This is a genomic window from Sutterella massiliensis (assembly GCF_016899755.1).
Lineage (GTDB): Bacteria > Pseudomonadota > Gammaproteobacteria > Burkholderiales > Burkholderiaceae_F > Sutterella > Sutterella massiliensis.
Window position 1 is genome coordinate 1 of sequence record NZ_JACJJC010000016.1, and the last position, 43,698, is coordinate 43,698.

29 protein-coding genes are annotated in these 43,698 nt (G+C 60.3%); 10 read left to right on the forward strand and 19 right to left on the reverse strand.

All coding sequences use genetic code 11. From position 1 onward, the window contains the following. Window positions 1-308: 308 nt before the first annotated feature. From speC to H6A60_RS09380, 6 genes are all read right to left on the reverse strand, one after another. Window positions 309-2,519, reverse strand: coding sequence for an ornithine decarboxylase (speC, locus tag H6A60_RS09355; protein ID WP_205103874.1), 2,211 nt, complete (start codon window positions 2,517-2,519; stop codon window positions 309-311). 210 nt (window positions 2,520-2,729) lie between these two features. Next, the gene (gene purL, locus H6A60_RS09360) at window positions 2,730-6,677 is read right to left on the reverse strand and encodes a phosphoribosylformylglycinamidine synthase (RefSeq protein WP_205103876.1); all 3,948 of its coding nucleotides are present in this window, start codon (window positions 6,675-6,677) and stop codon (window positions 2,730-2,732) included. 346 nt (window positions 6,678-7,023) lie between these two features. Beyond that, window positions 7,024-8,325 carry an amidohydrolase gene (locus tag H6A60_RS09365; RefSeq protein ID WP_205103878.1) on the reverse strand — a complete coding sequence of 434 codons (1,302 nt, stop codon included), beginning with the start codon at window positions 8,323-8,325 and terminating at the stop codon, window positions 7,024-7,026. Window positions 8,326-8,347: 22 nt separating this feature from the next. Further along, the gene (dcuC, locus tag H6A60_RS09370) at window positions 8,348-9,631 is read right to left on the reverse strand and encodes a C4-dicarboxylate transporter DcuC (protein ID WP_205103880.1); all 1,284 of its coding nucleotides are present in this window, start codon (window positions 9,629-9,631) and stop codon (window positions 8,348-8,350) included. Window positions 9,632-9,687: 56 nt separating this feature from the next. Continuing rightward, the gene (locus tag H6A60_RS09375) at window positions 9,688-10,281 is read right to left on the reverse strand and encodes a MarR family winged helix-turn-helix transcriptional regulator (RefSeq protein WP_205103882.1); all 594 of its coding nucleotides are present in this window, start codon (window positions 10,279-10,281) and stop codon (window positions 9,688-9,690) included. Window positions 10,282-10,489: 208 nt separating this feature from the next. Beyond that, window positions 10,490-12,337: an aryl-sulfate sulfotransferase gene (locus tag H6A60_RS09380; RefSeq protein WP_205103884.1), complete on the reverse strand. Its 1,848-nt coding sequence runs from the start codon at window positions 12,335-12,337 to the stop codon at window positions 10,490-10,492. A 55-nt stretch (window positions 12,338-12,392) separates the two neighbouring features. On the opposite strand from H6A60_RS09380, the gene H6A60_RS09385 reads away from it, so the two are divergent. Continuing rightward, the gene (locus H6A60_RS09385; RefSeq protein ID WP_275114227.1) at window positions 12,393-13,091 is read left to right on the forward strand and encodes a LysR substrate-binding domain-containing protein; all 699 of its coding nucleotides are present in this window, start codon (window positions 12,393-12,395) and stop codon (window positions 13,089-13,091) included. Between the two features lie 115 nt (window positions 13,092-13,206). On the opposite strand, the gene H6A60_RS09390 is transcribed toward H6A60_RS09385, so the two are convergent. Next, window positions 13,207-14,751 (reverse strand): Na+/H+ antiporter NhaC family protein, encoded by a 1,545-nt coding sequence (locus H6A60_RS09390; protein WP_205103888.1) that lies wholly within the window; start codon window positions 14,749-14,751, stop codon window positions 13,207-13,209. 484 nt (window positions 14,752-15,235) lie between these two features. On the opposite strand from H6A60_RS09390, the gene H6A60_RS09395 reads away from it, so the two are divergent. Next, window positions 15,236-15,475, forward strand: a complete 240-nt coding sequence (locus H6A60_RS09395; RefSeq protein WP_205103890.1) for a FeoC-like transcriptional regulator — start codon at window positions 15,236-15,238, stop codon at window positions 15,473-15,475. A 473-nt stretch (window positions 15,476-15,948) separates the two neighbouring features. Here the strand turns inward: H6A60_RS09395 and H6A60_RS09400 are convergent, their stop codons facing one another. From H6A60_RS09400 to H6A60_RS09410, 3 genes are all read right to left on the reverse strand, one after another. Further along, a complete protein-coding gene (locus H6A60_RS09400) occupies window positions 15,949-16,419 on the reverse strand; it encodes a hypothetical protein (RefSeq protein WP_205103892.1) in 471 nt (156 codons plus the stop codon). A 212-nt stretch (window positions 16,420-16,631) separates the two neighbouring features. After that, window positions 16,632-18,293, reverse strand: a complete 1,662-nt coding sequence (locus H6A60_RS09405) for a carbon starvation CstA family protein (protein WP_205103894.1) — start codon at window positions 18,291-18,293, stop codon at window positions 16,632-16,634. A gap of 330 nt (window positions 18,294-18,623) precedes the next feature. Next, a complete protein-coding gene (locus H6A60_RS09410) occupies window positions 18,624-19,904 on the reverse strand; it encodes an MFS transporter (RefSeq protein ID WP_205103896.1) in 1,281 nt (426 codons plus the stop codon). Between the two features lie 359 nt (window positions 19,905-20,263). On the opposite strand from H6A60_RS09410, the gene H6A60_RS09415 reads away from it, so the two are divergent. Both H6A60_RS09415 and H6A60_RS09420 read left to right on the forward strand, forming a co-directional pair. After that, the gene (locus H6A60_RS09415) at window positions 20,264-20,791 is read left to right on the forward strand and encodes a glycine zipper 2TM domain-containing protein (protein WP_205103898.1); all 528 of its coding nucleotides are present in this window, start codon (window positions 20,264-20,266) and stop codon (window positions 20,789-20,791) included. A gap of 47 nt (window positions 20,792-20,838) precedes the next feature. Then, window positions 20,839-21,372 carry a hypothetical protein gene (locus H6A60_RS09420; RefSeq protein WP_205103900.1) on the forward strand — a complete coding sequence of 178 codons (534 nt, stop codon included), beginning with the start codon at window positions 20,839-20,841 and terminating at the stop codon, window positions 21,370-21,372. Window positions 21,373-21,570: 198 nt separating this feature from the next. Here H6A60_RS09420 and H6A60_RS09425 read toward each other — a convergent pair whose 3' ends face one another. The 5 genes from H6A60_RS09425 to H6A60_RS09445 all read right to left on the reverse strand — a co-directional run bounded on the left by H6A60_RS09425 (window position 21,571) and on the right by H6A60_RS09445 (window position 31,441). Continuing rightward, window positions 21,571-26,574 (reverse strand): translocation/assembly module TamB domain-containing protein, encoded by a 5,004-nt coding sequence (locus H6A60_RS09425; protein ID WP_205103902.1) that lies wholly within the window; start codon window positions 26,572-26,574, stop codon window positions 21,571-21,573. 7 nt (window positions 26,575-26,581) lie between these two features. Then, on the reverse strand, window positions 26,582-28,348 hold the full coding sequence (gene tamA / locus H6A60_RS09430) for an autotransporter assembly complex protein TamA (protein ID WP_205103904.1): 1,767 nt from the start codon (window positions 28,346-28,348) through the stop codon (window positions 26,582-26,584). Window positions 28,349-28,720: 372 nt separating this feature from the next. Beyond that, window positions 28,721-29,449 carry a hypothetical protein gene (locus tag H6A60_RS09435; protein WP_205103906.1) on the reverse strand — a complete coding sequence of 243 codons (729 nt, stop codon included), beginning with the start codon at window positions 29,447-29,449 and terminating at the stop codon, window positions 28,721-28,723. Window positions 29,450-29,607: 158 nt separating this feature from the next. Then, window positions 29,608-30,885, reverse strand: a complete 1,278-nt coding sequence (locus tag H6A60_RS09440; RefSeq protein ID WP_239477686.1) for a M20/M25/M40 family metallo-hydrolase — start codon at window positions 30,883-30,885, stop codon at window positions 29,608-29,610. Window positions 30,886-31,204: 319 nt separating this feature from the next. Further along, entirely contained in the window at window positions 31,205-31,441 is a 237-nt protein-coding gene (locus H6A60_RS09445) for a hypothetical protein (protein WP_205103908.1), read from the reverse strand. A gap of 487 nt (window positions 31,442-31,928) precedes the next feature. Between H6A60_RS09445 and H6A60_RS09450 the strand changes: the two genes are divergently transcribed. Beyond that, entirely contained in the window at window positions 31,929-33,134 is a 1,206-nt protein-coding gene (locus tag H6A60_RS09450) for an MFS transporter (RefSeq protein WP_205103910.1), read from the forward strand. A gap of 282 nt (window positions 33,135-33,416) precedes the next feature. Then, window positions 33,417-34,838 (forward strand): [FeFe] hydrogenase H-cluster radical SAM maturase HydG, encoded by a 1,422-nt coding sequence (hydG, locus tag H6A60_RS09455; RefSeq protein ID WP_205103912.1) that lies wholly within the window; start codon window positions 33,417-33,419, stop codon window positions 34,836-34,838. 132 nt (window positions 34,839-34,970) lie between these two features. Here hydG and H6A60_RS09460 read toward each other — a convergent pair whose 3' ends face one another. From H6A60_RS09460 to H6A60_RS09475, 4 genes are all read right to left on the reverse strand, one after another. Beyond that, window positions 34,971-35,951, reverse strand: a complete 981-nt coding sequence (locus H6A60_RS09460; protein ID WP_205103914.1) for an SPFH domain-containing protein — start codon at window positions 35,949-35,951, stop codon at window positions 34,971-34,973. 63 nt (window positions 35,952-36,014) lie between these two features. Further along, entirely contained in the window at window positions 36,015-36,449 is a 435-nt protein-coding gene (locus tag H6A60_RS09465; protein ID WP_205103917.1) for an NfeD family protein, read from the reverse strand. A gap of 324 nt (window positions 36,450-36,773) precedes the next feature. Beyond that, a complete protein-coding gene (locus H6A60_RS09470; RefSeq protein WP_205103919.1) occupies window positions 36,774-38,612 on the reverse strand; it encodes an aryl-sulfate sulfotransferase in 1,839 nt (612 codons plus the stop codon). Window positions 38,613-38,896: 284 nt separating this feature from the next. After that, window positions 38,897-40,810, reverse strand: coding sequence for a flavocytochrome c (locus H6A60_RS09475; RefSeq protein WP_205103921.1), 1,914 nt, complete (start codon window positions 40,808-40,810; stop codon window positions 38,897-38,899). A gap of 139 nt (window positions 40,811-40,949) precedes the next feature. Between H6A60_RS09475 and H6A60_RS09480 the strand changes: the two genes are divergently transcribed. From H6A60_RS09480 to H6A60_RS09495, 4 genes are all read left to right on the forward strand, one after another. Then, window positions 40,950-42,413, forward strand: a complete 1,464-nt coding sequence (locus H6A60_RS09480) for an aminotransferase-like domain-containing protein (RefSeq protein WP_205103923.1) — start codon at window positions 40,950-40,952, stop codon at window positions 42,411-42,413. Window positions 42,414-42,586: 173 nt separating this feature from the next. Further along, on the forward strand, window positions 42,587-43,045 hold the full coding sequence (locus H6A60_RS09485; RefSeq protein WP_205103925.1) for a hypothetical protein: 459 nt from the start codon (window positions 42,587-42,589) through the stop codon (window positions 43,043-43,045). Window positions 43,046-43,198: 153 nt separating this feature from the next. Continuing rightward, window positions 43,199-43,408 (forward strand): hypothetical protein, encoded by a 210-nt coding sequence (locus H6A60_RS09490; protein WP_205103927.1) that lies wholly within the window; start codon window positions 43,199-43,201, stop codon window positions 43,406-43,408. 33 nt (window positions 43,409-43,441) lie between these two features. Beyond that, window positions 43,442-43,698 (forward strand): MerR family transcriptional regulator (locus tag H6A60_RS09495; RefSeq protein WP_205103854.1); only part of this gene is annotated, 257 nt, incomplete at its 3' end.

Consider the following 43,698-nt stretch of genomic DNA (forward strand, 5'->3'; position numbering starts at 1 on the left):
CGGTTCGTTGAATCGAATTTTTAAAGAACTGCTGAACATTTCGTTCAGCGCAGAATTGAAATCATATCGAAATCGATTCTGTTTGTCAAGAGCAATTTCGAAGAATTTTTAATTTCGTCGCTTTCGCTCTTGTTTCGTCCGCTCTAGCGAGCGGCGAGGTTGCGTATTCTGCCTACCCGTTCGAAATCTGTCAAGGATAGCCCCTTAAAATACGCAGAAACCGCAGATTCCGTTCGAATCTGCGGTTTCCACTTTCTTAGTGGCTCTCGTCAGATACTCTGCGCGAGCCGAAGCGAATCGATCGTCGATCAGCCGCGCACAATGACGCCTTCGTCTTCAAGTTCACGGCGGCGCGACTCCTTGAGCACGTTCGCATACGCGCGATACACGCCGTCCTGACCGCGCTCGACGTAGACGCCCTGAAGTTCCGGCGCAAAACCAGGGAAACGGTTGATGCTCTCGGCAAGCACTTCAAAGTACTTACGGACTGGGGCGTTCCACTCTTCACCGGGCACGCAGCAGATGATCCCGGGCGGATACGGGAGCGCCCCTTCGAGCGCGATGCGGCCTTCCGTTTCCGAGAGCGGCACGAGTTCGGCGTTGCCGCGCATGAGTTCGAACTGCGCGCGCTGCGCATCCATACGGGGCTTAGGCATCGTCGCTTCGCGAAAGAGCGCCTTCTGCAGTTCGTTGACACGATTTTGTCGAGTGAAATCGTGCATTTCCTGGCACAGACGCTGAATCGTGTAGTCGGCGTAGCGATACGGATGCTGCTGCGTGATCTGCGGAATCATCGTCTTCATGAGCGCGTTCGACTCAAGGAGTCGTTCGAAGCGAGCGATCTGCGTCGTGAGCGAAGTAATCTTCGCGCTCGAGAGCGACGGCGTGAGCAGGAAAAGAATCGAATTCAAGTCGCACTTCTCCGGCACCACGCCCCACCAGCGCAGGTAGTTCGCGAGCACGGTCGCCGGCACACCGAAGTCCTCGTATTCGCCCGTTTCGGTATTGATCCCGGGCGTCGTCAGCAGGAACTTGCAGGGGTCAACGAAATACTGGTTCTCGGCGTAGCCCTCGAAGGCGTGCCACTTCTCGCCCGGCACGAATCGGAAGAACGCGAGGTCGTTCATGATCTCTTCGGTCGCGTAGCTCTCCCAGGGGCGGCCGTACACTTCGGTCGGAATGAAGGGACGGATGTAGCGGCAGGTGCGAAGAATCTGCTTGCGCGCTTCAATGCTGATGCGCAGACAGTCGGCCCAAATATGCAGCCCCGAAACGCCTTCGTGCATCTTCGCATTGATGTCAAGCGCAGCGAAGATCGGATAGAAGGGACTCGTCGACGCATGCATCATGTAGGCGTTGTTGACGAGCTTGTGCGAAACGTAGCGAGCCTGACCGCGAATGTGACCGTCCTTCTTGTGGATCTGCGAGCTCTGCGAGAAGCCCGCCTGCTGCTTGTGCACTGACTGCGTAACGAAAATGCCGGGGTCTTCAGGCCCGAGCTCGAGAAGCAGCGGCGAGCAGTCCTTCATGATCGGAATGAACTGCTCGTAGCCGACCCAGGCCGAGTCAAAGAGGATGTAGTCGCAAAGGTGGCCGATGAGGTCCACCACCTGACGGGCGTTGTAGATCGTGCCGTCGTAAGTGCCGAGCTGGATCACGGCGCAGCGGAAGGGGCGCTTCTGGTCGGCTTTTTCGGGCGCGATCTTGCGCACGCGTTCGCGCAGCTCCTTCTCATCGAAGCAGTGCGCATCAATGCCGCCGATAAAGCCGTAGGGGTTGCGCGCCGTTTCAAGGTAAACGGGCTTGGCACCCGCCAGAATGAGTGCACCCTGGTGGCAGGACTTGTGGTTGTTGCGGTCAAAAAGCACCAGGTCTCCCGGCGTCAGAAGCGACGTGAGCACGACCTTGTTCGACGATGAGGTGCCGTTGAGAACAAAGTACGTCTTGTCGGCATTGAAAACCTTGGCCGCGTGCTTTTCGGCTTCGCCGGCCGCACCTTCATGAATGAGAAGATCGCCCATCGCAACGTCGGCGTTGCAGAGGTCGGCGCGGAAAATCGTTTCGCCGAAGAAATTCACGAATTCGCGACCCGCCGGGTGACGACGGAAAAAGGCGCCGCCCTGGTGGCCCGGGCAGTCGAACTGCTCCATGCCGGATTCCACATAAGCGCGCAGGCTGCGGAAAAAGGGCGGCAGGATCTTTACTTCGTAGCCGCTCGCAGCATCAAGAAGCTGGCGAATGAAAAAATCTTCGTCGGCCGGGTCGTCATTGACAACACCCATCACGCGGCCGATCAGTTCGTCGGGAATATAGCGGCCGCGCTCGACCCAAATGAAAACCGGAATGCCGAACCCGTTGGCGGCAACGCGGTCAAGTTCGCCGTTTTGGGCATCCTCAACCGTCATGAGAACAACGCCCGTTTCGGTCATCTCCGCGTCGCGCAGACGCACAACGGCGCGGTCCTTGGGGAAATTTCTGAAAGAAACGCCGTCGCTCACGGCAATAGCAAGCTTCTGCATAGATGGTGCTTCCGTCTGAATGCGTCCCACGCCGGACGCTCTGCGAACCTGCCTGAAAAAACAGGTCCCTTTTTGAAAAAAGAGGCGCCTTTCCGCTTTATGGAAAGACGCCTTCCCGTTTGCTGAGCGCAGTATAAAAAAATGAGGGCGGCTAGGTCGCCCGAGAGGCGGCACGAATGTTACGAATTTCGCCGCCTCCGCTCATTTTTCTCAGCCGACCCAGCGACGAGCGTTGCGGAACATGCGCATCCAGCCCGAGAACTCCTGCCACTCGACAGGATGCCAGGAGAGCTGCACGGCACGGTGGCTGCGCTCCGGATGCGGCATCATGATCGTGAAGCGCCCGTCATCGGTCGTGAAGCTCGTGAGACCGCCCGCGGAACCGTTCGGGTTGAGCGGATAGACCTCGGTGGGCTTGCCCTGCGAATCGACGTAGCGCGCCGCCGCCTTCGCAAGCGCTGCGTCTTCGGGGCGCAGGAATTCGACGCGGCCTTCGCCGTGCGAATTGACGATCGGGAGCACCGCGCCCGCCATCCCTTCGAAGAGGATCGAGGGGCTTTCGAGCACTTCCACGTTCACAAGACGCGCTTCGAACTGTTCGGAGCGGTTGCGCAGGAACTGCGGCCAGTGCTTGGCGCCCGGGATCAAGTCGCGCAGATGGCTCATCATCTGGCAGCCGTTGCAAACGCCGAGCCCGAATGTGTCACCGCGCTCGAAGAATGTGCGGAACATGTCGACGAGGCGATCGTTGTTGAGAATCGTCTTGGCCCAACCGCCGCCCGCACCGAGCACGTCGCCGTAAGAGAAGCCGCCCGCTGCGGCAAGCCCCTTGAATTCGGCGAGATCGGCACGACCTTCGAGAAGGTCGGTCATGTGCACGTCGTAGACGTCAAAGCCAGCGCGAGTAAAGGCAGCGGCCATTTCCGTCTGCGAATTGACGCCTTCCTCGCGAAGCACGCACATCTTCGGGCGCACGCCCGTCGCAATGAAGGGCGCGGCCGGATCGGCTTCAACGTCGTAAGGCGTCTTCGCGAAGAGCCCCGTATCGGCCGCATCGGCAATGCGCGCAAATTCCTGATCGGCGCAAGCCGGATTGTCGCGGCCGCGCGCGATGACATGCGAGACTTCGCTCCAAGCCGACTGAAGCGCCGCACGCTCGAAGACGGCGATCGTCTTGCCGTCGTGCTCGAAACGCAGTTCGTCGGCGTCGATCGTTTCAGCGATAAAGTGCGTGCAGTGCGCAAGGCCTTCGGCGCGCATCTGCGCGACGACCTCTTCTACGCGATCGGCGCGAACCTGCAGCACGGCACCGAGCTCTTCGTTAAAGAGCGCATTGAGAACGGTTGCGTCCTTTTCCTTCAGGAGCGAATCGAGCGAAGCGCGAACGCCGATGCGCGAAGCAAAGTTCATTTCGGCAAGCGTCGCAAAGAGACCGCCGTCGCCCTTGTCGTGGTAAGCGAGGACGCAGCCGGCGAGTTCAAGCTTGCGAAGCGCGAGCACAAAGCGCGCGAGAAGCGCCGGATCGTTCACGTCGGCGCTTTCGTTGCCGAGGCGCTGCGCGACCTGCGCGAGAATCGAACCGCCCATGCGGTTGCGGCCTTCGCCCAAGTCGACATAGACGAGAACGGAGCCCTCTTTAACGCGCTTCAATTCGGGCGTGAGCGTCAGGCGTGCGTTCGTCACGGGCGCCGCAGCCGAAACGATGAGCGACACGGGCGAAGTCACCGTCTTCTTTTCGCCGGCATCGTCCCAGCTCGTGCGCATCGAGAGCGAGTCCTTGCCGACCGGAATCGAAATGCCGAGCGCGACGCAGAAGTCCGAAGCGGCCTTCACCGCGTCGAAAAGCTTGGCGTCTTCACCGGGGGCGCCGCAGGCGGCCATCCAGTTGGCGGAGAGCTTCACCTTGCCGAGCTCGACGTCAGCGGCAGCGATGTTCGTGATCGCTTCGCCGATCGCGAGGCGAGAGGCCGCAGCAGCATCGATCACGGCAACGGGCGTGCGTTCGCCCATCGCCATGGCTTCACCGCGCAGCGTTTCAAAGCCCAACGTCGTCACGGCGCAGTCGGCCACAGGAACCTGCCAGGGACCGACAAACTGGTCGCGCGCGACGAGGCCGCCCACCGTGCGGTCGCCAATCGTGATGAGGAAGGACTTGTTCGCAACGGCCGGGTGGCGCATCACATCGAAAGCAGCCTTTTCAAGCTCAATACCCGCTTCCGTGAAGGCGGGCAGCTCGCGCTCGAGGTGCTCGACCACACGGTGCGTGCGCGGCGTCTTCCCAAGAAGCACGTCCATCGGCATATCGACCGCCGCCGTTTCGCCCGGGCGCTCGAGCTTGAGATCCTTCTTTTCGGTGATTTCGCCGATCACGGCAAAGGGGCAGCGTTCGCGTTCGCAGAAAGCCTTGAAGCGATCGAGCTTGGCGGGGTCTACGGCGAGAACATAGCGTTCCTGCGATTCGTTGCACCAGATTTCAAGCGGCGACATGCCGGACTCTTCGACAGGGACCTTCGAGAGGTCAAAACGCGCACCCTGCCCGGAGAGATCCGCAAGTTCGGGCATGGCGTTCGAAAGGCCGCCCGCCCCGACGTCGTGAATGGCAAGAATCGGATTCTCTTCGCCCATCGCCCAGCAGCGGTCGATCACTTCCTGGGCACGGCGTTCCATTTCGGGGTTGCCGCGCTGCACGGAGTCGAAGTCGAGCGCTTCGGAGTTCGCGCCCGAGGTCATCGACGAAGCGGCGCCGCCGCCCAAGCCGATGCGCATGCCCGGACCGCCCAAGACGACGAGAAGGCTGCCGACGGGCGGCTCAAGCTTCTTCGTCTGATCGTCGCGGATCGCGCCGATGCCGCCCGCGAGCATGATGGGCTTGTGGTAGCCGTAGCGCACGCCGCCCACATTGGCTTCAAACGTGCGGAAGTAGCCCAAGAGATTCGGACGGCCGAATTCGTTGTTGAACGCCGCGCCGCCGAGCGGACCTTCGGTCATGATCGAGAGCGGCGTCGCGAGACGCCCCGGCGCGCCGTAGGCCTTGTCGGCGCGTTCGCCCTTGGCGGCGTCGCCGTCGTTCTCCCAAACCTGCTCGGCACCTTCGAGGTGCAGCGCAGACGTCGTAAAGCCAGTGAGACCGGCCTTCGGACGAGCACCGCGGCCCGTCGCGCCTTCGTCTCGGATTTCGCCGCCCGAACCCGTCGAAGCACCCGGGAACGGAGAAATAGCGGTCGGATGGTTGTGCGTTTCAACCTTGAAGACCGTGTGAACGCGTTCCTTCTGGCGTTCAAACACGCGGCCGAATTCGTCCGCATCGCTCGGACGCGGATAAAGACGCGTCACTTCCGAGCCTTCAAAGATGGCGGCGTTGTCCGCATAGGCCGTGATGGTGCACTGCGGCGCCATCTTGTGCGTGCGGCGAATCATCCCGAAAAGCGTTTCTTCGCGGTCTTCACCGTCGAGCGTCCAGCGCGCGTTGAAGATCTTGTGACGGCAGTGCTCGGAGTTGGCCTGCGCGAACATCATGAGTTCGACGTCGGTCGGGTCGCGGTCGAGCTTCGTGAAGTTTTCGGCGAGGTAGTCGATTTCGTCTTCGGAGAGCGCGAGACCCATCGAGAGGTTGGCTTCTTCGAGCGCCTTGCGGCCTTCGGCACGAAGCGGCACCGTCGCCATAGGCTTGCCTGCAAGCTCAACAAAGAGGTTTTCGGCGGGAAAGTCGGCCGCAACAACCGATTCCGTCATACGGTCGTGGAGTACTGCAGCGATGCGGTCCTTGGCAGCGGCGTCGAGTTCAACACCCGGTTTCACAGCCACCGAATAGAGCGTGCCGCGTTCGACGCGCAGCACTTCGGCGATGCCGCAGTTGCGCACGATGTCGCTCGCCTTCGAGGCCCAGGGCGAAATCGTACCGAGGCGGGGCACGACGAGGAACTGCAGGTCCGCACGAACGGCGTGCTCGGGCGTACCGTAGTCAAGAAGCGAATCGAGGCGGCACTTGGCCGCCTCGTCGAGATCTTTCGCTGCATGGACAAAGTGCACGAAGCGGCCGGAAACCGCCTCGACGTCCGCGCAAGCCTGCCCGAGCGCCTTCAAAAGACGATTGGCGCGGAATTCGGAAAGCGCCTCGGGTCCGTTGAGTTCAAAAACGATGCCGTTGGTGGTCGTCATGAAGATGGATCTCTTTAAAAGAAAAGCCGACCGCTGGGGCCCGACGGCATCGACTACCGTCCGCGCGCCGCATCGATCGATGGGGATGAAAATGTCCAATCAAAGGATTTTATCAGCGACCTTTGCGCGAACTTGCTTTTCTGCCCCCGCTATTAACTTCAAATGAAGAAAGAAGCGCCTTCCGCACGAGGCCGACACCCGCGTTCAAGCAAGTCCTTTCCAACATTTTTTCGGGCCCGATACCGTGCAGGCATCGGACCCGATATTCAAGCGCGGAGTGCAGTTCGCTCGCGGCGCTCTGCGACGGAGTGCACCGTTTCGCCTTTATTCACTCAAACTTAAAAAGTTAATTCCCCAAGCCGTTCGTCTTCTTCAGGAAGTTCGTGAAGACGCCCCAGCCGATCGGCAGCGACTGCTCGTCCTGGATGTCGAAGTCCTTCTTGTGGTGACCGTGGTGGTTGCAGCCGAAGTAGAAGAACGCGGCCTTGCCGCCGTGCGACTGCACGCGGCGGATGAGCACCGTGCAGTCTTCGCTGCCGATTTTGGCGTTCATGTCGACAACGGATTCAACACCGGGCACCTCGGCGGCAGCAGCCTTCGCGAGCGCGACGGCTTCTTCGTCGCCGCGATACGTGACGGCGTGCCCGACCTTGCGAAGGTCGTATTCGACGCCGTAGGCGGCTGCGAGCCCCTTCACCGTGCGCTCGACGTTCTCTTCCATATAGTCGTTGATTTCAGTCGTCTCGCCGCGTACTTCAAGAAGCATCGCCGCATGCTCAGCAACGATGTTGCGCGCCGTACCCGAAACGAACTTCCCGATCTGCACGCGCGTGATCCCGCCGCTGTGCCCGGGGAGGCTGCCGAGCGACATGCAGGTCGCTGCGCCGCACATCAGTGCGCTGCGACCGTTTTCGGGGCTCCCTGCTGCCGCGGGCACGCCCGTGTAGGTGAGGTCGAACTTCGTCGTCGCAAGGTAGCCTTCATGCGAAACCCCCACCTGGCCGAGATGAGCCGAGCAGCCGATGTGCGCCCCGAGGAACCAGTCGACATCGTCGACAACGCCGCGAGCAGCCATGGCAGCCGCTCCGCGCACGCCCTCTTCTGCGGGCTGAAAAAGAAGCTTCACGGTGCCGCAGAGCGTATCGGCGTGCTCTGCAACCCAAGCGGCAACACCCAGACCCACGGCCGTGTGGCCGTCATGCCCGCACGCGTGCGAGAAGCCCGCGTAGCGCGAGCGGTAGCCCAAGCGATTGGGTTCGTGTTCGGGTGCGTCCGTTTCAGCGATCTCGAGGCAGTCGATATCGAAGCGGAAGGCCGTCACGGGACCGGGACGCCCCGTGCGCCAGATGCCGACCGCCCCCGTCCAGCCGCCCGAGCGCGCAAGAAAATCTTCGGAAACGCCGTTCTCGCGGGCGCGCGCCATGGCCGCTTCCACCTTTTTGGGGTCGCGCCCGAGCGCGTTCTCAGGATCGACGGCATCGGCGCCGACGAGCACTTCAAAGCCGAGCTTCGTCAAACGCTCGACCACGGCAGCGGTCGTTTCAAACTCGCACCAGCCCTCTTCGGGGCGTTCGTGAAAGTGCCGGCGATCGGCAACCATCGTACGGGCAATCGCCTCATCGGAATGCTTCTTTTCGTTCGCAGTCATGTTCTTCTCCTTTTTCCATGCGTCAGAGCTCGAAAATGAAGCCCAAAAGCACAAGGTTCACGAGCATCGGGATCGCCATGCGCTTCGAAACTTCAAGGGGTGAAAGTCGGGTCATGCCGGCGATCACAATCGTTGCCCCTGCAATGGGCGAGCACATGCGACCGAACGCCCCCGAGAGCGCCGCCACCATGCCGAGGCTTTCGATGCGCATGCCGAAGTCGGCCGCAAAAGGCGTCACCGACTGATTGAAGGCGTGGCCGGCGGCATCCCCCGACCCCGTCAGAACGCCCATGATGAAGGGACCGAAATTCGCCGCGTAGCGCGCGATGTCGTTCGAATGCTTAAGCGTCTCGATAAGGGCATCAATGACGCCTGCCGCCTTGAGGCCGCCCGCAAAGCAGCCCGCGGCGATGATGATGCCCATGATGTTCGCGTAGCCCTTGCCCATGCCCGAGAAGAACTCTTTGGTGACTTCCTGCGGGTTGGCGCGCGTCACGAAGAACGTATAGATGGCGCCGTAGATCATGGCTTCGGCCACCGACATGCGGATTGCAGGCAATACGGTTGCGCCGAGCATCAGAAGCACGACGGGCAGAATCGGCGCGATGGCGCGCAGCACGCTCGGATGTTCGGGGAGCTGCCCGCGAGCGTCGGCTTCGATCGCAAAGGCAGGTGCCTCACCGTCGACCGGCTTCTTGTAGTCGCAGAAAACAAAAATCATTGCCGTGACGAGCAGGATGTTGAGGCCGCAGATCGTGAGCACCTCGGGCGCAAATTCGACGATAAGGTCCATCACGTCCATTTCGGCAAGCTTGGCGATCCAGACGTTGTGGCTCGAACCCGGGCTCAAAGTCGAAGGCGTAATCGAGCCGATGATCGCGGCGCCCGCGATGGCAGGATGGAAGCCCGCACGCACCATGAGCGGAATCATCGTCGGGCCAAGCGCCGCGGCGCAGCCTGCCGCACTCGGAATGGCAACCGCAACGCACGAAGCGACGAGCATGCAAAGCGGCAGCAGAAAGACGCCGATGCGGCCGAGCGGCTTCACGAGAAGGCCCACGAAATGCACGTCGCAGCGCGTTGCCGCAACAACGGCCGCAAAGCCCATCGACGAGCAGATCGACGTAATGAGCGATCCGTTCGTCATGTTGGCGATGAAAGCCTTGAGCGCCACGCTCGGCGCCCCCGAGAGAATCGCCATAACGAGGCCCGCCGTGAAGAGAACGAGGCGCGTCTCCCAGCGCTTCAAGAGCGCCGCTATCGTGAGAACCACGACGATCGCCGCCATCCAAATGGTCCAACTCATGATTGATACACCTCCTTGATTGGATTGGTCCGAAGTTGAAGTTTCTTTTCCTGTGCTTAGCGAAGCGAGTTCGGGTAGAGCTCTTCGTCCTGCGAAAGAATGAGCTTCTTTAAAAGCGCTTCGAGCGTGCGGCGCTCCTTATCGGTGAGAGCGGAAACGAGCCGAGCTTCGAGCGCCATATGCGACGCGACGGCCTTAAGTCCCAAATCGATCCCTTTGGGCGTCGGCACAAGTCGGCAGCCGCGGCGGTCGTCTGGATCAGGCTCTCGGCGGATAAGCGCTTTGGCTTCGAGCCGATCGATGCGGTTCGTCAGCGCTCCCGAGGAAATAAGCATGCGACTCTGCACGACCTTGGGCGAAAGGCTTTGCGACTCTGAACGAATGAGTGCGCCCAAAAGCTCGAACTCGCCGCGGTTGAGACCGAATTCGGCAAGATTGCGGTCGACCGCCTTGGCAATGTAGTGGCTCATGCGGACAATGCGCGTCACGGAAGGCACGCACTTATAGCGGCCGTCCGGGAACTTCGCATCCCATTCGGGCTGCAGCGTATCGACAAAGTCGCTCCCTGCCGGAGCTGCAGCACCCCGATCTGCTGCGGGGGTGCCATCTAAAAATTCGTGCGAATCGGGGGAGATTTTTTTGTTCGGCATAAAGCAATTCGTCATGAAAAAGTTCAATGTCGAAATATTGCCGAGACAATTGCAACTGGAGCAATCGGGAAAATACTGTTGAGCGAAGCAGAATCTGGCAAAAAGAGAAAAGCCGAAACGCACACCCACTCTGAGCATGCATTTCGGCTTTTTCACTCGATTCCAAACTCCCCGTCGGGCCTCGCGTACGGCGCCTGCTGCCAGCGTCTTAACGCGCAGCAAACCTCAGCGATACCCAGCGGGATCCTGCGTTTTTTTCAAAAGCCCTTTCGATATCCACGGGCATCGCCTGATAACCCGTGGTCGATTCGACGCGCATCTCGACTGCAGGCGTCGTTTCACCCCAGCGGAATTCCTGCATGTTGGGATTCGGTGCCGAAGTGAAGGCTCCGGTATTGATGTCAAACGATGCGCCGGCCGTTGCCGAGTAAACGAAGATCGAGTCCTTGTCGGCGTGGTACTCGGTGAGCGACGTTACCGGGCTGAACCAATCGTGACCGGCTTCTTCGCCGTACGACCAGATTTGCTCGACCGTCATCTTCTTTTCGTCGATCTTGTAGACAACTGCGCGCGAATACTTCATCGAAGGCATCGCGGGCTGCTCCATACCGCGGGCGTCGCCATTATCGAAGACCGAAAGGTATACGATCCCGGGCGCGCTCTTTTCGTCAATGCGCCAAGCGGTATGCTGCGTCCACGTCCAGTCGAAGCCGCCTTCGCAGGAGACATCGTCGCAGACGAGCTTCTTGCCGTCCTTGTCGACCGGCGTCAGGAGTTTTTCAGCAAGTTCGCCCTTCCAGCCGCGCGGTGCAGCAAGAATCCACTTCACCTTCTTGTCGCGGCCGATCTTAACAGCGGCAGACTGGTGGCGCGAGCTGATGATGATCGAGTCGTCCGTCGGATCGTAGTCGACGGAGTTCACGTGCGCCCAGTTGCGCCCGACGCCCGTCCCGGCAATGTCGCCGTAGTTGTCGGACTCATTGAGCTTTTGGATGTCTTCTTCAGAAAGCGTTTTGCCGGCCTTCGATGCGTCAATATTGAGGCAAACCGCCCCTTGGTCGAGCGCTTTGATGACATCGGAGCGATACGGATCGAGAATGTCGAAGAGTCGCCACTCGTCAACAACGTAGCCGTCCTGATCGATTTCGGCGATCACTTCGCGCACCGTACGCACGTTCTTGCCGTTGGCAAGCTTCGTATTGGAGGACGCCACGCGCAGGAAGTAGTTGCCGTTTTGCGCGGCATCCATCGCATGCGAGAAGTCGATGTAGTTGATCGGAAGTCGACGGTTCCAGATCTGACGCCCCATAAGGTCGTACTTCACGTAGCGCTGCCCGTAGCCCCAGGTGAACGAGCCGTCCTTATTCTGACGAAAGCCCATCATGTCGCCGCCCAGGTACGGTTCGCCCACGTTGTAGATGGGCTGCGTGAACATGTACCAGCGGTATTCGCCCGTCGTGTCAACAATCCCGTTCTGCGGGTAGAACGACCACTCGAGCGCGCCGCCCATCGGGTTGTTCCAGACCATATGCGCCGCCTTCCCCGCAAGGTCGGCAGCATTGTTGAGGAGGTACAGGCGATCCTTGAATTCGGGGTCGACCTTAACGGGACGAACACGCGGCATGGCGGAGACCTGTCCCTTCAAGCCTTGCGCATCCGTGTAAATAGGCGAAGCATAGATCTTGTAAGTGTCCGAGAAGCTTTCCTCTTTGCCGTTGAAAATGCGCGTGTAGTCGACTTTGACCGTGTTGACAAAGTCGGCGTAAAGGCCGAAGACAGGAACGCCGCCGTGCGTGAGAAGCATGCGGCGTGAAACGTCATAGCTGATCGGCACGCCGTTAGGCTTGGGCATTACGGTAACCTTGGCGTTTTTGATCATGTAGCCGCCGTTGCGAATGATCGCCGTGAGGGGATCCGTTTCATAGGGATTCACAATTACTTCGCCGAGGTGTCCCTGAATCTCATAACCGACCTTGGGACCGGAAGCGCCGCCCATGGCGCAGGCAAGAAGAGGGGCAGCCGCGAGCATCTCGGCAAAAAGCTGACGTTTCTGCATTTGCTTTATCCTTTTCGGGAAGCTTCCGGCACAGAATGCACCGCGAAGCCGGTCTTTGCTGAGCGGCCTTACGCAAGCCGCCCGTAATGCAAGAATTGCCTGCCTCGATAATGCGCTCGCCATGGTCGTCGAACCTGTTCTTGCCGCCATGGCCGAGATCGCACCGGGAGCGGGAATCGCCATTCGCACACACGACGAAGGGACGCTTGCCGCGCTGCGATCGGGCGAGCTCGACTTCGGCATCTTCCCGGCAGTGAACCTCCCGAGCGACTTCGAAAGCACAACGCTTCTTGAAACGAGCTACGTGCAAATCGTGCGTGCGGGCCACCCGCTCGAAGCGTTGGCCGGTCGTCCCGAAGCACTCGAAGCACTCAAGGACTTTCGCCGCATACAGATCGTTGTGCATCCGGATACGGATCCAACGGCCGGCGGCATGCCGGGCCCGGCCAAAATTCCGCTTTCTGCTGGCGAAACGATCCTCTGGACGGAATCCTGGCTCGGTGCCGTGACGCTTCTTGAACGGTCGGACTTTGTACTCGCCGTGCCCTGGCGGACGGCAGCTCGCCTCGGTCGATCGATGGCGCTCACAGCCGTAGCACCTATTCCCGACGCGCCTCCCCTGCGCCCCGCCCTTGTCTGGCATACGCACCGAAGCGGCGACCCAGCGTTCGTTTGGCTCAGAAGCCTTTTTCTAAGCCACGTCGAGCGCGGCCCGGACGTGCCGCACTTCGGGCGCATTGTCCCAGGCAGCTAAACGGATCGGCTCAACGCCGAAAGAAAAACCGCGCCGTCGAACCTTTTCGACAACAGGCGCGGTTTTTGTTTGTTCGTCGGCGTATCGAACGCCGACGGTTGGCAAAAATCGAGAATCAGGCTGCGGCTGCTGCGCGCTTGCCCTTCATGAAGTGCAGAGTCGAAACGATCGCCACCATCACGAGAAGCGCAACGCCGAAGGAGAGCCACAGGTTGCCATTCGAAAGCCCGGCAACGAGGTAGCCGATCGCAGACGAGACGGCCACGACAAGCGCGTACGGCAGCTGCGTCGAGACGTGCTCCATGTGGTTGCATCCGGCGCCTGCCGAAGAAAGAATCGTCGTATCCGAAATGGGCGAACAGTGGTCGCCGAAAACGGAGCCAGCGAGCGTCGCTGAGAGCGATACGACCGTAAGCGACGGATCAATCCCCTGAACAACCGGCACAACGATCGGAATGAGGATGCCGAAGGTGCCCCAGGCGGTGCCCGTTGAAAAAGCTAGGAAGGCCGCAATGATGAAGACCACTGCCGGCAGGAAGATCGAAAAGTCTGCCCCGCCGCTCGTCACGATCGATTCGACAAACTGCGGCGTCTGCAGAAGATCGCGGCAAACGCCCGAAAGCGCCCAGGCGAGCACGAGAATGATGTTCGCCGGCAGCATGAGCTTCATGCCTTCGACCATGCCGTTCATGAATTCGGAAAAGCCCACGAGCTTGCGCGGCACGTAGAAGATGAAGGCAACGAAAACTGCCCCGAAGGCTGCCCACACGAGCGAAGACGAAGCCGACGAATTGCCGATGGCCGCCTGGAACGTGTGGTACTGCGGATCGTCTCCCCAGTAGCCGCCCGAATACATGAGCGAAAGCACGGCAAAGACGATGAGCGCCGTAATCGGCACGAGCATGTCAATCACGCGGCCGCGCGGATTCGGATTGGGCGGCTCGGCGCCCTGCGAGGATTCGCTCGCGCCAATGTCGCCCGCGGCAGCGCGCTCTTCACTGCGGCGCATCGGCCCGAAGTCGAAATCCGTCGCAATGATGAAGATGATGAGAAGAATCGAAAGAAGCGCGTAGAAATTCCAGGGGATCGTCGCGATGAAGGCGGCCATGTCGGATTCGAACACGGCGTTGCCCTTAAGCGAGGAGCCCACGGCCGCCGCCCAGGAAGACACGGGCGCGATGATGCACACGGGGGCAGCGGTCGAGTCGATGATGTAGGCGAGCTTCGCACGCGAGATATTGTAGCGGTCGCAAAGCGGACGCATCACGGTACCGACCGAGAGGCAGTTGAAGTAGTCGTCAATGAAGATGAGAATGCCGAGACCGCTCGCCGAAAAGAGCGTGGCGCGGCGGCTCTTGACGCGCTGCACGGCCCAGTTGCCGTACGCGCGCGTGCCGCCCGACATGGCGACGACGTAAACGAGCGAACCCAAAAGCGACGTAAAGATCAGGATTTCAAAGTCGACCTTGTCGGCCATCACTTTGAAGCCCGTCTGAAGCGTGCCCATGAGGAAATTGGCATCGGTGCCGATCGAATAGATGAGCGTGCCGCTCAAAATGCCGATCAGAAGGGAGGAAAGCACTTCCTTCGTTAGAAGCGCAAGACCGATGGCGATGATGGGAGGCAGTATGGATAGCCACCCGGCAGCATAGGGTTCCATGAAGACTCTCCTTCACTGGAGACGGCTTTCGCGTGAGCTGCGGCGCGAAAGCGTCGAGGGTTTCGGATAACGGTTCGGCTGAGAGGCTTAAAGCGCAGCGAAATTTTCAAGAAAAAAAACACGCACACGTCCCGCTCGACCGGCCGGCGATTGTCGTAGTGCGAAGTCATCGGCGCGCCCGTTCGAGCGGACGCTTCTCCGAAAAAACTTCTTTTGGAAAACAACGGCGCGAAAAGTGCCGGGCATTTTTCTTCGGTGTCGCCCGATCTCCCTTTCGTGCACGATTTGATATTAAGTTCGTTGCGGTCTTTGACCGAAAACAAACTTGAAGAATCGAGCACTTTACAGCATCGAACAAGCGGCATGAGACAAATGTCGTAACCTTTTCTCACGTTGAACGACACCAGTGCGCCATTAAACAAAATGATTCTCGTTTGCTTTCAAGCTAAAATGGCTGCGTTCTTCACTTTTCGGAGCTTTGATCATGACTTCGATGCTTGACGTCCGCCGCTTGATCGGCGAGCGACCCGGCATTACGCTGCGCGACCTCGCCTGGCACTTCCGCATCTCTGAATCGCTCATGACGGGCATGCTCGCGCACCTGCTCGAACGCGGCGACGTCGTCAAGATCCCGCTCATGCCGACCTGCTCGAGCTGCTCGAGCGGCTGCGCCAACGACGGCAAGCCCGTTTTCGGCTTTCGCCGAACGATGCGCCGCGGCTGAAAGCGCCAACACGCGCAGCATTCGGCTCAAAAAAAGCAAAAGCTTCATGCGAAGCTTTTTCGCTCTCCGAGAGGCCGAGCACGGCGGTTATTTACAACCTATTACAGCTTAGATATTGATTTTTTGAGCTTTTCGTTTGCAATTTTTTGAAAAGCTGTCATAATAGGCATCGTTGTGGTTCCGGTGGTGCTTTCGTTTCCGAGAGCTTCTGGAACGAGTCGCTGATGGGAGGCCATGCGGCATCCGCGTCGGGACGCTCCAAGCGCAGAACGCGATGTCGAGCTCAAAAGAGAGCTCCGGGAAGCCGCCGACCACAAAAGCCAAGGGTGCGAAAGGAGTCGCGCCCTTTTTTATTGTCCGCAATTTTTGCTGCGTATGGAAATAGGCCGTGCAAAGGTCGGCGCGGCCGCGAACGCTTGCCCGAACAAGCGTCCGCAGCAAGCTTGCTGAAGCAGGAAGTCAGTCAAGCGTTCTTATTTTTCTACGGACTTTTGCGCCGTTGCAGCGGATTCAGCCTGCGCGGTTTCCGTCCGGCTCTCTTCGGGCGTCGCTTCAATCTTGCTCTCCGTCTTATCTTCAGCCTTATTCGTCTGCGCGGTCTGCTTGCCGGGCTTCATGAAAAAGAGCTCGACCGTACTCCAATTGACAACAAAGAGAAGCGCCACGACCGCGAGCCCCTGCCCGAGGAAGCCCCCGTAGCAGAGCATCGTCTTCTCGACGGGCGAGCCGTAGTACGCGCGAAAGAATTCCTGAGCGCCACCGCCCGCCGAAACGGCGTGCGCGGCAAAGGCCGCGAGCGCGAGACCGTAGAAGACAAACGACGCAATGAAGAACGGCCGCTGCTGCTTGTAGCGAAAGCCCGTCTTTTTCGCAATCAGAAGAATGACAATCGGCAGCAGAAAAGGGAAAGCCGTCAGAAGCGTATTAAAGAGTAAGGAAAGCATCTTTTTCGAGCGTTGGAAAAGCACGGCCGAAGCCGATCTCGACTTTGGAAACGCGTCGATTCCGGCCTCAAAGGCGCGAGTCTACACGAGGCGGTCGAACCGCGCATCCAAGGAATTGTGCTCAAAATTGAAGCGCACAAAATGCACTCGGCGCCTTCCCGAATCGAGAAAGCGCCGAGCATTTTGCGCGCGTTTTCAAAAACGCTTCGCTTTTACGCCTTCGCTGGTTCGCGCAGCTTCAGCACGCAGTGGTACACGACGAGGAGCGCCAGAATGATGAGCGCAACGGCGATGATGAGCTGCAGACCGCCGACCATGAAGACGAACGTGCCGTTGGCGATGGTGCCGAAGATGCCGATGATGGCTTCAACGAGTGCAGTCATCGTCACGCAGAACATGATCGTCATCGGCGCATAGAGCATCCAGCCCTTGCGGCCCGTGGCCTTCAGGAACACGGCAAGCCCAGTAAGAACAAGCGCCGAGAGAAGCTGATTGGCCGAGCCGAAGAGCGGCCAAACCGACATGTAGCCCGCCATGCAGATCGCATACCCCAAGAGCAGCGTGAGCACGGTCGAGAAGACGGTGTTCGTGAAGAGCTTCTGCACGGCCGTCTTTTCTTCACCCGGACGCGGCATGAAGAGTTCCTGCAGCGACATGCGGCCGATGCGGGCGACGGCGTCGACCGACGTCAACGCAAGCGCCGAAACGCACATCGTCAGGATGCAGGCGGAGATGTCGGCGGGAACACCGAAGAGTTCGGTTAGGAACCCGGCAACCGAGCCCGAGAAGAGCTGGAAGGGCGTGCCCTTCGGGAGAACGCCGTCGGTAGCGCCGGCGCAGACCACGACGAGCGCCACGACGCCGAGGATCACTTCAACGCACATCGAGCCGTAGCCGACGAGGCGCATATCCTTTTCGTTCGAAACCATCTTCGAGGACGTGCCCGAGCTCACGAGCGAGTGGAAGCCCGACACAGCGCCGCAAGCGATCGTGACGAAAAGGATCGGGAAGAGGTCCATGTTGTTGACGGTGAAGCCCGTCACGGCCGGCATATTGAGCGTCGGGTTCTTGACGAAAACGCCCAAAACACCGCAGACGATCATGCCGATCAAAAGGAACATCGAGAGATAGTCGCGCGGCTGCTTCAGCGCCCACATGGGCATCACGGAAGCGGCAAAGAGGTATGCGAAGACGACGTAGCGCCACGTGACGGCATCGGCATACATCGGGAAAGCGATGCCGAGCGCAAGCATGGCGAGCATGAGGACGACGCCCACGACAAACTGCAGACCGGCCGAAGGCTTCACATACTTGAGGAAGAGCCCGAACACAACGGCGCCAACCATGTAGATCATCGAGATCGACGCGGCAGCGGCGTTCGGCATGATTTCGGCGCCCTCCTTCGTGAAGCCGTTGAAGGTATTGGCAACCATGTCGCAGAAAGCGGCAATCACGAGGAGCGTAAAGAGCCAGCAGAACAAGAGGAAGAGCTGACGACCCGTACGGCCGACATAGTCTTCAATGATCATGCCGATCGAGCGACCGCCGCTCTTCACGGACGCATAAAGCGCGGTGAAGTCCTGAACAGCACCGAAGAAGACGCCGCCCACAAGCATCCAGAGCAGCGCCGGGAGCCAGCCGAACATCGCGGCAATAATCGGACCGGTCACGGGGCCCGCACCCGTAATCGACGTGAACTGATGCGCAAAAACGGTCCACTTGGAAGCGGGCGCATAGTCGCCGCCCTGATTCTCAACGGCCGGGGTCGGCTTGTTGGGATCGACCCCCCAGGTCTTTTCAAGCCAGCGGGCATACCCGAAGTAGCCGCAGGCCAAAGCGACCAGGGTGATCAACATGACTGTCAATCCATTCATTTGAGAAGCGTCCTAATAGTCTGAGATATTTGAGGTCTTTTTCTTGTTTGAGAGCGCCCCCTGCGCGCCGCGTGCACGCGCGCGAGAGGGCGAATCACTCAAGCAATGTATCTCAGCGAAACGCTTCGCACAATTAAGCAAAATTTCTAAGCCTGCAAATCGATATATTTGATTTTTATGGAATATCTATTTCAGAATGCATTTTTCTGCACGAACTAATTGCGTCTTTCTCCTGTTTGGGCAAAGTCGATAAGCTGATTGTCTTATGGTGTTTACTGTAGAAAGAACGGCCCGAATCAGCGAGGCGAAACGCGCTTTGCAATCGGGCGGTCAATCGATCGTCTTTTTGAGGCTCGCCAGAACCCCCGAAACGCCCCAAAAAACGATCACGAGCGCGACGAACGCAAAGGCCGGCATCCAGCTCGAAAAACCTTCAAAGAGCGCGCCGAAGAGAACGGGCCCGAAACCCGCCCCCAGGTACCCCACGCCCTGTGCGAGGCTCGAGATGCCAAGCATCTGGCCGTCGCTTGCAGACTTCTTTGACATCAGGAGAAAGGCGACCGAGAGCATCGCCCCCTGCGAAGCACCCGCGAGAACGCTCCCGGGGAGCATCGCCCAAGCGTGCTCTGCACCCCAGATCCAGCCGGCCAGCCCGGCAAGGTAGGCCGCAGAAAGAAGCGTCACCGCGAGCGCATCGCTTTTAACGAGCGTCATGAAGCGCGCTGTGAATACGGAAGCCGGCAGCCCGCTCACGAGATACACGAAAAGCCACACGCCCGTCGTCTGTGCGCTCATCCCGAGCGAAGCCCAATAGGGCGGCAGCCACGCGCTCACCGTGTAGATCAAAAGCGACTGCAGCCCCATAACGCCCGTGAGCGCCCAGGCCATGGGCTTGCACGCAAGCGCGGCCAACGGTTCGCGTTCGACCTTTCTGGCGCTTGCGCCGGCTGCCGGGCGTTGTGCGCGCAGCACGTCGCCCACTTGCGAGAAGCCATACCAGAGGGCCGCTGCCGAGAACGAGAGCGCAGCCCAAAAGCCCATCGTCGCCGCCACCGTATCGAAGTACTCGGCAAAGGGCGCCGCCGTGAGACCGCCCACGGCCCCCGAAAGGCCGATCACACCCGTGTAGATCCCCATCATGGTGCCGAGCTTGTGCGGCCAATTCACCTTGACCACCACCGTCATGTAGACATTCAAAAGGGCAATGCCCGCCCCCACGAACACCGTCGCAGCGAGCATCGCGGGCCAATGCGCCATGAGCGAAGCCGCCGTGCGCAGCAGAGCACCCGCCGCGAGCACTGCAAGCGCGGCGCCGACGGCGCGCCGCAGCCCGAGCTTTTCGGCTATTTGCGGCGAAAAGAAAGAGAAAAAGCCGAAAGCGGCAATCGGAATGGCCGTGAGAATGCCGTAGTCGGCGTACGAAGCCCCGAATGTGGCGCGAATCGCCTCAGCGACGGGCCCGATCGAGGTGACGGGTCCGCGCATCATCAGTGTGGCAAAGAAGAAAACAGCCGCAAAAAGAAGTGCTGCGCGCGCCGTATCGCCGCCCGCTCCTGCAGCAGCATCTGCGCTCTCTGTTGCCGTCCTCGCTTGCGCGTGCCGCGTCGCCATCCTTGCGCTCCTTTACGGTCTCCCGTTGTTATGAGTTCATGCCGACACGCTCGGTCAGCCGGAACCGAGGCGTCGCGCAACATTCTAGGCTGAGAAAGCGGCTCGCCTCGCTCGAGAGGCGGGCAAAGACGACGTTTGGCGCCGCGACCGACCGTTGCAAACGGTTGCAGTTCTTTGCACGACTGAACGCGCTAACCGTGCGCGGCGTCCCAGAAGGTAGTATGTTCCCTATTAGAGAAGAGAGGACGATTGCCGCTTGATCGATGTGCGGCACCGTTCGCGACAATGCCCGCCCGTCCGATTTGCCCGCTCCGGGTACTGCAGCGCGGCAGGCATTCTGACAAACATAGGATCTACAGATGCAGAAAAAATCCGCCCTCGCCCTTTTCAGCGCCGCTCTCGGCGCCCTCGTGCTTTCGGGCTGCGCCAACGACGGTACGGCCTATCGTGCGGACACCTACTCCGTCGGCCAAGTGAATCAGGTACAGGAAGTGCGGACGGTTGAAATCATCGCGATCAATCCCGCTCGAGTGGCCGTTCCCAACAGCGACAATCGCGAAACAGCTCGCGTCGCGGGCGCTCTGATCGGTGCAATTGCGGGTGCAGCTATCGGCAACCATAACAACCACAGCACAAGCTCGCGCGTGCTCGGCGGTCTCGCTGGCGGTGCCGTAGGCGGCATGGCGGGCGACGCCATCGGCGGCGGCAACAGCACCTCCTACACCGACGGCGTGCAGCTCGTCTATCGCACGAGCGACGGCCGCATGTACCAGTCCTCGCAGGTCGGTCGTCCCTGCGAATTCAAGACCGGCACCGCCATCATCGTTCAGCCGCGTCCGAGCGAAACCCGCATTCAGCCGAACAACCCCTACGGCTGCGGCAAGTAAGCAGACTTTTCGGCCCGATCGAAACACATTTTTGAGGACATCCACGCATGACGAAGCTTAATTTGAACGCCCTTTGCGCCGCGATGCTCTGCACGATCGCGGGCGCCGCAAGCGCGGCCTCCTCGACGGTGCCGCCCGCGACCGAAGACATCGGCCAGGCGGCGATTGACTACAACATCAGTGTTGTTCGCGACACGCAGATGCAGATCGAAGCGCAGGCTCGCGCGAAGGCTGAGGCAGAAGCGCAGCAGGCCGCCGAAGCCCAAAAGGCGCGTGAAGCGGCCGAAAACAAGGCGCGCGTCGAGCGCGCCAAGGCCGACCGCGTGCGTGCCGAGCAGAATCGCGCCGCCGCAAAGGCCAAGGCTGAAAAGGCCGCCAAGCTCGAGAAGTACGAAGACGAAGCGCGCCAGCTTGAGCTCGAGCTGCGCCGCCTGGACGTTGAAGCGCGCCGCGCCGAAGTCGAGTCGAGCGTTGCCGACCACAAGGCGAGCGCCGAACTGGCGCGCGACCGCGCGCAGCTTGAACTCGAAAAGAAACGCGTCGAAATCGAACGTCTGAAAGCGCAGCCCGCTGCCGAATAAAGCGGTCGAGGCTGCAGCACGGCTCTAGCCGCATTCTTAGGCAAACGCTCGAGATCCTCTCTGGGACTCGAGCGTTTTTCTTGGGCGTTTCCGCCCAAAAAACCATTGTCTCGAATCGCAGGACATCAAACGCATGCCTGCCGAATGCGGACGACGGTGCAGCCAACAGCGTCCCGTCAGCCGCTACCGAAGCGTCGCTCAGAAGTCGAATCGATAGAGGAGATCGAGCGCTTGGTCGACACTCGAAACGGCTTCCAGATAAAGGCGCGGCATGAGTCGATAGCGCAGCGTAAGCGTTGCAAGCGAATCGAAAATTCCCACACCGTACTTCACCTGCAGCCCCGGGAGTACGTAGCCGCTCACGACAACCTGTGAATTCTCGCCAACACCCGTTGTATCGAGACCGAGTCCTTTGATGCCGAGCGTGTCGCCGATTTCGCCTACGATGCCGTTTCCAGTCGTTGCGCCAAGCCCGATAAGCATGCTCGTCATGGCCGATGAACCGCCTTCGTCATCGCTGCCGAGTCCCTGTCCGCGAATCAGATAGCTGAGCGTCTCTGACTGCGATTTGGCAGGTTCAGAAAAGAGCGTCACCTTGGGATTGGAGGCCGTGCCGCCGACGCGGATGCCGGCAGTAACGCCGTCCTCGGTAACGTCGGGATTTCGGATGGCTTCAATGTCGAGCGACGGATTCTCAGCCGGACCATTGAAGAACACCGTCCCCTTCTGCACGATGAGGTCCTGCCCGTAGGCATGGAAGCGCCCGTACGGAATCGAGATCTGACCGTTGAGACCGAGCTTGTCGTCGTTCTGAACGATGTGGATACCCCCCTTGAGACCGGCCTTGAGACCGAAAGCGTCGATCGCCACACGCTCGCCCACGCGAACAAGAATGGCACTTTTCAGGGCAATGGGCGAGCCCGGCGTCGCAACGCGCTCCAGATTTTCGTCGAGAATCACCTCGTCCTTCGAAACGGAGGTACCCGAGGCCGGCAAGTCGCCCACGGTGATGTTCGCCCACGGGATATCGACCGTGCCCGCCAATTCGATGAGCGCGGGCGTCGCAACGGCGTGCACGTCCGTCTCGACGTCGACCTCGATCATGGGCGGCATCGCAACGCGAATCTTGTCGCTCTTAACCGAGAGCTGCGCGCGCCAGTCGTTGAGGTCGCTCCAGGAGGCGTCGCCCGTGATGCGTACGTCGCCCGTGCCGGTCTTCAGTGCCGCTTCGAGTTCGGAGCGCTGGCCGGTGAAGCGCAAAAGCAAGTTGCTCGGCTTCATGTCGACAGGGAGGTACGTCGCATCAAACGACAGGTCGTCGAGCCGGAAGTCGCCGTAAAGCGCCGGCGCTTTGAGCGTGCCGCCCGCGCGCAGCGCCGCATTCATGCGGCCCTCGGCCGTTTCACCCTGCGCGAGGAACGGCTTCAGAAGCGAGGGCGTCACGTCTTCAATGCGCATCTCGCCGCCCAAACGGCGCTCGCCCATGAGGTCGTCCACGGTAAGGTCGGCCGTAAGAAGACCGTTGCCTTCGGGGCGCACTTCAAGCCCCGCCGACGCGCGGCCTTTTTCGAGCGCGGCGCGCAGGCGAAGACGTTCGAGCGTGAGCGGGAAGCGAATGCCTTGATAGCGGGTCTGCCCGTGAAGACCGTCTCCCTTGATCGAAACACGCACCTCGGGCAGCGCCTCGCGATCGAGGTCCCAGCGCATGTCCGCTTCGCCCGTCAGCGTGCCGCTCACGCGGTCGCGCTTACGCAGGTAAGGCTTGAGGATCGCCATATCGAGCTTCGTAAGCGAGAGCTTGGCCGAGCCTTTGCGCCCGAGCACCATCGGCTCGGGCACGCACACTTCGGCATGCTCGTTCGTCCAGCAGTGCTTGCCGACGCGAAGCGTCATTTCCGCAAAGCGGAAGTCGAGCGGAATATCGGTTTTCTGCGACCAGCCGCCCGCAGGGGTCGCGAAGTGCGTCCCCGTCAGCTTGCCCTTCCAGTCAAGCGTATTGCGGTTGAGGCCGCCCGAAAGCCCGACTTCGCCTTCCACGGGGCCGCCCTCGACCTTCAGACCGAGCTTCATGGCCGTTTCGCGCCCCGTCGTCGTGAAGGTCACGGCGTCGATAGAAGTCGTCCCAACACGAATGCCCGTAACGTTCAGGCGAAGGCTCCCTTCGAGTTCCCCGGAAGCGATCGCGTCGGCGATGTGCTGCATCGTCTGCTCGGTCGTGAACACAGGCCGCTTTCTCGGCGGCATCGGGCCGCGCGCGCCCGAGGGCGCTGCAGCCGCCGTCGAAACATTCGGCGCGTCTTTCGCTGCCTCCCTATTGGACGCCGAAGCGGTCACCCCGGCAGCAGGCATCGCGAGCGGCTGCGAACGACGCAGTCGCCGTTCAACATGGTTTTTCACGTCCGCCTTGAGGCGAATGTCGTTCACCGAGAAAGTATCCTGCCAGCCGATGCCCTGCGCGCGCAGGTCGGCTGAAACGGCCGGCCGGAAAGCGCTCCCCGAGAGGCGCACGTAGCCCGAAGCCTTGCCTTTGAGGCCCGGAATCGTGTTGAGAAGCCCCGGTACGTCGACCTTGAGGTCGAGCGAAATGTTGCGCACGTCGTCGGCTTTGCCTTTGAGCTCGAGGTTGTTCTTCCCGAGCGTAAAGGAGAGCCCCGGAATCTCCGCGTGCCGGTCGCTGTCGGCGCTCGCCGCGCCCCGCAGTCGAATGAGGCCGCCCTGAATCAGCCCGTCGGCAGAGAGGTTCGAGAGTGCCACGCGCCAGCTGCCCGGGCGGTCAAGCAGACCGACCGTCCCTTCGGCGTTCGTCTTGACGTCGAGCGTCAGGGGGAGCTTGGGAAGAAGCTTCTTCGCGTCAACGCCTTCGACATTGGCTTGTGCATGCCAGGCGAGATTGCGAAGCCACTCGGCGTTGCCCGAGAGCGCTACGCGCCCGATTTCGGTCGTGACCGAGAGGTCCGAAATAGCGGCACGCGACGGCGTCCCGGCAGCCGCAAGCTTCAGATCCGCCGCAAGCGGCGCTTTGAGGCCGGCGCTCGGCATGTCGACCGTGGCTTTGCCCTGCATCGTCGCCTGCCAGGCCTTGACGCTGCCGCCCACGGCAAATTCGAACCCCTTGAGCTCGTAACGAGAAGGCGACTCGGCGGAAGCGGCGCCCGAAGCGGCCTTGCCGCCGGCTTTGGCAACGTTTTTTTGAGCGGCAGACGCCTTGGTCGCATTGGTCGCCTTGGCAACCTTTGCCGCTTTGGTCTTCTGAGCGTTCTGCTTGGCGTTTTCAGACGTAGCCTTGCCGACCGCTTGAGCGGTCGCCTTCTGCGTTCGGGGTTCTGCCTTCTCGGCCGTCACGGCTCGCAGATCGGCGCCGGGAAGCGGCCACGCAGCCTGCGGCACCGTAAGACGAAGCTCAAACGGCAGATTCGCCGCGGCGAGCTCCGCCCCCAAGTGCGCACTGGCTGCAACGGGCCCGGAAAGCCGAACGTCGGCCGAGAGTTTCTTGAGGACCTCGCCCGAGACGTCAACCTCAAGCGTAGTCGGCGCCTTTTTGAGACCGAGCGCAGGCGCAAACGGCGCAATATCGGCCGAAGCCGCCGCATGCAGCTGCGCAGACCACTCGTCGCGCATCGTCACCAGAGCATCCGCCTCCATCAGAAGTGCGGACGAATCGAGTGAGAGCCCCTCGAGCGCCACCGAGGCGTCCTTCGCAGAAGCTCTGAACGCCAGCCGATTGAGCCGCCAGGGCGAAACGGGCGCAATGTCCCCGGCGCCGGGCAGCCCCGAGACGGTCCAATCCGCTGCTTCAAACCCTTCGAGCACGATGTCGAGCGGCAGCGCCACTGTGGGGAGCTGGTTAAAAAGCGGTTTCTCAAAGAGCGCCTCAAGCATTTCGCCGGGACCTTGCTTTTTCCCATCCGCAGACTGCGTTTCGGACGCAGCCTGCGTGCGAACGGCGGGCTGCCGAAGACCGGCGTCAACCGACTTTTCGGTCGGCTTCTTGTCGTTTTCAGTCGCCTTTTCTTCGGACTTCACGGGGCCAGTCTGCGCAAGCGCGGCCGAAAGCCCCGTCACGCGAACGGGCTTCACGGTGAGAAGCGACGCCTCCCAGTCGAGCCCCGTCTCAAAGCGCTCGAGCGCCACCGTGTGACCGTCGAGCGCGGCCTTTGCGTTTTCAATCGCAATGCGCGCGACCGAAATCGGGAACGGTGCTTTGAGTTTTTGCAATGCCGCCTCGGACTGAGGCACCGTACCCTCGGCTTCGGGCGACTCACCCATGGCAGCGGTATCGACCGATTCACGCTGAGAGTCGGCATTTCTCGGCACTTCGCTCGCTCGCGCCTTATCGGCCTCCTCTGCCGGGAACGTCTGCGCCGCCGTTTGGACGTACGCGTCGAGGCCTTCGAAGCGGACTTCGGCGACCTGCACGCCGTCGACGCGCTCGATCGTCGCATCGGCCGAAGCAGCCGTGAGAAAGCGTTCGAGGCGGATTTCGGTGCCGGGAAACGCCGCACGAATGCCTTCCACAACAAACTTCGGCAGCGCCGCAACGCGGCCGTTCCAGTCGAATGCGGTTTCCAGGCGCTCGATGCCGGCCTCAACGCCGGAGGCCCCGTACCGCGCACCGCGCAGCGTGAGGGTCGGGAGTGCCAATTGCCCGCGCGCCCAGTCTGCACGGGCAGCAAAGTGCTCGAGTCCGATCGTGTGACCGTCGACCGTTACATCAATGTCGGCGAGCTCAACCGATTCGAGCGAAATGTCCGGAATGGCGGCGAGGTCCAAAGGTGCCGAAGGCGCAGGCTCGGGTTCGGTCGGCGCGCTCGCGAGCTTTTGCGTTTCGACCGTTGTCTTCACGCCCGAGAGCGCGAGACGCGTGACGCGCACTTTCCGATCGAGCAGCGCGTCCAAGTCAATGCCGAGTTCGATCCCCGAGGCAGAGACGTCGAGCCCGTCCATCTTGAAGGCCAGGTTCTTGAGTCGCAGGTCGCGCCAGTCGCCTTCGATCGACTCGAGGCGCAAGCCCGGCACGAAGCGCTCGGCGAGCGCCGCGGCAGCACTGAGGCCGCTCGGCGTCAGAACGAGCCAAGCGAGTACCCCTGCGAAGAGCACAAGAAGAACGAAGAGGCCGCAGAAGAGGGCAGCAACGCGCTTGAAGTACTTGGCGGCCTTGGCAGGCTTGGCAGGCTTGAAGTTCTTTTCGTTTGCGTCAGGCATCGTTCGCTCACAGTTCGGATCCGAGCCCGATATAGAAAGCAAGACTGTTTTCGTCGGGGTCGCCCACAGGTCGCGCAATATCGAGCTTCACGGGGCCGATGGGACTCTCCCAGCGAATCCCAAAACCCGCACCCGACTTGAAATTCGTCGTGGTGAAGTCCTCAACGGCTTCACCGACGTCGTAGAAGACCGCGCCCCACCACTTGCCCGTCACGTTGTACTGGTACTCGATCGAGCCCGTGAGCAGGCGCTGCGCACCGGTGAGATCGCCCTCTTCGTCTCGGGGCGAAATCGACTTGTAGTCGTAGCCGCGGACGCTTCTGTCGCCGCCCGCGAAGAATCGCAGATCCGGCGGCACCTGGTCGAACTCGTCCGTTTCGATCCAGCCGAAATTGCCGCGCAGAATGAAGCGGTGCTTGTCGGCGTACGTTCGAATCATCGTGCCCGCGGCACTGAAGGCAATGAAGTCGATGTCCGAGCCCCAGGCGGTCGACGAGACGTCGAGCGTGTAGCGCTGCGAGTCGCCCCAGCGCGGCATCATGCCGCCGCGCGAGCGCGTGCGAGAGAGCGTTACCCCCGGATAAAGCAGCATCGTCGTGTTCTCAACGGCGCCCTGCGTAAAGTTGTCGAGCATCCAGCGCAGATTGATCGAGCGCTGCCAACCCGTTTCGAGTTCCCAGTAGCGCGACGCCACCAAGGTCATCGAGTCCGACTGCGTGTCGTTCAGGTTTGTGTGCTTGTAGCCGCCTTGAAAGAGGTAGTACTCCTCGAGCGGACGCTCTTCGCGCGGCACCTTGTAGGAAAAGTCGAGTTCCTGGTCGGCGCTCGACAAATTCGTGGACGCTTCAAGGCTGTGCCCGTAGCGATTGACCCAAGGCTTCTTCCAGTCGGCGCGAAAACGCGGTCCCACGTCGGTCGAAAAGCCGACGCCAAGCTCAACCGAATTGCCCGAGCGCGGCACGACGTGTCCGTAGAGCGGCAGCGTCTTGTCTTCGGTGGCATTCCGGAATTCAGGCGCGACGACCGCTGAACTGAACCAGCCCGTCGTCGAGAGGCGCTCGTTCAGCTTGGCAAGATCGTCCGAAGAAAAGGGCGCGCCCGGATCGAACGGCACAAGGCTCTGCAGATACGCATCTTCGATCTGCGAGCCGTGGAAGGTCACGTTCCCAAACTTGTAGCGCGGACCCGCCTCATAGTCGATCACCCAAAACGCCACGCCGCGCTCGGGGCTCACCTGTAGTTCGCTCTGCTTGAATTTCGCCTCGAAGTAGCCCTTCGTCATGGCGAGATTGTTGAGATCCGACTTGAATTTGTCATAGCGGCCGTGGTTGAGAATGTCGCCTTTTTTGGGAACACTCTTTTCAATCAGGCGAGCGAAATCTTTATCGGACTGCGCGTCGCCGCCGATGCGAATGCGCACCTCTTCAATGCGAACGGGGTCGCCCGGCGTCACGTCAAGCTTCAGAACGCGCGGCCCCGATTCGGGTTCAGGCTGCCACTTGAACTTGAATGACGGTCGGTAGTAGCCGAGCGAACGCAGTCCTTCGCGCACGGCCGAACGAACCTGCGCGCGAAAACGGCTTCGCACGGTGATGTGCGAGAGGTCAACGGAAGAGAGCTGCGCGTCAACATTCGTTTTGAGTTCGCCCTTGAGCCCTGCCATTTCCAGCCGAAATTTGGGCTCGACAGACTCGGCAGCAGCCGCTGTCCGCCACACAAATGCGAGGCAGAGCACGAGCGCAACCCAAAAAGCGACGAAACGCCTGAAGACCATGTGAGCGAACCGACCGTTAACAAACAAATCCAATGCACCGAAGCGCACTAGCTGCCGCGACAAAATTGGCGAACCGACGTCAATTGTAAAGATGCGGCGACGAGAACCGCGTCAAAACAACATCACCAAATGTATCCGATTGCGCTGCAGGCATTGACAATGATTTCGCGTGAAGCGTTTTCGGGCGCTGCGCGCTGCAGTCTTGCGCCTTTGATCGCTGGAGATTCCTGCAGCGCCGTGAGCCGTCGGCACCGTGCCCGTGCCATCAGAACAAGGAAAAACGGCCCGTCGCATGCGCGAATCGGACCGTTTGAATCGACTGCGTCGTCTTCACGGGAGGCAGAGCGCCCCGCTCAAACGAACGTCACCGCATTAGGCGGGCGTCTTCACGGCGGGCGCGGGGGCCGCGGCCTTGGCGGGCTCGGCAGCGGGCTTCGCCGATTCGGCCTTGACGGGCGCAGCCGCAGGCTTGGCTTCAGCCTTGGGCTCGACCTTCACTTCGGGCTTCGCTTCAGCCTTCGGTTCGGCTTTCACTTCAGCCTTGGGCGCGGTGTTGGCAGCAGGCTTCGTCGCGGGCCTTGCTGCGGGCTTCGGCGCCGCCTTGGCGGCCGTCGTGCGAGCGGCAGGCTTCACTGCGGGCTTAGCTGCCGGTTTGGCAGCGGGCTTGGCGGCCGTCTTCGCAGGCGCCTTGGCTGCGGGCGCTTCCGCGGGCTTTTCAGCCGCTTTCGACTCAGCCTTCGCGGCAGCGGTTTTTTCAGCTGCGGCGGGCTTGGCAGCCGTGCGGCGGGTACGGCGAGCGGGCGCCTTCTTGGCCGGCGCTTCGGCAGGCTTTTCTTCCGGCTTTTCTTCCGCTTCCTTTTCTTCGACCTTGGCTTCGGACTTCTTTTCAGCCTTTTCGACCTTTTCTTCCTTCTTCTCGGTTTCTTCAACCTCGAGCGACTCGACGCCGAGCGCCGAGCTCATCAGGAACTGGAGCGCTTCTTCAAAGAGCTCGTCAATCGCATCGCCGAAAGTCATGCCGCGTTCGGCAAGGAATTCGTTGACACGCTTGTACGTCTTGCGATCGATCTTGATCTTGGCCTTGTACTTGAACTTGGGCATTGCGTTGCTCCTGGACAAAAAAGCTTTTTTCGGCAAGCCGCAAGCGCGCCCGCTCCGGGAGCGCGCTTGTGCGGCACAAATACCTTACGGTTGTTATAGCAGAGTAGCACTCGCGTTTCGCCGCGGGCACCGTAGTTTTGCTCACATGCCGCGGTCCTTTATGACGCGGACTTGCGCTGAGGCAGAAGCGGCGCCCTCGTCTTTGTGCCGACAAGTGCAAGCGTCGTCAAAAGCGCGAGCTGCGGCCCGAGATGAATGTCTTTCACGATGAAGGTTTCGCCGAGCGAATGCGCGCCGATTCCGATGCCGCCCGAAGAGAGGCACGTCGCCGGAATGCCGAGCGACATCGCCGGGTTCGCATCGGTCGAACTGCACTGGTAGTTCGTGAGTTCGATCCCGAGGCAACGCTGCGCGGCGCGCGCCGTCTGAATGACGGGACAATCGTCGGGCGGAAGCCCGCCGGGAATGTCGCCGATCAGCACCTTCGAAAGGCGCAGCATCTTCTCGGGCGCCGTCATGCCCCAGCGCGCGTTTTCGGCGTCAACCGCCTTTTCAAATGCGCGGAAGATCCGCTTTTCGATTTTGAGGAGCTCGTCGTTGGAAAGCGACCGGAAATCGACCTCCGCTTCGCAGCGCGGCGCAATCGTCGTCACCGACGTGCCGCCCGTGATCATCCCGACCGTGAAGCTCGTTCTCGGGTCCGAAGGCACTTCAAAGTCCGCGATTTCTGCCGTCGCGCGCGCGACGGCGTGCGTGGCGCTCGGAACCGCGCCGAACGCGCCCCAGCTGTGCCCGCCCGGACCTTCGACAATGAAGCGCCAGCTGTGCGAGCCCGTCGCCCCTTTTTGCACGCGGCCAACATCGCTGCCGTCAAGCGCAAGCAGCCCGTCGAGATGCACCGAACCGTTGCAGAGCGCCTTTGCGCCGTTCAAGTCGCCGTTGCCCTCTTCCTGCACGTCGGCAACGAAAAGAATGTCGCCCCGCGTTTCGATGTTGCCCGCCGTGAGGCAGCGCAGAATCTGCAAAAGCGAACGCAACCCCGAGGCGTTGTCGCCGATCCCGGGCGCGCGAAGCGTGTCGCCCTCGCGCTTTACGGTGCAGTCGGTACCCGCGGGAAAGACCGTATCAAGGTGCGCCACGAGCGCCAGGACCGGTCCCTCGCCCGTACCGGGACGCCGACCGATGACGTTGCCGATTTCGTCGCGCCAAACGTCCGTGAGACCGTAGGCGCGAAGACGCTTTTCGACTTCAAGCGCACGGGCCTCTTCTTCAAAAGTGGGGGCCGGAATCTCGCAGAGCGAAATCTGCTCTTCGACGGCAAAAGGTGCTTCTTCGCGCGCAACGTCAAGCGCGCGGGCCACGTCAGGCTCTTCGTAGAGCGCTCGGACCTCGGAAAGAATGCGTTCGTTGAGCGGCGGCAGCTTGTCGATGGTCATGGGCTTCCCTTCCTTTTCCTTCACGGAGGAGCTTTCGAAAACGTTCACAATCCATGCTAAAGCGTTCGGGTGCGCTGCGCGCCCCGAAAACATCGGCGATTGCACTCAGACGAAGGGCCGCGAGCGCAAGGTTTTCGTCGGCAGAAAAACTGCTTTTCGACGACCAGCGTGCAAAAAATCGACCCGTAAAGGCGTTCCGAACGCTTTTACGGGTCGATCTTTCACAGCTGCCGGTTCGGGTAGCCTCTGCGCCGCCTTTAGAGGTCGGGCGGCGCCCATGCGAGCACAGAAAGAATTGTCTCGCGGGCGCTTACGGCACTTACTTCACGGTAAGCGTGCTTTCTTCCTTCTTCACTTCGCCGACATCGCGCCACCAGTCGGGATCCTCTCGCCGGACCGTTTCAATGATGAAGTCGCGAAGCAGGTGGGAAAGGACCAAGCCCCGCTCTGCGGCAAGACGTTCGGCAGCAAGCTTCGTCTCGAAGGGCAGCCGGCAGCTGATAACGCCCGTCTTATTGCCGCGCTGATGGGAACTTCCTTCGTCAAGGACAAACATTCTCTGCACCTCCTCGTACAGATCAAGCCCAATTCGCAACGCCTGTCTGCACACCCCGTTCGGGAATTCTCAGACGCTGCGGTGAAGCCTGTAGAAACGAACTGTTATTTTGGTTTGGATCGAATAGCTATGCATACGGTTCGGGGCAGCAAGCCCGTGCGCGCAAAATGCGCCGAGCGGAATCGATCTTTTGCCGAAGCACGAGATCGGCACGAGCCTGCGAAACTCGAACCGCCATCGAAAAACGACGATGCGTCAGAGATTCTAAGGCATTCTCCTCAGCTCTCACACGACTTTTGCACCGAAGAGGTGCTGAATTTAACGATTCTTTGAGTCCCCCGATGAGGAATTTTCTGTGTCAATCTCCCGAAAAGCGCCGATTGACAGAGAAGCCGAACGGATCGACCATATTCTTTGCAGAAATTTGTCATGTATTTGCCACGCCACAGGTTGCGGGCAAGAAAACGGCCTCCGAGCGCCAGACAAGATGTACGCGCAGCTCAGCAAAGTCCTTTTCGTGCTCCTCATCATGCACTCTTGCACGACGGGGATGCGTTTTACCGTCACGCTCGACGCGCTCGCGCACGAAGCGAGCTCGTTCGAAGTGGGCGCCATGCTCGCAAGCGTGTCGCTCTTTCCCGCGTTCTGCGCGATTGCCGCCGGCCGCTGGCTTGATCGCTCGGGACCGAGACCGCCGCTCTACCTCGCGATCCTCTGCGCAGCGGGTGCGGGCGGCGCAACGCTTCTTTTTCCAACCGCTTCGGCGGGCCTCGCGCCGCTCTTTGCAGCGTGCCTTATGGTCGGGCTTGCGTTCCTTTTGACGAATACGGTCGTGCAGCGCCTCACGGGCGACGTAGCCACGCCGAAGACGCGCGCCTTTGCTTTTACGCTGCTCTCCATCGTGACGGCCTCAAGCGGCCTTCTCACGCCGATCATTACGGGGTACCTCGTCGAACATTTCGGCTTTTCGAGCTTTTACGTCTGGGTCGCGTTCGCGCCGCTTGCCGTCGGCGCGCTCACGTTCCTGCCCTTTATGCGCAAGGTGCTTCCGGCAACAGGAAGCGGCCGCGGGGCGACGGGTTCTCGCCCGAAGCGCACGACAGATTTTTTCAAAGACCCGGCGATGCGTGCCGTGCTCGGCGCCTCGGTCGTCGTCTCCGTCGCCTGGGAAGTCGGCAACCTCCTCATTCCCGTCTATTGCACGTCGGTGAAGTGCACGCCCTCGGAGATCGGTTGGATTCTCGGGAGCTTCTCCGCAGCAAGTTTTGCCGTTCGGCTTCTGATGCCCGTTCTCATGCGTCACATGAACGAGTGGCACATGATTGCGCTCACGCTCCTTTTGAGCGCCGCGTCCTTCACGCTCTTCCCGTTCTTTGAGAACACGCTCGCGCTCATGACCTGCGCTTTCATCCTGGGGCTCGGACTCGGGGCGTCGCTGCCCAACATGATGTCGCTCGTCTACCGACTCTCCCCAAAGGGCCGCGTCGGCGAAGCGATCGGACTTCGCCTCATGATGATCAACGCGAGCAAAGCGACCTTCCCGGTCGCAATGGGCGCCCTGGGTGCGGTGATCGGTGCTGGCGCTTCGCTCTGGGGACTCGCGGTTTTCGTTTTCCTCGGCTTTGGCTACGCGCTTCGAAGTGCACCCGTCGTCATCGGCGCGACCGAAGCGCTGCACGAAAAAGAAGACTGATTCAGCGGCGGCAGCCGAGCGCATTCGGCTTTGTGCGAAGCTTGACGCCCGTCGGGTCAAGACCTACGTCTTTTGACTTAAGGACGAAGCGGAGTCTCGTCCCTATACTTTGAGCGCGAACCGATTTGCCCGAGGACTTCCGACTGGTTTAGCCCCGGGCATTTCTTTCGAAGAATCCTCAAATCAACCTGCACAGAAAGACTTGCGGGCGGCACCGCCACAGGGTCCCTACCGCCCTTGAGCACCCCGTCAGTCGTCTGCGCCCACGAGAAATAGAAACGCATGTACGACCCGAAATCCCGACGCGCCGAAGAGTTCATCTGCCACGAAGAAATCGAATCGACGCTCGCTTGGGCGGAAGTCCATAAGCGAGACCGCGCGCTCATCGATCCGCTGTTAGAGAAGGCCGCAGCCGCCAAAGGCCTCACGCACCGAGAAGCGGCGCTCCTCCTTGCCTGCGATCTCCCTGACGTGAACGAAAAAATCTTCGAAATTGCCAAGCAGGTGAAGGAACACATCTACGGCTCGCGCATCGTGCTCTTTGCGCCGCTCTATCTCTCAAACCACTGCGTGAACACCTGCACCTATTGCCCCTATCACGCCAAGAACAAGGAGATCGTACGCAAGAAGCTCACGCAGGAAGAGATTCGTCGAGAAGTCATTGCACTCCAGGATCTCGGGCACAAGCGTCTGCTCCTTGAAGCGGGCGAGCACCCGAAGCACAACCCGATCGAATACATTCTCGAATCGATCAAGACGATCTACTCGATCAAGCACAAGAACGGCGAGATCCGACGTCTCAATGTCAACATCGCGGCGACGACCGTCGAAAATTACCGCAAGCTCCACGAAGCACAGATCGGCACCTATCAGCTCTTCCAGGAAACGTACAACAAGGCAGCCTACACGGAACTGCACCCGAAGGGCCCGAAGGCAGACTACGCCTATCACACCGAAGCGCACGACCGTGCCATGGAGGGCGGCATCGACGACGTGGGCTTGGGCGTACTTTTCGGGCTCAACCTCTACCGCTACGACTTTGTCGGCCTTCTGATGCACGCCGAGCACCTTGAAGCCGTCTGGGGCGTGGGCCCGCACACGATCTCGGTGCCGCGCATCTGCCCGGCCGACGACATTGACCCGGCGACCTTCTCGAATGCCGTGCCCGACGACGTGTTCCTGAAGGTGGTGGCGCTCATCCGCCTCGCCGTCCCGTACACGGGCATGATCATGTCGACGCGCGAAAGCGCGCGCATCCGTACGGAAGCGCTCAAGCTCGGCATCTCGCAGATCTCGGGCGGCTCGCGCACGTCCGTGGGCGGCTACACGATCAAGGACGTGAACGAAATCGAAAACACCGCACAGTTTGAAACGAGCGACCGACGCTCGCTCGACGAGGTTGTGCGCTGGCTCCTCGAGAACCACTACCTGCCTTCTTTCTGCACGGCCTGCTACCGCGCGGGCCGCACGGGTGACCGCTTCATGGAGTTCGCCAAAAACGGTGCCATCGCCGACTACTGCCAGGCGAACGCGCTTCTCACGATGAAGGAATACCTTTGCGACTACGCGAGCGCGCAAACGCGTGAAACCGGCGAAAAGGTAATCAAGCTCGAAATCCCGAAGGTGAAGAACGAAAAGTTCCGCGCGGCAAGCGAAAAGCGGCTCGAACGAATCGCTGAAGGCGAGCGCGACTTCCGCTTCTAAAAACCTTTTATCGCGCAGTTCTTCGCGAAGCGCCGAAGACGGTCCGCCAGAGGACGTCTTCGACGAGCGGAACGAAAACGGCTCCGAAGGCGCTTGCCCGAGGAGCCGTTTGTGTTTGAAGCTGCGCGCCGCTTATGACTGCGTCAGACGCTTCACGGCAGCTGCTGCCGTCTCGGACTTTGCGCCGCCCGCACCTTCGACGATCTTCATCGCCGAAGCGATCATGCCGGCCATGTCGCCCATGTTGCCGGGCACGATGAGCGTGTTGCCTTCCTTGGCGAGCGCTTCAAAAGCGGCGACATACTTCTCGGCCACCTGCAGATTCACCGCCGTCATGCCGCCCGCTTCCTGCGTTGCGGCGGCGATGCGCCGCAGCGCCTCGGCCGTTGCCGTTGCAATCGCAACGGTCGCCGCAGCCTGACCTTCCGCCTTGTTGATTTCGGCCTGCTTTTCGCCTTCGGACTGTGCAATCGCGGCTTCACGGGCGCCGGTTGCGAGGTTGATCTGCTCGAGCTTCTTGCCTTCGGAAGCCGCCACCACAGCGCGCTTTTCGCGTTCGGCCGTGATCTGCTGCTGCATCGCCTGCAAAATGACGGCGGGCGGCGTCAGGTCCTTGATTTCATAGCGAAGGACCTTGACGCCCCAGTTGAGCGCCGCCTCGTCGATCGAACTCACGACGGACTTATTGATGAGATCGCGCTCTTCAAAGGTTTTGTCGAGCTCCATCTTGCCGATCACGCTTCTGAGCGTCGTCTGCGCGAGCTGCGTAATGGCGATCACATAGTTGGAGGTGCCGTAGCTTGCGCGCTGCGGATCGGTCACCTGAAAGAAGAGCACGCCGTCGACCGTGAGCTGCGTGTTGTCGCGCGTAATGCAGACCTGGCTCGGCGTATCGAGCGGAATTTCCTTGAGCGAATGCCGATAGGCCACGCGATCAATGAAGGGGATAATGAAGTTGAGGCCGGGACTCAGCACTGCATGGAACTTGCCCAAGCGCTCCACCACCCACGCCGTTTGCTGCGGCACCACCTTGATCGACTGGCTCGCGAAGATCACGGCTACAACAAGAAGGACGAGGGTAAAGACAAGAAAGCCGCTGATTTCAAAGAGCACGATTTTCCCCCTTTTTTATTGACGAACTGGGCTTTATTACACCGAGCGTGCGCTGCCGCGCGCTCAGCGAACGAATTGGCCGAGCACGAGCTGCACGCCGTCGACGCGCTCGATCGTCCAGAAGCCGGGGCAAAGCGCCTCGCCGCCCGGACGCGCAATCCAGGGAGCGCCGCGGTACTGCACCACTGCAAGCCCGTCGGAGCCGACCGATTCGACGCGAACGAGGTTGCCCTCGTCAATGCGCTGCAGGCGGTCGGCAGAGTCGGCATTGCCCGCACGCGCTGCGCGCATGCGCCGAATGAGTACCGACAACACGACGATCACAACGGCGCAGACGGCAAACTGCACGGCGAGCGAACCGCCGAAAAACGACACGGCGCCGCCCGCCGCCGCGCCGATCGCGACCGCGATGAGGTAGATCGTGCCGACGAACATCTCAACACCCGCCATCACGAGCGCCGCGACGAACCAAAGAACCGTTGCGGAGAGCATTTCCATGGCTTGCGTCTTCCTTCTCACTAGAGAGAGCAGCGCGCATGAATCCAAAGTCCGACCTTGGCGCGGCTCTACTGATCGTTTGCGGCGAACGCTTGCGAAACCTCAACGGCATCACCGCGTCCGAGCCTTTGAATTCAGTGTAGCAGAGCGCCGTTGAGGCGCTGCGATTCGTTTCACACAAACTGGCGGCGGATTTGTAGACGTTTGTTTTTCGCGAACGCGTCCAACAAAAACGAGGCCTTCCTCAAAAGAGAAAGACCTCGCTGAAACCTTCTTGCAGCGGTACAGTTCTGCACCGCTGCATCAGATCAACCAACGCAGGGATTACTTGATCTTGTAGTTGAAGGCGCTCTCGACCGAGATCGGCATGGCCTGATAGCCCATCGCGTCGTTGATGCGGATTTCGACGGCAGGCGTCGTCTTGCCCCAGTCGAATTCCATGATGTACGGATGCGCGGAAGCAGCCTTGGCGTTCCCGGCCTTGTCCTTCGACGGGGCCGCACCCATGCCGGCCGTCGCCGAGTAGACCATGATCGAATCCTTGTCGTCCATGTACTTCGTGAGCGAGGTCACAGGGCTATACCACTCGTTGCCGCGGTCCTTGCCGTATTCCCAGACCTGCTGGACCGTCATCTTCTTCTGGTCAACCTTGTAAACCACAGCGCGGCTGTACTTCATATCGGGCAGCGGCGGCTGTTCAAGCCCGCGGCCGTCACCGTTGTCAAAGACGGTGAGGAAGAGCACGTCCTTGTCGGTCTTCGAGTCGATGATCCAGCCCGTGTGCTGCGTCCACGTCCAGTCAAAGCCGCCTTCGCACTGATTGTCCGCGCACTTCAAGGGCTTGCCGTCCTTATCCACAGGCGTGAGGACCTTGTCCTTGAACTGATCCTTCCAGCCGGTGGGCGTACCGAGGATCCACTTCACCTTCTTGTCGCGGCCGATCTTGATGACGGAGGACTGGTGGCGGGAAGAGATCACGATCGAATCGTCGTTCGGGTCGTAGTCGACGGAGTTGACGTGCGCCCAGTTGCGGCCCGGACCGACGCCGGCGATGTCGCCGAACGTATCGGAGGCTTCCTGCTTGGCCAGGTCTTCCGCCGACAGGGTCTTGCCGGCCTGCGAAGCGTCGATGTTGAGGCACACGGCGCCCTGGTCGAGCGTCTTGATCACGTTGTCGCGATACGGGTCGAGAATGTCGAAGAGACGGAATTCATCGACGGCGCGGCCGTTTTCATCCACTTCGGCGATGACGTCGCGGACCGTGTGCACGCGCTTGTTGTCGGCGCGGCGCAGGTCGGCCGATGCCGCACGGATGAAGTAGTGGCCGTTCTGCGCGCGGTCAAGGGCGTGCGAGAAGTCGGAGTAGTTCGCGGGCAGGCGACGATTGAAGACTTCGCGGCCCATCAGGTCGTACTTGACATAGCGCTGACCGTAGCCCCAGGTGAGGAGCCCGTCGGCACCCTGCTGGAAGCCCATCATGATGCCGGACTTGTAGATCGATTCCGGATCGTACATGTCGAGGTTCGGCAGCAGATACCAGCGCACTTCACCCTTCGTGTCGACGATGCCGTTCTGCGGACCGTAGCTCCATTCGAGCGCGCCGCCCGTCGGATTGTTCCAAACCGCGCGGCTCGCCTTCGGGGGCTTCGGCACGAGGTTGTTGACGAGGTAGAGGCGGTCGCCGTACTTCTTGTCGACGTGCTTGACGTCGACGTCAAGGAATGCGCTCTTCGTATTCACGGAGCCGTTCATTTCCATGTACACGGGCGCCGTGCGAATCGTGTAGGTTTCCTTGAACTGTTCCTTTTTGCCCTGGAAGATGCGCGTGTAGCTCACTTCAACCTGGTTGGCATAGTCCGGGTAGAGACCGAAAACCGGAATGCCGGCGTGCGTCTTCAGTTCGGCGTTGTTGACGTCGTAGGCGATTTCCTGGCCGCCCTTCTTCGGAACAACGCGCACGTGCGCATCTTCGATCACGTAGCCGCCGTTGCGGATGACGGCGGTCAAAGGCGCGATGTTGTAGGGATTGACGATCACTTCGCCGATCTTGCCCTGCACTTCGACCTGAACGGTCGGGCCCGAAGCACCGCCCGAAGCGAGCGCAGCACCCATCATGAGAGAAGCGGCAAGCGCGGCAGCGGTCGGAACGAGTTTGAGTTTCATAGCGATTCCTCTTTGAATCCGTTGGAAAGAAGCTGACGTGAAGTTTAGAAATCACTTCAATTCCAAACAATGGATTCAAACACCATCGCTGTTTCGCAAATCGGAACGACCTTTTGACGCCCTCGCTCCCCACCTCGGAAGATCCCTCAGTTTTTCAGTAAACGGCACTTCGTACAAGCGCAAAGCGCAAGCGTCAAACGCTTGCGCTTTGCTTCTTCTTGTGCTCCGAGCCGCCCGGATCGGGTGACAAACACTCTTTATCGGGCTACTTCGGCAGGGTGAACTTACTTCGACGTTGCTGCGCCGATACCCGCAATGCGGCCGAACGAAAGCGCATCGGGAATGGCGTTGGCGCCGACACGGTTCTTGCCATGGATGCCGCCCGTCACTTCACCCGCGGCCCAGAGACCCTCGATCACATTGCCCTTCTTGTCGAGCACCTGCGCCTTGGTGTTGATCTGGATGCCGCCCATCGTGTGGTGTACGGCCGCTGAACGACGAACCGCATAGTACGGACCTTTGTCGAGATAGACGTCTTCCATGAAGGCGGCACGCCCGAACTGCGGGTCCTTCTGCGTACGGCACATTTCACGCCATTCGTCAACGGTCTTCTTGAGTGCCGCCGGATCGCAGCCGATGAAAGGCGCAAGACCTTCGATCGTGTCGGACTTGGCAATCTTGCCCTGCTTGATCAGGTCTTCGACCTTGAGGCCGTACTTGTTGAGACCGTTCTTATCGATATTGGCATTCGCTTCGGTCGTGATCCAGCAGAAGTCGCCGCCCGGCTGCTTCAGGATAGCCTTCACGAGATTGTCTCGGCGCTCGAGTTCGTTCACAAAGCGCTTGCCTTCGCGATTGACGTACATGCTCGTGCCCTGACCGACCAAGGTGGAGGTGACGCCCGTGTCCGCATCGGCCACAAGCAGCTGAATGAATTCCATGCCGACCAAATTCGCGCCGACCTTTTCGGCCATCACGATGCCGTCGCCCGTAATCGCAGGCGAATTCGTTGTCGGGAACTTCGAATCGAGAAGCCCGTTCCAGAGCTTGTCGTACTTCATGCGCATCTCGACATTGGCACCGAACCCGCCCGAAGCGATGACGACGCCCTTCGTTGCATCGATCTTGATCGTGTTGCCGTCCGCATCCACGGCCGTCACGCCCGCAACACGTGCGCCTTCCATGACAAGTTCGTTGGCGCGCGTCTGCATGAGGTATTCGACCGGATAGTGCTTGTCGGCAATCGTCTTTTCATAGGTCTGCACGAAGCCGAAGCCCGACTTGTAGTTCGCCGCATCATGCGAACGCGGCCAGAGCGCGCCCACGTACTGCGAAGCGTAGTCGTGCCAGTCAAAGCCCATTTCAGCAAGGTGCTTCGCGGTGCCCGGCGCGAGCTTGCAGAGCTCATAAACGAGCGTGAGGTCGGCAGCGTAGTCACCCGACTTAAAGGTCTGCACGGCGTGGTATTCGGGCGAATCGAAGACACCCTGCGCGCCAGACTTCTCGTACGCCTCGAACTGCTTGCGCACTTCGTCAAGCAGTTTCTTGTGAAGTTCGTTCTTTGGCGTTTCGGCGACCATGTCGCGAACGATCTTCTTTTGCGCCTCGGTCATTTTGAGCTTGCCTTCGAGGACCGGATCCGCGTAGTTGTAGCCGCCGCCGGCGCGCATCGTGTTGCCGCCGAGCGCAGCTGTCTTTTCAATCACGATGACAGTCGCATTGTTTTCCGCGGCACCCACTGCAGCTGAAAGCCCGGCGCCGCCGCCGCCGATCACGACGACGTCGGCCTTCTTATGGATAACTTTGCCGGGTGTCTTCTTGACGGGAAGCATGAGCGCCGCCACATCAAGTCCGGCCTGCTTGGCGCAGTCCTGAGCAGCCGCAAGAACGGCCTTGGAAGAATAGGTTGCGCCCGTGAGCGTATCGACGCCGAGCGACTGATGTTCAACGATCTGCTCGGGAATGATGCGAAGCGCAGAGTCGGCAATACCGACGGTTTCCTTGTTTTCACCTACCTTAAGCGCGGCAATTTTGCCGGCGGCATCGACCGTCATCGTCACGGTCACCGGGCCGTTGTGGCCCTGTGCCGTTGCCGTGTACGTACCCGCCTTGGCTGCAAGAGCGCTCCCCGCTGAAAGACAGAGTGCAGCGGAAACGGCTGCCGCAAGAAGCGTGTGCTTTGTGTTCCGGTTCGTCATTGTTTCCTCCTTTGCAAACAATGCTTTTCCACGATCATTCCTCAAGCATTCTGACGGACGAAACACCAATGGAAAAGAGCCAGTTTGATTCGGAAAATAGGTCCAGATGGATGACTTTGCCCGAAACGGAAAGCGACACATGCAGGCGTTAGCAAAAACACCACCCGAGAAGACCCGAGGCGCTCGGCTTCGTTCGTCCCAAAAGCGCACGCGCGCCGAGGCGATTGCCGCAGAACTATTCCGCCGTCTGCAGGCGGACGCCTATCGAGACGGGCGCCTGCCTTCGCAGCGTCAGCTCGCCGAAAGCTTCGGCGTTTCTCGCGGCACCGTCGCCCGAGCGCTTGAGTATCTCGAGCGCAACGGCTGGATCGCCACGAGCGCGCGGCGTCGCCCGGTCCTCACGCCGCCCGAGCGTGTGTTTTCCGGCAAATTGAACGGTTTTCTCGACGCGAGTCACTTTCGGCCGCCGCTCGTCAATGCGGCGTTCGACCGAAAAGACCGAAGAAACGGCGAGAGCACGTCGGTGATCGACCTCTCGGTGCTTTGCCACGAACATTGGGACGAGCACATCAACTTTGACATCGAGTCCGAAGCCGTCGAACGCGCCTTGGGCCGGTTTGCCCGCGGCGAAACGGACATCTACCGCACAACGGGGATACCGGCGCTCAAAGCGGCGATTTGCCGATATCTCGCACCTTACGGCATCGTTGCCAAGCCGAGCGAAATTGCCGTCATCTCGCGCCGTCTTCAGGCTTATCGTCTCGTCGCGGAAGTGCTTTTGGGGCACGGCGCCGAAATGTGGTTCCCGGAGCTCTCGCTCGTTCGTCACTACGGCATCGCCGAACGACACACAACTCGCCGCAGACTCCTCGAAATGGATGCCGACGGACAAATCGACTTTGAAGCGATGTATTTCTCCAAACGCCGAAAAGTCGTTTTCCTCGAGCCCTCGCGTCAGAAACCGACGGGCGCGAGCATTCCGGAGGTTGAACGTCGCGAGCTTGTCGAAGTCGCACGCGGCAACAACACCTTCATTTTTGAGGATGCCTATTGCGAACTTCTCGACGAAACACATCTGCCTTCACTTGCGAGCTTCGATCCGGAAAAGAAGGCTGTCATTCACCTCGGCGCCATCCCGACGTGGCTCACGCCCGTCGCGGGCATCTCGTTCATCGTCGCCCACGAACGCATCATCAACCTGCTTCGCGCATCGGCCCGACGCGACTACCTCAATCCGGAATTTCTGACGCAGCTCGCCGCGCTCGAAATCCTGGAGTCACACGCAATCGACGAAATGCTCGAACGCTTCAACGCCTTTCACCGGGCGCGTCGTACCTTCGTGCAATCGGTGCTCGAACAGCAGATCGGCGGCTTCGCCCGCTGGGAGCTCCCGGGAAGCTTCGGCTGCATCTGGGTGGAACTGCCCGATCACGACATCGACAAGCTTTACCGCGCCAGGAAAACCGTCGATTTTCAACCCGGCTGGTTTTTCGGCGAACCTGCAAAATCGAGCCGGCACGTACTGCTGCGCTACACGCTCCCGGCAGCCGACTTCGCCGAAGGTGTCGCACGCTTTGCCGAGCTCTGCCGCCCGAGGGCGTAGTACCGCTCGGAAACCTTTCGTTGCAAGCAGCCCGAAAAGTTCGAAAAAGCTTTACGCAGATTTTCCGAAAGCTTGCAGTTGCGGTGAATTCGTGTGCTTATACTTTTCCCAAGTACTGAACAATTGTTCAGAAAGCATTCAAACGCACACGATGCGAACGGAGGAGAAGAACCATGTTGACGCGACGCAGCGTGCTTTTCGGCGCGGCAGCCTTTGCTCTCGGCGGTTTTTCAGCGATTCCCGCCTACGCCAATTCAAGCGACCTTTTGAACGATATTTTGATCGGCATCACCGACGCAGTCACGCGCAACTACATCCGCGAACACTGGCGCGAAGGCCGTTGGGACGGCCATTACTGGTGGCACAGCGGCAACCGCTATTCGATGGACGAGTACCGCCATTTCCTGAGCGCCCGCGCCCGGCCGACACCCCCGCCGCCCCCGCAGCCGCAGCCGCGTCCCCCGCGCGAACCGCGCCGCCCCGAACCCGCGCCGGTTCGACCCGGCCAGGGCCCGTCGCCCTTCCCGCAAGGACGTCCTCCGCACGAAGGCGGCAAACTTAACCGTCCCATAACGCCGCAGCATCCCATCGGCGGTATGCACGGCCCGGGTGGTCCCGGCGGTCCGCGTTGATCGGACAAACCAATCGTTGCGCCTCACGCCAAGGCGCATTCAGCAGCAAGAGTCAGCTTTAGGACTGCGGCATCAACGCAGTCCTTCTTTTTTTGCGATTCCCGCGAATACAAAGCCAGTGACCACCAGTTAACGGAAAATCGACTCCAATTCATGCAGAAAACGTTCGCCCGCCTCGAACGATTTATGCCTTTTTCACATATCGCCCCTGAAATTTCCGCAAAAACAAATAAATCGTGCAAGCGTTTGGCAAAAACCGTCAATGACCGCAAAAGCAAAACCGTCATGATGTTTTCAACGAGGAAGGCACCGCTTCCCCGTCCCAATAAACATCCCATCGAAGGAGATTCCTGCTGCTTTTGATATTTCGTTTATTTGTAAATAAAATTGCTCATTATGAGCAAGATATATCGTATTAGTGAATTTGCAAAACGTATCGGCCGATCTCCTTCAACTGTCCGTCGATGGGAGACAGAAGGCAAGATACGGGCAAAAAGGCTGGCATCGGGACATCGCTATTTTGACGAATCCGATGTCAGAAAAATCTTCGGTCTGGAACCCGAAAAGAAGCTGACAATCGTTTACTGCCGTGTCAGTAGTGCGGCTCAGAAGAACGACTTGAAGTCGCAGCTGGCTGCGATGCAGGCGTTTTG

What these genes read in the sequence shown, in the direction of transcription:
- H6A60_RS09435 (WP_205103906.1), bottom strand. Translation starts at nt 29,449, where the DNA reads ATGCCCAAGTTCAAGTACAAGGCCAAGATCAAGATCGATCGCAAGACG.
- H6A60_RS09470 (WP_205103919.1), bottom strand. Translation starts at nt 38,612, where the DNA reads ATGAAACTCAAACTCGTTCCGACCGCTGCCGCGCTTGCCGCTTCTCTC.
- H6A60_RS09410 (WP_205103896.1), bottom strand. Translation starts at nt 19,904, where the DNA reads ATGGCGACGCGGCACGCGCAAGCGAGGACGGCAACAGAGAGCGCAGAT.
- H6A60_RS09375 (WP_205103882.1), bottom strand. Translation starts at nt 10,281, where the DNA reads ATGCCGAACAAAAAAATCTCCCCCGATTCGCACGAATTTTTAGATGGC.
- H6A60_RS09450 (WP_205103910.1), top strand. Translation starts at nt 31,929, where the DNA reads ATGTACGCGCAGCTCAGCAAAGTCCTTTTCGTGCTCCTCATCATGCAC.
- H6A60_RS09395 (WP_205103890.1), top strand. Translation starts at nt 15,236, where the DNA reads ATGACTTCGATGCTTGACGTCCGCCGCTTGATCGGCGAGCGACCCGGC.
- H6A60_RS09380 (WP_205103884.1), bottom strand. Translation starts at nt 12,337, where the DNA reads ATGCAGAAACGTCAGCTTTTTGCCGAGATGCTCGCGGCTGCCCCTCTT.
- H6A60_RS09400 (WP_205103892.1), bottom strand. Translation starts at nt 16,419, where the DNA reads ATGCTTTCCTTACTCTTTAATACGCTTCTGACGGCTTTCCCTTTTCTG.
- H6A60_RS09390 (WP_205103888.1), bottom strand. Translation starts at nt 14,751, where the DNA reads ATGGAACCCTATGCTGCCGGGTGGCTATCCATACTGCCTCCCATCATC.
- H6A60_RS09420 (WP_205103900.1), top strand. Translation starts at nt 20,839, where the DNA reads ATGACGAAGCTTAATTTGAACGCCCTTTGCGCCGCGATGCTCTGCACG.
- H6A60_RS09475 (WP_205103921.1), bottom strand. Translation starts at nt 40,810, where the DNA reads ATGACGAACCGGAACACAAAGCACACGCTTCTTGCGGCAGCCGTTTCC.
- hydG (WP_205103912.1), top strand. Translation starts at nt 33,417, where the DNA reads ATGTACGACCCGAAATCCCGACGCGCCGAAGAGTTCATCTGCCACGAA.
- speC (WP_205103874.1), bottom strand. Translation starts at nt 2,519, where the DNA reads ATGCAGAAGCTTGCTATTGCCGTGAGCGACGGCGTTTCTTTCAGAAAT.
- H6A60_RS09465 (WP_205103917.1), bottom strand. Translation starts at nt 36,449, where the DNA reads ATGGAAATGCTCTCCGCAACGGTTCTTTGGTTCGTCGCGGCGCTCGTG.
- dcuC (WP_205103880.1), bottom strand. Translation starts at nt 9,631, where the DNA reads ATGAGTTGGACCATTTGGATGGCGGCGATCGTCGTGGTTCTCACGATA.
- H6A60_RS09485 (WP_205103925.1), top strand. Translation starts at nt 42,587, where the DNA reads ATGTTGACGCGACGCAGCGTGCTTTTCGGCGCGGCAGCCTTTGCTCTC.
- purL (WP_205103876.1), bottom strand. Translation starts at nt 6,677, where the DNA reads ATGACGACCACCAACGGCATCGTTTTTGAACTCAACGGACCCGAGGCG.
- H6A60_RS09365 (WP_205103878.1), bottom strand. Translation starts at nt 8,325, where the DNA reads ATGACTGCGAACGAAAAGAAGCATTCCGATGAGGCGATTGCCCGTACG.
- H6A60_RS09440 (WP_239477686.1), bottom strand. Translation starts at nt 30,885, where the DNA reads ATGACCATCGACAAGCTGCCGCCGCTCAACGAACGCATTCTTTCCGAG.
- H6A60_RS09480 (WP_205103923.1), top strand. Translation starts at nt 40,950, where the DNA reads ATGCAGGCGTTAGCAAAAACACCACCCGAGAAGACCCGAGGCGCTCGG.
- H6A60_RS09490 (WP_205103927.1), top strand. Translation starts at nt 43,199, where the DNA reads ATGCAGAAAACGTTCGCCCGCCTCGAACGATTTATGCCTTTTTCACAT.
- H6A60_RS09415 (WP_205103898.1), top strand. Translation starts at nt 20,264, where the DNA reads ATGCAGAAAAAATCCGCCCTCGCCCTTTTCAGCGCCGCTCTCGGCGCC.
- H6A60_RS09425 (WP_205103902.1), bottom strand. Translation starts at nt 26,574, where the DNA reads ATGCCTGACGCAAACGAAAAGAACTTCAAGCCTGCCAAGCCTGCCAAG.
- H6A60_RS09405 (WP_205103894.1), bottom strand. Translation starts at nt 18,293, where the DNA reads ATGAATGGATTGACAGTCATGTTGATCACCCTGGTCGCTTTGGCCTGC.
- H6A60_RS09445 (WP_205103908.1), bottom strand. Translation starts at nt 31,441, where the DNA reads ATGTTTGTCCTTGACGAAGGAAGTTCCCATCAGCGCGGCAATAAGACG.
- tamA (WP_205103904.1), bottom strand. Translation starts at nt 28,348, where the DNA reads ATGGTCTTCAGGCGTTTCGTCGCTTTTTGGGTTGCGCTCGTGCTCTGC.